Source organism: Vibrio hepatarius (genome assembly GCF_018860525.1).
Lineage (GTDB): Bacteria > Pseudomonadota > Gammaproteobacteria > Enterobacterales > Vibrionaceae > Vibrio > Vibrio hepatarius_B.
The window spans coordinates 1-57671 of sequence record NZ_JAHKPM010000038.1 but is presented as its reverse complement, the minus strand read 5'-3'; the positions used below and the strand labels follow the sequence as shown (position 1 = coordinate 57671).

The 57671-nt window shown below is 42.2% G+C and carries 52 protein-coding genes (1 of these 52 running past the window's edge); 31 read left to right on the top strand and 21 right to left on the bottom strand.

The window, feature by feature from the left end:
* Both recA and KO511_RS10720 read right to left on the bottom strand, forming a co-directional pair.
* Nucleotides 1-237, bottom strand: partial view of a recombinase RecA gene (gene recA / locus KO511_RS10725; protein ID WP_215987431.1) — the start only. 810 nt of this gene lie to the left of the window's left edge; only the first 237 of its 1047 coding nucleotides appear in the window; its start codon is at nucleotides 235-237; its stop codon lies off the left edge, out of view.
* Nucleotides 238-426: 189 nt separating this feature from the next.
* Nucleotides 427-909, bottom strand: coding sequence for a CinA family protein (locus KO511_RS10720; protein WP_215987430.1), 483 nt, complete (start codon nucleotides 907-909; stop codon nucleotides 427-429).
* An 83-nt stretch (nucleotides 910-992) separates the two neighbouring features.
* Here KO511_RS10720 and mutS point away from each other — a divergent pair, with 83 nt between their 5' ends.
* Complete coding sequence (mutS, locus tag KO511_RS10715) at nucleotides 993-3554, top strand: DNA mismatch repair protein MutS (RefSeq protein WP_215987429.1); 2562 nt, start codon at nucleotides 993-995, stop codon at nucleotides 3552-3554.
* Between the two features lie 51 nt (nucleotides 3555-3605).
* On the opposite strand, the gene lptG is transcribed toward mutS, so the two are convergent.
* Nucleotides 3606-4676, bottom strand: coding sequence for an LPS export ABC transporter permease LptG (gene lptG / locus KO511_RS10710; protein WP_215987428.1), 1071 nt, complete (start codon nucleotides 4674-4676; stop codon nucleotides 3606-3608).
* Between the two features lie 3 nt (nucleotides 4677-4679).
* Nucleotides 4680-5783, bottom strand: a complete 1104-nt coding sequence (gene lptF, locus KO511_RS10705) for an LPS export ABC transporter permease LptF (RefSeq protein WP_215987427.1) — start codon at nucleotides 5781-5783, stop codon at nucleotides 4680-4682.
* Nucleotides 5784-5974: 191 nt separating this feature from the next.
* On the opposite strand from lptF, the gene pepA reads away from it, so the two are divergent.
* From pepA to KO511_RS10690, 3 genes are all read left to right on the top strand, one after another.
* Entirely contained in the window at nucleotides 5975-7483 is a 1509-nt protein-coding gene (gene pepA / locus KO511_RS10700) for a leucyl aminopeptidase (RefSeq protein WP_215987426.1), read from the top strand.
* A 54-nt stretch (nucleotides 7484-7537) separates the two neighbouring features.
* The gene (locus KO511_RS10695) at nucleotides 7538-7990 is read left to right on the top strand and encodes a DNA polymerase III subunit chi (RefSeq protein WP_215987425.1); all 453 of its coding nucleotides are present in this window, start codon (nucleotides 7538-7540) and stop codon (nucleotides 7988-7990) included.
* A gap of 208 nt (nucleotides 7991-8198) precedes the next feature.
* A complete protein-coding gene (locus KO511_RS10690; RefSeq protein ID WP_215987424.1) occupies nucleotides 8199-11057 on the top strand; it encodes a valine--tRNA ligase in 2859 nt (952 codons plus the stop codon).
* Between the two features lie 71 nt (nucleotides 11058-11128).
* Here the strand turns inward: KO511_RS10690 and KO511_RS10685 are convergent, their stop codons facing one another.
* Nucleotides 11129-12124 (bottom strand): M48 family metallopeptidase, encoded by a 996-nt coding sequence (locus KO511_RS10685; protein WP_215987423.1) that lies wholly within the window; start codon nucleotides 12122-12124, stop codon nucleotides 11129-11131.
* Nucleotides 12124-13296, bottom strand: coding sequence for a YjgN family protein (locus KO511_RS10680; protein WP_215987422.1), 1173 nt, complete (start codon nucleotides 13294-13296; stop codon nucleotides 12124-12126). Before KO511_RS10680 ends, KO511_RS10685 begins: the two co-directional genes overlap by 1 nt.
* Before the next feature lie 242 nt (nucleotides 13297-13538).
* Here KO511_RS10680 and KO511_RS10675 point away from each other — a divergent pair, with 242 nt between their 5' ends.
* Nucleotides 13539-14258 carry a substrate-binding periplasmic protein gene (locus KO511_RS10675; RefSeq protein WP_354668158.1) on the top strand — a complete coding sequence of 240 codons (720 nt, stop codon included), beginning with the start codon at nucleotides 13539-13541 and terminating at the stop codon, nucleotides 14256-14258.
* A 3-nt stretch (nucleotides 14259-14261) separates the two neighbouring features.
* Here KO511_RS10675 and KO511_RS10670 read toward each other — a convergent pair whose 3' ends face one another.
* Complete coding sequence (locus tag KO511_RS10670; RefSeq protein ID WP_215987421.1) at nucleotides 14262-15239, bottom strand: D-2-hydroxyacid dehydrogenase; 978 nt, start codon at nucleotides 15237-15239, stop codon at nucleotides 14262-14264.
* Between the two features lie 37 nt (nucleotides 15240-15276).
* Nucleotides 15277-16014 carry a pseudouridine synthase gene (locus tag KO511_RS10665; protein WP_215987420.1) on the bottom strand — a complete coding sequence of 246 codons (738 nt, stop codon included), beginning with the start codon at nucleotides 16012-16014 and terminating at the stop codon, nucleotides 15277-15279.
* Nucleotides 16015-16192: 178 nt separating this feature from the next.
* On the opposite strand from KO511_RS10665, the gene KO511_RS10660 reads away from it, so the two are divergent.
* Together KO511_RS10660 and KO511_RS10655 are read left to right on the top strand one after the other, a co-directional pair.
* Nucleotides 16193-17464: an NRAMP family divalent metal transporter gene (locus tag KO511_RS10660; protein WP_215987419.1), complete on the top strand. Its 1272-nt coding sequence runs from the start codon at nucleotides 16193-16195 to the stop codon at nucleotides 17462-17464.
* A 309-nt stretch (nucleotides 17465-17773) separates the two neighbouring features.
* Nucleotides 17774-19051, top strand: a complete 1278-nt coding sequence (locus KO511_RS10655) for an NRAMP family divalent metal transporter (protein WP_215987418.1) — start codon at nucleotides 17774-17776, stop codon at nucleotides 19049-19051.
* 105 nt (nucleotides 19052-19156) lie between these two features.
* Here KO511_RS10655 and rapA read toward each other — a convergent pair whose 3' ends face one another.
* Nucleotides 19157-22066, bottom strand: a complete 2910-nt coding sequence (gene rapA / locus KO511_RS10650) for an RNA polymerase-associated protein RapA (RefSeq protein WP_215987417.1) — start codon at nucleotides 22064-22066, stop codon at nucleotides 19157-19159.
* Between the two features lie 472 nt (nucleotides 22067-22538).
* On the opposite strand from rapA, the gene KO511_RS10645 reads away from it, so the two are divergent.
* The 5 genes from KO511_RS10645 to KO511_RS10625 all read left to right on the top strand — a co-directional run bounded on the left by KO511_RS10645 (nucleotide 22539) and on the right by KO511_RS10625 (nucleotide 27192).
* A complete protein-coding gene (locus KO511_RS10645) occupies nucleotides 22539-23915 on the top strand; it encodes a PhoH family protein (RefSeq protein ID WP_215987416.1) in 1377 nt (458 codons plus the stop codon).
* A 104-nt stretch (nucleotides 23916-24019) separates the two neighbouring features.
* Nucleotides 24020-25024, top strand: a complete 1005-nt coding sequence (argF, locus tag KO511_RS10640; RefSeq protein WP_215987415.1) for an ornithine carbamoyltransferase — start codon at nucleotides 24020-24022, stop codon at nucleotides 25022-25024.
* 246 nt (nucleotides 25025-25270) lie between these two features.
* Entirely contained in the window at nucleotides 25271-26200 is a 930-nt protein-coding gene (gene pyrB / locus KO511_RS10635; RefSeq protein ID WP_215987414.1) for an aspartate carbamoyltransferase, read from the top strand.
* Nucleotides 26201-26214: 14 nt separating this feature from the next.
* On the top strand, nucleotides 26215-26676 hold the full coding sequence (pyrI, locus tag KO511_RS10630; protein ID WP_215987413.1) for an aspartate carbamoyltransferase regulatory subunit: 462 nt from the start codon (nucleotides 26215-26217) through the stop codon (nucleotides 26674-26676).
* 126 nt (nucleotides 26677-26802) lie between these two features.
* Nucleotides 26803-27192, top strand: coding sequence for a RidA family protein (locus KO511_RS10625; protein WP_215987412.1), 390 nt, complete (start codon nucleotides 26803-26805; stop codon nucleotides 27190-27192).
* Between the two features lie 58 nt (nucleotides 27193-27250).
* On the opposite strand, the gene mdh is transcribed toward KO511_RS10625, so the two are convergent.
* Nucleotides 27251-28183, bottom strand: coding sequence for a malate dehydrogenase (gene mdh / locus KO511_RS10620; RefSeq protein WP_215987411.1), 933 nt, complete (start codon nucleotides 28181-28183; stop codon nucleotides 27251-27253).
* Between the two features lie 329 nt (nucleotides 28184-28512).
* Between mdh and argR the strand changes: the two genes are divergently transcribed.
* The 5 genes from argR to KO511_RS10595 all read left to right on the top strand — a co-directional run bounded on the left by argR (nucleotide 28513) and on the right by KO511_RS10595 (nucleotide 34137).
* Nucleotides 28513-28983, top strand: a complete 471-nt coding sequence (gene argR, locus KO511_RS10615) for a transcriptional regulator ArgR (protein ID WP_215987410.1) — start codon at nucleotides 28513-28515, stop codon at nucleotides 28981-28983.
* A gap of 334 nt (nucleotides 28984-29317) precedes the next feature.
* A complete protein-coding gene (locus tag KO511_RS10610) occupies nucleotides 29318-30286 on the top strand; it encodes a TAXI family TRAP transporter solute-binding subunit (protein ID WP_215987409.1) in 969 nt (322 codons plus the stop codon).
* 201 nt (nucleotides 30287-30487) lie between these two features.
* Nucleotides 30488-33076, top strand: a complete 2589-nt coding sequence (locus tag KO511_RS10605) for a TRAP transporter permease (RefSeq protein ID WP_215987408.1) — start codon at nucleotides 30488-30490, stop codon at nucleotides 33074-33076.
* A gap of 86 nt (nucleotides 33077-33162) precedes the next feature.
* Nucleotides 33163-33600, top strand: a complete 438-nt coding sequence (locus KO511_RS10600) for a universal stress protein (RefSeq protein ID WP_215987407.1) — start codon at nucleotides 33163-33165, stop codon at nucleotides 33598-33600.
* A gap of 144 nt (nucleotides 33601-33744) precedes the next feature.
* Nucleotides 33745-34137 (top strand): DUF2061 domain-containing protein, encoded by a 393-nt coding sequence (locus KO511_RS10595; protein ID WP_215987406.1) that lies wholly within the window; start codon nucleotides 33745-33747, stop codon nucleotides 34135-34137.
* Between the two features lie 2 nt (nucleotides 34138-34139).
* Here KO511_RS10595 and KO511_RS10590 read toward each other — a convergent pair whose 3' ends face one another.
* Complete coding sequence (locus KO511_RS10590) at nucleotides 34140-34940, bottom strand: glycosyl hydrolase 2 galactose-binding domain-containing protein (protein ID WP_215987405.1); 801 nt, start codon at nucleotides 34938-34940, stop codon at nucleotides 34140-34142.
* A 145-nt stretch (nucleotides 34941-35085) separates the two neighbouring features.
* Nucleotides 35086-35496, bottom strand: a complete 411-nt coding sequence (gene rraB / locus KO511_RS10585) for a ribonuclease E inhibitor RraB (protein WP_215987404.1) — start codon at nucleotides 35494-35496, stop codon at nucleotides 35086-35088.
* A 564-nt stretch (nucleotides 35497-36060) separates the two neighbouring features.
* Here rraB and arcA point away from each other — a divergent pair.
* Nucleotides 36061-37281: an arginine deiminase gene (gene arcA, locus KO511_RS10580; RefSeq protein WP_215987403.1), complete on the top strand. Its 1221-nt coding sequence runs from the start codon at nucleotides 36061-36063 to the stop codon at nucleotides 37279-37281.
* A gap of 68 nt (nucleotides 37282-37349) precedes the next feature.
* Here arcA and KO511_RS10575 read toward each other — a convergent pair whose 3' ends face one another.
* The 8 genes from KO511_RS10575 to mlaF all read right to left on the bottom strand — a co-directional run bounded on the left by KO511_RS10575 (nucleotide 37350) and on the right by mlaF (nucleotide 42775).
* Complete coding sequence (locus tag KO511_RS10575; RefSeq protein ID WP_215987402.1) at nucleotides 37350-38090, bottom strand: 1-acylglycerol-3-phosphate O-acyltransferase; 741 nt, start codon at nucleotides 38088-38090, stop codon at nucleotides 37350-37352.
* Nucleotides 38091-38203: 113 nt separating this feature from the next.
* On the bottom strand, nucleotides 38204-39469 hold the full coding sequence (gene murA / locus KO511_RS10570) for a UDP-N-acetylglucosamine 1-carboxyvinyltransferase (RefSeq protein ID WP_215987443.1): 1266 nt from the start codon (nucleotides 39467-39469) through the stop codon (nucleotides 38204-38206).
* 9 nt (nucleotides 39470-39478) lie between these two features.
* The gene (gene ibaG / locus KO511_RS10565) at nucleotides 39479-39733 is read right to left on the bottom strand and encodes a BolA family iron metabolism protein IbaG (protein ID WP_215987401.1); all 255 of its coding nucleotides are present in this window, start codon (nucleotides 39731-39733) and stop codon (nucleotides 39479-39481) included.
* 13 nt (nucleotides 39734-39746) lie between these two features.
* The gene (locus KO511_RS10560; protein WP_215987400.1) at nucleotides 39747-40055 is read right to left on the bottom strand and encodes an STAS domain-containing protein; all 309 of its coding nucleotides are present in this window, start codon (nucleotides 40053-40055) and stop codon (nucleotides 39747-39749) included.
* On the bottom strand, nucleotides 40052-40693 hold the full coding sequence (mlaC, locus tag KO511_RS10555) for a phospholipid-binding protein MlaC (protein WP_215987399.1): 642 nt from the start codon (nucleotides 40691-40693) through the stop codon (nucleotides 40052-40054). Before mlaC ends, KO511_RS10560 begins: the two co-directional genes overlap by 4 nt.
* Nucleotides 40694-40695: 2 nt before the next feature.
* Complete coding sequence (mlaD, locus tag KO511_RS10550) at nucleotides 40696-41187, bottom strand: outer membrane lipid asymmetry maintenance protein MlaD (RefSeq protein WP_215987398.1); 492 nt, start codon at nucleotides 41185-41187, stop codon at nucleotides 40696-40698.
* Between the two features lie 2 nt (nucleotides 41188-41189).
* Nucleotides 41190-41981: a lipid asymmetry maintenance ABC transporter permease subunit MlaE gene (gene mlaE, locus KO511_RS10545; protein WP_215987397.1), complete on the bottom strand. Its 792-nt coding sequence runs from the start codon at nucleotides 41979-41981 to the stop codon at nucleotides 41190-41192.
* Entirely contained in the window at nucleotides 41981-42775 is a 795-nt protein-coding gene (gene mlaF, locus KO511_RS10540) for a phospholipid ABC transporter ATP-binding protein MlaF (protein ID WP_215987442.1), read from the bottom strand. Before mlaF ends, mlaE begins: the two co-directional genes overlap by 1 nt.
* Nucleotides 42776-43010: 235 nt before the next feature.
* Here mlaF and KO511_RS10535 point away from each other — a divergent pair, with 235 nt between their 5' ends.
* From KO511_RS10535 to mgtE, 12 genes are all read left to right on the top strand, one after another.
* Entirely contained in the window at nucleotides 43011-43982 is a 972-nt protein-coding gene (locus tag KO511_RS10535; protein ID WP_215987396.1) for a calcium/sodium antiporter, read from the top strand.
* Nucleotides 43983-44008: 26 nt separating this feature from the next.
* On the top strand, nucleotides 44009-44974 hold the full coding sequence (locus KO511_RS10530; RefSeq protein ID WP_215987395.1) for a KpsF/GutQ family sugar-phosphate isomerase: 966 nt from the start codon (nucleotides 44009-44011) through the stop codon (nucleotides 44972-44974).
* Complete coding sequence (gene kdsC, locus KO511_RS10525) at nucleotides 44974-45531, top strand: 3-deoxy-manno-octulosonate-8-phosphatase KdsC (protein ID WP_215987394.1); 558 nt, start codon at nucleotides 44974-44976, stop codon at nucleotides 45529-45531. Before KO511_RS10530 ends, kdsC begins: the two co-directional genes overlap by 1 nt.
* Nucleotides 45528-46091: an LPS export ABC transporter periplasmic protein LptC gene (gene lptC / locus KO511_RS10520; RefSeq protein WP_215987393.1), complete on the top strand. Its 564-nt coding sequence runs from the start codon at nucleotides 45528-45530 to the stop codon at nucleotides 46089-46091. The genes kdsC and lptC overlap by 4 nt, the downstream gene beginning before the upstream one ends.
* The gene (gene lptA / locus KO511_RS10515; protein WP_215987392.1) at nucleotides 46072-46569 is read left to right on the top strand and encodes a lipopolysaccharide transport periplasmic protein LptA; all 498 of its coding nucleotides are present in this window, start codon (nucleotides 46072-46074) and stop codon (nucleotides 46567-46569) included. Before lptC ends, lptA begins: the two co-directional genes overlap by 20 nt.
* 2 nt (nucleotides 46570-46571) lie before the next feature.
* Entirely contained in the window at nucleotides 46572-47297 is a 726-nt protein-coding gene (gene lptB, locus KO511_RS10510; RefSeq protein ID WP_215987391.1) for an LPS export ABC transporter ATP-binding protein, read from the top strand.
* A gap of 51 nt (nucleotides 47298-47348) precedes the next feature.
* A complete protein-coding gene (locus tag KO511_RS10505; RefSeq protein ID WP_215987390.1) occupies nucleotides 47349-48809 on the top strand; it encodes an RNA polymerase factor sigma-54 in 1461 nt (486 codons plus the stop codon).
* A gap of 24 nt (nucleotides 48810-48833) precedes the next feature.
* Complete coding sequence (hpf, locus tag KO511_RS10500) at nucleotides 48834-49121, top strand: ribosome hibernation promoting factor (RefSeq protein WP_215987389.1); 288 nt, start codon at nucleotides 48834-48836, stop codon at nucleotides 49119-49121.
* 5 nt (nucleotides 49122-49126) lie between these two features.
* Nucleotides 49127-49573, top strand: coding sequence for a PTS IIA-like nitrogen regulatory protein PtsN (ptsN, locus tag KO511_RS10495; protein WP_215987388.1), 447 nt, complete (start codon nucleotides 49127-49129; stop codon nucleotides 49571-49573).
* Nucleotides 49573-50436, top strand: coding sequence for an RNase adapter RapZ (gene rapZ / locus KO511_RS10490; protein WP_215987387.1), 864 nt, complete (start codon nucleotides 49573-49575; stop codon nucleotides 50434-50436). The genes ptsN and rapZ overlap by 1 nt, the downstream gene beginning before the upstream one ends.
* 3 nt (nucleotides 50437-50439) lie before the next feature.
* Nucleotides 50440-50718: an HPr family phosphocarrier protein gene (locus KO511_RS10485; RefSeq protein WP_215987386.1), complete on the top strand. Its 279-nt coding sequence runs from the start codon at nucleotides 50440-50442 to the stop codon at nucleotides 50716-50718.
* Nucleotides 50719-50830: 112 nt separating this feature from the next.
* A complete protein-coding gene (gene mgtE / locus KO511_RS10480) occupies nucleotides 50831-52186 on the top strand; it encodes a magnesium transporter (RefSeq protein WP_215987385.1) in 1356 nt (451 codons plus the stop codon).
* Between the two features lie 64 nt (nucleotides 52187-52250).
* Here the strand turns inward: mgtE and metH are convergent, their stop codons facing one another.
* Nucleotides 52251-55928, bottom strand: a complete 3678-nt coding sequence (metH, locus tag KO511_RS10475) for a methionine synthase (RefSeq protein WP_215987384.1) — start codon at nucleotides 55926-55928, stop codon at nucleotides 52251-52253.
* Between the two features lie 91 nt (nucleotides 55929-56019).
* On the opposite strand from metH, the gene KO511_RS10470 reads away from it, so the two are divergent.
* Entirely contained in the window at nucleotides 56020-57390 is a 1371-nt protein-coding gene (locus KO511_RS10470) for a cation:proton antiporter (protein ID WP_436840221.1), read from the top strand.
* Nucleotides 57391-57671: the final 281 nt, after the last annotated feature.

Below are 57671 nucleotides of genomic sequence, written 5' to 3'. Positions count from 1 at the left end.
AATCAGCTCAAGTGTTAACGTCGTTTTACCCGATGATTCAGGGCCATACACTTCAACAATACGCCCCATTGGTAAACCACCAGCACCCAATGCAATATCAAGAGAAAGTGAGCCCGTGGAAATAGTTTCAACATCCATAGTACGGTTATCACCAAGACGCATGATAGAGCCTTTACCGAATTGCTTTTCAATCTGACCAAGTGCCGCAGCGAGCGCCTTCTGTTTATTATCGTCCATCACTTTCTCCACTTAACTCATCAGTACACTGATGATATTTGAATGCTTATTTTGCCTCAGAGCTATTCTGGGCTATCACTATAAATTATTATACTGTTGATTCATACAGTGTCCATAGCTGGCGATGTTTTTTTTGTATATCAGCTGCATCTTATTAATTCTTGTGAGGTTAATTTTCTAGCCGACTTTTCACTTCACTTTTTCATACAATGCTTGCAAAGCAAGACTCACCGCTTGCTGGCGCACTTCAGCGCGGTTGCCTGAAAAATAATGAGTCTCCACTTTAAGCCAACCCTTATCATCCGCCCACGCAAAACATACGGTGCCAACAGGCTTTTCAGCACTACCACCATCCGGCCCTGCCACCCCGCTTATTGACACACCTAGATTAGCATTAGAATATTTGAGAGCGCCCTTAACCATTTCAATTACAGTCATCTCACTAACCGCACCATGAGAGTGGATCGTTTCTGGAGAAACCCCTAGCATTTCAATTTTGGCTTCGTTGCTATAAGTGATAAAGGCGCGATCAAACCAAGCAGAGCTACCGGGAATATCAGTGATAGCCGCAGATATACCGCCGCCAGTACACGACTCTGCCGTTGCAAGGACAATCTGGTGATATTTTAAGCACCACCCCAGTTTGGTAGATAAGATTTGCTGTGATTCCATATCTAAAACCTCATTGTGACTTTTCGTCAAATCATGATTCACGTATCCTAAGCCGCAATAAACATAAACGAAAGAAATTACCCGTGAAAGCTGAACAAAAACACACTCCCATGATGCAGCAGTACCATAAACTCAAAGCTGAGAATCCGGATATATTGTTATTTTATCGGATGGGGGATTTCTACGAACTTTTTTATAATGATGCTAAGCGTGCGTCTCAATTGTTAGATATCTCACTGACAAAGCGTGGAGCATCTGCTGGAGAGCCTATCCCAATGGCGGGAGTCCCATTTCATGCAGTTGAGGGATATTTAGCGAAACTGGTTCAACTTGGTGAATCTGTTGCTATCTGCGAGCAGATAGGCGATCCAGCTACCAGTAAAGGCCCTGTCGAGCGTAAGGTAGTACGCATCGTTACGCCAGGTACTGTCACAGATGAAGCGCTACTTTCCGAAAGAGTTGATAACCTTATTGCTGCAATATATCATCAAGACGGTAAATTTGGTTATGCAACATTAGATGTCACTTCTGGTCGTTTCCAATTAATGGAGCCGCAAACAGAAGAAGCAATGGCAGCAGAGCTACAACGAACCTCACCAAGAGAACTGCTCTTTCCTGAAGACTTTTCCCCTGTTGATCTTATGGCTTCGCGCAATGGCAATCGACGTCGCCCGGTTTGGGAATTTGAGCTAGACACCGCAAAGCAGCAACTCAACCAACAGTTTGGCACAAGAGATTTAGTTGGCTTTGGTGTAGAACAAGCAAGACTTGGGTTATGTGCCGCTGGGTGCTTGATTCAATATGTAAAAGATACTCAACGTACTGCACTGCCTCATATTCGCTCGCTCACTTACGATCAACAAGATCACTCAGTGATTCTCGATGCGGCAACGCGACGTAATTTAGAAATCACTCAGAATCTTTCCGGTGGAACAGACAATACATTAGCAGAGGTGTTAGATCATAGTGCGACAGCAATGGGAAGTCGCATGCTAAAACGCTGGTTGCATCAACCAATGCGAGATATAAAAACCTTAAATTATCGCCTTGATGCTATAAGTGAGCTCAAAGAGTTAGTTTTATTTTCAGAGCTCAATCCAATACTCAAACAAATTGGCGATATCGAACGTATTATAGCTCGCCTTGCGTTACGCAGTGCACGCCCTCGAGATCTAGCACGACTACGCCACGCAATGCAGCAACTGCCTGACTTGGCTGATACCATGGGCAGTTTAGCTCATCCATATCTGACTAAACTCGCCAATTATGCAGCACCACAGCAAACCATCAGTGAACTACTAGAACGCGCGATAAAAGACAACCCACCTGTTGTCATTAGAGATGGTGGTGTTCTTGCAGAAGGCTACAACGATGAACTCGATGAGTGGCGTAAATTAGCAGAAGGTGCAACTGAGTACCTTGAAAAACTTGAAAAAGAGGAAAGAGAACGCCACGGTATCGATAGTTTAAAAGTCGGTTACAATAATGTACACGGCTTCTTCATCCAAATCAGTCGAGGGCAAAGTCATTTGGCTCCTCCTCATTATGTTCGTCGCCAAACGTTAAAAAATGCAGAGCGTTATATTATTCCCGAACTCAAAGAACACGAAGACAAAGTTCTAAATTCCAAGTCCAAGGCGCTGTCACTGGAAAAAAGATTATGGGAAGAACTGTTTGACCTACTACTGCCCCATTTAGAGAATTTACAAAACCTAGCTTCTGCTATTTCTCAGATTGATGTACTGCAAAACCTTGCAGAACGAGCAGACAACCTAGATTATTGTCGTCCGATATTGATGGAAGAAACAGGCATCGAAATCCAATCTGGCCGTCACCCAGTTGTCGAGCAAGTACTCGACGAGCCGTTTATCGCCAATCCAATAAAGCTCAACTCTGAGCGCAAGATGTTGATTATAACAGGGCCAAATATGGGTGGTAAATCAACCTATATGCGCCAAACAGCACTGATTGCGTTAATGGCTCATATTGGTTCATATGTTCCTGCAGAGTCCGCAAAAATTGGTTCTATTGATCGTATATTTACTCGTATTGGTGCATCAGATGACCTAGCTTCAGGGCGCTCTACTTTTATGGTTGAAATGACAGAAACAGCGAATATTCTTCACAATGCAACCACTAAAAGTTTGGTGCTTATGGATGAAATCGGTCGAGGAACCAGCACCTACGATGGCTTATCTCTCGCTTGGGCTAGTGCAGAATGGTTAGCAAAACAGCTAGGTTCTATGACTCTATTTGCCACTCACTATTTCGAGCTAACTGAATTGCCAAATCAAACTCCTCATCTAGCTAACGTACACTTAGATGCAGTAGAACATGGTGACAACATTGCTTTCATGCATACAGTCCAAGAAGGCGCCGCGAGTAAATCTTATGGCTTAGCAGTAGCGGCACTTGCGGGTGTACCCAAAAGCGTCATAAAACATGCACGAATCAAACTGACTCAATTGGAACAACTGAGCGCAGCTGAAGGCAATACAGCGAAGTATTCAGTAGACACAAAAAACCAACTCAGCCTAATAACAGAACCAAGTGAAGTTGAGGAAACTCTTGCCAAGATCGACCCTGATGATCTAACACCTCGCCAAGCTTTAGAGGCTTTATATCGATTAAAAAAACTATTATAACAAGTGTAAAAAAGGCTGCACTTTGCAGCCCTTTACTGAATAGTATGTAAACTAAAGTTTTCTCCGAAGCAAAACTAAAGCAACAGTCAAAAATACCATACTCGGCATCACAGCACCAAACGCTGGAGGAATGTTATATACCAAACTCAATGGACCGAAAAATTCGCTAGAAATATAGAAAGTAAAACCCGCGACAACTCCCGATAAAATCCGCGCCCCCATGGTCACACTTCGTAACGGGCCAAAAATAAATGACAGCGCCATCAACATCATGACAGCTATCGAAAAAGGCTGAGTTACTTTTCGCCACAATGCTAGTTCATAACGTGAAGAGTCCTGCTCAGACGCCTTAAGGTAATCAACATAATCGTACAAACCGCCTAAAGAGAGCTCTTCTGGTTTTACCGTTACAACTGCAAGTTTGTCTGGTGCTAGTGAGGTCGTCCATCGATAGTCTGGTAAATTGGTTTTAGAAATTTCGACTTCATCTACCATTTCTGTTAACTGAACATCTTTCATGAGCCAAGTGTTATCTGAAAGGTAATCCACTTGCGCTGCATAGACTACGCTTTCTAATTGTTTATCGGTATTAAATCGCCACATATTCAGGCCATACAATGTATCATCATCGATTTTACCAATGAAAATAAAATCGTTGGCATCACGAGCCCAAACACCTGTACGTAAAGACATAATTGCACCGCCAGAGGTACTAAACGCCCGTAAATCTCGTGCCATCTTCTGAGCCTGAGGAGCACCCCACTGACCAAGTAAAGTAACTAATATCATCAAAGGCACTGCTGTTTTAAGCACCGATAAGCCAATATCGAGTTTGGAATAACCTGAAGCCTGCATGACAACCAGTTCAGAACTTGAGGCTAACATACCCAGCCCAATTAAAGCCCCTAATAAAGCCGCCATAGGAAAAAACATTTCAATATCACGAGGAATGCTCAAGACGACGTAAAACAAAGCTTGCAGTAAATCATAACTACCTTGGCCCACCTTACGTAACTGCTCTACGTATTTAATAATCGAAGACAGACCAACAAAAGTCACAAGTACTAGCGAAGTAGTGGCAATAATAGTCTTACCAATATAAAGATCGAGGATTTTAAACACAGATTATACGGCCTTCTTACGTTGTCTTAATTTATCTTTAATTCGCCTAACTGGAATGCTATCCAGTGAGTTGATCCCTATCGCGGTAAGCAGTAGTACAGCGTTAATCGGCCACATACCAATAAAAGCGGGAATAGAGCCATCTTCCAGTGCTGACTTGGTGGCACTAATTGATAAAAAATAAGCCAAATAAATCAATATCGCCGGACCCATTTTAGCAAAGCGACCTTGACGGGGGTTAACCGCGGATAATGGCACTACCAGCATAGTTAAGAGCGGTATGCATACAACAAGAGAGATCCGCCATTGCAACTCAGCTTGGGCGCGGGGATCAGGGTTAGAGATAAGTTGCAAAGTAGGAATCGCTTCCCAATCACGGCCTTTAGGCTTAACGTCACGCTTCCCAATCAAGCCTTCATACTGTTTAAAGTTCGTCACCATATAGTCAAGACGGGTCGGTAAACCTTCATAGCGAACACCATCATACATTCGAATCACTTGTCGGCCATCACTGAGTTCTTTAATCTCACCTGATTGTGAAAATGAAACACTAGGTAAAATCGAGCCGCGTGGGCGCATTTGGGCAACAAAAACATGTTTGAGCTCTTTGTCCTCAATGTCATCAATAAAGACAACAGAGGATCCATCAGACGTACCTTGAAATTGACCTTTTTGAAGCGTTTCAACATTGCTTTCGGCCGCCACTTGCTCTTCAAGCTGAATGAGTTTTTCTTGGCTCATAGGAGAAAAAACAAATGCGTTGGCACCAGCAATTAGACCGGTAATCACCGCTAGGTAAAGTGCAGCCCTAATGAGGAATTTATTACCAATACCCGTTGCATTCATGACGGTGATTTCACTTTCCGCATATAAACGCCCAAAGGTCAGCAAAATGCCAAGAAACAAACTTAGAGGCAGCATTAGTAGCCCCATTGACGGCATGCTCAAACCAACATAATACATTACCAATGAAGCAGGGATATCACCATCTGAGGCATCGGCTAAAACTTTTATCAGTTTTTGACTTAAAAACACCAAAAACAGGATAAAAAAGATCGCCAGTTGGCTCTTGAGTGTCTCGCGGATCAAATATCTAACAATAATCACGTTGAAATTACCTATACAAAACTTGTTTTTTTAATTGAATCACTATAATTTCCCGTTGAACCTTTTATTATTTGAAATTTTGGCTAACTGTTAACGCGCTTATTTACTCGTCGTTCCAAACTAGGAATCCACAAGTAAGACGCCATTATCTAACATTTAGTTCTATTTGTCTTCAGGATGTAGGAGTACGCATGGAGTTCAGTGTAAAAAGTGGTAGCCCGGAGAAACAACGTAGCGCTTGTATTGTTGTGGGTGTATTCGAACCACGCCGTCTCTCTCCAGTTGCTGAACAGCTAGATAAAATCAGCGACGGCTATATCAGTTCACTACTTCGTCGTGGTGATCTGGAAGGAAAACCAGGGCAGATGTTGTTACTACATCAAGTACCAGGGGTGCTGTCCGAGCGCGTTTTACTTGTCGGCTGTGGTAAAGAACGTGAACTGGGAGAACGCCAGTATAAAGAAATTATTCAAAAAACCATTAATACTTTAAACGAGACAGGTTCAATGGAAGCGGTCTGCTTTCTCACCGAGCTGCACGTTAAAGGCCGCGATACATATTGGAAAGTACGTCAAGCCGTTGAAGCAACAAAAGATAGTTTATACACATTTGATCAGTTCAAAAGTATCAAGCCGGAAACTCGCCGTCCATTACGCAAACTTGTATTCAATGTCCCGACGCGACGAGAGCTCAATCTAGGTGAAAAAGCGATCACCCATGGTTTAGCTATCGCTTCAGGAGTAAAGGCTGCAAAAGATCTTGGAAACATGCCGCCCAACATTGCCAACCCTGCTTACCTAGCCTCTCAAGCTCGACGCCTTGCAGATGACTATCAGACAGTCACCACTAAAATTATTGGTGAACAAGAGATGGAAAAGCTGGGCATGACCTCCTACCTAGCAGTTGGCCGAGGTTCCAAAAATGAATCTATGATGTCCATAATGGAATATAAAGGCAGCTCTGATCCAGATATCAAGCCCATTGTTCTAGTAGGTAAAGGGCTAACCTTTGATTCTGGTGGTATTTCACTCAAACCAGGCGAAGGCATGGATGAAATGAAATACGATATGTGTGGTGCTGCTTCAGTCTTTGGTACTATGAAATCACTAGCCAAACTCAACTTGCCAATTAATGTTATCGGTGTTCTTGCTGGCTGTGAGAATATGCCCGGTAGCAATGCTTATCGCCCAGGCGATATCTTAACGACAATGTCAGGTCAAACGGTAGAAGTACTCAATACGGATGCGGAAGGTCGCCTGGTACTGTGCGATGCATTAACTTACGTTGAGCGTTTTGACCCTGAATGTGTTGTTGATGTTGCAACCCTTACGGGAGCTTGCGTAATTGCTCTCGGGCATCATATTAGTGGTATTTTATCTAACCATAACCCTCTATCGCATGAATTGGTTAATGCGTCTGAGCAAGCCAGCGATCGTGCATGGCGTCTACCAATGGCAGATGAATATCACGAACAGCTGAAAAGTCCGTTTGCCGATATGGCCAACATAGGTGGTCGCCCTGGTGGCACCATCACGGCCGGATGTTTCTTATCCAAATTTGCAAAGAAATACCACTGGGCTCATATCGACATTGCAGGTACCGCTTGGAAATCTGGTGCAGCCAAAGGAGCAACAGGTCGTCCTGTCTCAATGCTCGTCCAGTTTGTACTAAACCGAAGCGGCCAAGAAACGGAAGAGTAATTTCCAAACACGAAAAGGGCCGCAAGGCCCTTTTTTTTCATTCGGATGCATGTTATGCCACAGGCAACTTTTTACATTATTGAACCTAACTCTCCTCAGGCTAAACGAACTGGCTTTCTACAGTACCTCGTTTACCTTGCCGGCCATTTTTCTCGGCAAGGGGCCAAGGTATATCTTAATTGTGAGAATAAGGATGAAGCAGAGCTTCTGGCTGAGTATTTTTGGCAAGTTGAGACTAAACAATTTTTAGCTCATAACTTAGTAGGGGAAGGGCCTAAAAACGGCACTCATATCGAGATCGGATATCAAGAAATTACCCCTTCATGGAACCGCCAACTAATGATAAATTTGGCTAATAATAAGACAACCTTTGCGAACAAGTTTGCAGAGGTGATAGACTTCGTTTCTTGCGAAGAAAAAGCCAAGCAACTCGCGAGAGAAAGGTATAAGATCTATCGTCAAGCAGGATATCAGTTGCAAACGATCGAAATAGACCATAAAACATAGCCAATCCTTATAGTTAAGGCGATCTTATTCGAGATCTCTCACTTATAAAGATTGAAACCAATTACATTTAACCAGAACCGATCTTCGAATGGTTGGACCCAAAGCAAATTGGCACTTGACCCAAAACCCAATCAATATCTAGGTTAGGTTTTGCCGATGGTGTAAATACCGCCAGCAAGTCCATCGATGACGAGGAAATATGAGCACTATGGAAAAGACATATAACCCAACTTCAATTGAACAAGCTTTATATCAAGCCTGGGAAGAACAAGGCTACTTCAAGCCACACGGTGACACAAAAAAAGACTCCTACAGCATAATGATCCCGCCACCGAATGTCACTGGCAGCCTACATATGGGTCATGCATTCCAAGACACCATCATGGATACTCTTATTCGTGCTGAGCGTATGAAGGGTAAGAATACCCTTTGGCAAGTTGGTACTGACCATGCTGGTATTGCGACACAAATGGTTGTAGAGCGCAAAATTGCTGTAGAAGAAGGCAAAACCAAACATGATTACGGTCGTGATGCTTTCATCGATAAGATTTGGCAGTGGAAAAACGAGTCTGGTGGCAGCATTACGAAACAGCTTCGTCGTCTTGGTGCTTCTGTCGATTGGGAACGTGAGCGCTTCACTATGGATGATGGACTATCTCATGCCGTTCAAGAGGTGTTCGTTCGCCTTTATGAAGAAGATCTGATTTATCGTGGCAAGCGTTTAGTTAACTGGGATCCTAAGTTGCATACTGCCATTTCAGATCTTGAAGTAGAGAACAAAGATAAAAAAGGCCACATGTGGCACTTCCGTTATCCGCTTGCCGATGGTGCTAAAACAGCTCAAGGTAAAGATTATATCGTGGTGGCAACAACTCGTCCGGAGACCATGCTTGGCGATACTGGTGTTGCGGTAAACCCAGAAGATTCTCGCTATAAAGATCTGATAGGAAAAGAAATTCTTCTTCCTGTTGTCAATCGCCGCATCCCTATCTTGGCTGACGAACACGCAGACATGGAAAAAGGGACTGGCTGTGTAAAAATCACTCCAGCGCACGATTTCAATGACTATGAAGTGGGTAAGCGTCATCAACTTCCGATGATCAACATCCTAACCTTCAATGGCGATATTCGCGACTCAGCTGAAGTATTCACCACCAATGGTGAAGCCAGCGATGAATACTCAAGCGAACTACCGGCTAAATATCAGGGTATGGAGCGTTTCGCTGCACGCAAAGCCATAGTGGCAGAATTCGAAGAGCTTGGTCTTTTAGACGAAATTAAAGATCATGATCTTACTGTGCCATACGGCGATCGTGGCGGAGTTGTGATTGAACCAATGCTGACCGATCAATGGTATGTACGTACTGCTCCTCTAGCTAAACCTGCGGTTGAAGCTGTGGAAAATGGCGATATACAATTCGTTCCTAAGCAGTACGAAAACATGTACTTCGCTTGGATGCGTGATGTTCAAGATTGGTGTATCTCACGCCAGCTGTGGTGGGGACACCGTATCCCTGCATGGTACGACAACGACGGTAACGTATATGTAGGTCGTACAGAAGAAGAAGTGCGTGAGCAAAACAACCTAGCACCAGTTATCGTTTTACGCCAAGACGATGACGTATTAGATACATGGTTCTCGTCCGCTCTTTGGACATTTGGTACTCAAGGTTGGCCAGAAAATACCGATGCACTAAAACAGTTCCATCCTTCAGATGTCCTCGTCTCTGGCTTTGACATCATCTTCTTTTGGGTAGCTCGCATGATCATGATGACGCTACACTTCGTTAAAGATGACAACGGCAAACCGCAAGTACCCTTTAAGACAGTTTACATGACAGGTCTTATCCGTGATGAAAACGGAGACAAGATGTCCAAGTCAAAGGGGAACGTACTTGATCCAATCGATATGATTGACGGTATCGACCTAGAGTCTCTCGTTGAGAAACGCACTGGTAATATGATGCAGCCGAAACTTGCAGAGAAAATTGAGAAAAACACACGTAAAACCTTTGAAAATGGCATAGAGCCTTATGGAACTGACGCGCTGCGTTTCACTTTAGCAGCTATGGCTTCTACTGGTCGTGATATTAACTGGGATATGAAGCGTTTAGAGGGATACCGAAACTTCTGTAATAAGCTATGGAACGCAAGTCGTTACGTACTGATGAATACTGAAGAACAAGACTGTGGTTTCGGTTCAGGGGAAATTGAATACTCATTGGCAGACAAATGGATCGAATCTCAATTTGAACTAGCTGCAGCTGATTTTAATGCTCACCTTGATAACTTCCGCCTTGATATGGCGGCAAATACAATTTATGAATTCATCTGGAATCAATTCTGTGACTGGTATCTAGAACTCACAAAACCTGTACTTTGGAAAGGTAATCAAGCTTTGCAACGTGGTACACGTCGCACGCTAATTACAGTGTTAGAAAAGACGCTTCGCCTAGCACATCCGGTAATTCCATACATCACAGAATCTATTTGGCAGAGCGTAAAACCACTGGTTGAAGGCGTGGAGGGTGACACAATAATGCTGCAAGCTCTTCCACAATATGATGAAGCAAACTTCAACCAAGAAGCACTTGATGATATCGAATGGGTGAAATCCTTTATAACCAGCATACGTAACTTGCGAGCTGAGTACGATATTAATCCAGGAAAGCCTCTTGAGGTGATGCTAAAAGCTGCCAGCGACAAAGATGCAGCGCGCCTAGAAGCAAACAAACAAGTGCTTGTTTCTCTGGCTAAACTTGAGTCAGTACGCGTGCTTGAGTCTAATGAGACAACGCCAGCATGCGCGAGCGCTCTCGTGGCTAAGTCTGAGTTAATGATCCCGATGGCAGGGCTTATCGATAAAGATGCCGAACTCATTCGTTTAGATGGTGAAATTAACAAAACGCTTGGTGAGATCAAGCGCCTTGAAGGTAAGCTAGGTAACCAAGGCTTTGTTGCTAAAGCGCCTGAAACTGTGGTTGCCAAAGAACGGGAAAAACTAGCAGGTTATAAAGAAATGCTAGTAAAACTAGAAGAGCAGAAAACCACTATCGCGGCACTTTAAGTACCAAATAGCAGTTAAAGAAATAGCGGTTAAAAAAAGGCAGCGAGTGAAGTGCGCTGCCTTTTTTATTTTTATTGTTCATGTGCAGCTTGGATTCGCTGCTCAAAGTCAGGATGAGTACTCATCCATTCAGGTATATCCGGGCCATTTTGCTCATGAAGTAACTCAAACATCTCAGCCAAAGGCTGGCTCGTGCCGTACAAGCTCAGCATAGCTTGTTTTGAGAAGACATCCGCTTCTAGTTCAGCTTCTCGATAATGACCATTAGATAGGAAAAACACACCCAAACCTGCCAAGTTATCAACCACTCCAGAACTTTCCCCTGTCAACAAAGATACGCCAACAGACAAAAGACTTGAATGGACGAGTTTTTTTAGCATATGGCGATGATAAATATGACCAATTTCATGCAAAATAATACTATCGAGTTGCTGCTTATTTTGGGCAAGTGCCACAATCTCATCGAGTAAGACTACTTTCCCTCCAGGCAAAGCAAACGCATTTGCACCCATATCTGATGCTCGAAATTCCAATTTAATCGGATAAGGCAGCGGTTCTAGCTGGGTAAGATGCTGAGAGACTCGCTTTTGAATCTGTTGTTGCTCCTCAGCGCTTAGTTTGCTCTCTTGCCAACTGTTATCTAGGCTTTGTAAAATTTTATCCCCCAGCAACACGGCAATATGCGAAGGGACGGCCTTGGCAACTTTATCGCTTGTCCATGGCAAAACATAGAAGTAAAGGCTTAATACAACCCCAACACAAACAAAAACGGATAACAACCAAGCCAACCAGTTGGCTTCCATCTTATCGACCAAACTGCTGCGTTTGTTGGATGCTAACCATTGGTTAACGCTCACCGTTCTCTCAACCACAAACACCCAACCGTTGGGAAAGGTAAATTTTACCGGAAGCTTACCAAGTGGCGCGCTAATATCTGCGTATTGTAGATCGCAGCTAATAACATCTCCGTCAACTCGCAAATTTAACTGGTTTGCTTGAGAGACATCGAGCTGAGCGATATAGCGCTGTGAGCCGCGCGGCGCAAATGCCGTCCCATCAAATAGCATTAGCCAATGCCCATCCCGACATCAAATGCTTGAGCCATTTCATCAGAAATAGCCGATTTTACATTGGCTGATTGATCGCTGGCCTTCAACAAACTCATATCGCCAAGTACTGCTGTATTATCTGCGATATAGCGCGTTGTTCTTACCATAACCCATGGCCTTGCTATGCCCAGGGTAAATACCTGAAGTAAGAAGTTGGAAATAACCAACCAAGTATACCCTCGCGCAGTCATACTAGAATTGAACCGATAAGGTTCAACGTCGTTTTGCTGCACTTTAGCCACTAGCTTGGAGAAAATATAATTACGAACCCGTGTGGTTGTATAAGCGGTTAAGGCAATCGTTAGGACGATAAACCCGAAGTAGCTAATAAAAAACACGCCATAGGATGAATCCCCCAGTAAAGAGGAAAAATCACCCGCTTGAATCGCCTCAAAGTCAGCACCTGACAACAAGGTTGAAAACACCCCAATCGTCAACACTATGCTCACACCAATAGCAAAAACCAAGGCTTTTAGATAGGTTTTGATAAAAAAGCGGGTTTCTATCTCGGCGCTAAACTTCCATTCACCAAACTGGAAACCATTTGAGAAATACTTATGTAAACCAGAGACAACCCAAGCGTAGATGATAGCAAGCATAATCAGTGAACCAAAACCGAGTAACACTGCAAAGAAGACCGAAGCTTGGGCGACAAAAATCACAGCAGCGAAATAAAGGGTACTCGCCACAAATGCACCAAAACCTCGGCCTAAAATTACTTTAAACGCATCTTCTAGTGACGAATTGAAAGAAAAGTGAACATTGCGATAGCTGGTCATAGCGGCATCAAAACGAGCGTTACTCCATAACAACCACGGAAGGGCGAGATAAAATAATATAAACATCAGTATACTCGCGTTGGGTGAAAAGGAGTTGGCGACACCCCAGACAAATAGTGCCACCAAGGCAACAAGGCGGCCTTTTAAAATTTGCATTGGCTGAGCATGATATTCAAAACTATCCCCAGCAAGATGAGTGTTACCATAAAAATAACGTTTGGTGCGCACTTTAGCCCAAGCAGAATAAACGCCCAATGTAATGATTGAGAGCAAGATATTTACAATCCAAATACCAAAAAACTCCCTACCCTCACCCTTAAACTCGATAGGGTTAGTAATATTTTTTTCCATTTGTTGTGTACCCAAAATTGTTGACTAAAAGATTAGCCGCACAATTTCTTACATTTTCCTTATTGAGTCTAATGATTAATTAAATACATACATTAGCATTTGATATACATCACAAGTAACTCTTGATATACGCCATTCACGCGAGCGCCCTATTTCTCAGGAGCTGCAACTAAATCACAAAGCCTGTCAACTTGTTGTTCATACTCTAAACTAAAGCTAGGTACAGAAGTTAAGAGGTAGATATATTGTTCAAGTCGATAGCCACGATCGCCTTAGTACAGGCCCTACTTTCACCTTTTGCCTTCGCAGCCGAGAAAATGGTTAAGATCGCGGTCGGTAACTGGCCTCCATTTATCGGAAAAGAGATTGAAGGTTATGGAAGCGTCGCCCAAACCATCAAACAAGCTTTTGCCATCGAAGGATACCAAGTGACATTCACTTTTTACCCTTGGGCAAGAGCTTATGAAAAAGCGAAGAACGGAGAATACCACGCCACCGCAGTGTGGATGTTTGACGAGCAAAGAACCGAACATTTTTATTTTAGCGAGCCCGTTTCTCAAGAAGAATTTGTCTTCTTTCATCATAAAGAGTTAGATTTTGATTGGCTAACGCTAACCGACATACAAAACTTTGAGTTGGGCGGAGGGCTTGGATACAGCTATGGTTCTGAGCTCGACGCCCTTATCGAGTCTAAGGCTGTGCGTATTAATCGAGTAAAAACGCCAAGCCAAAATTTGTTACGCCTCTATCATAAACGAATTGACCTATACCCTGAAGAACGGTATATAGGCTTGTACAACCTTGAGCAACAATCTCCGGATGTACAAAGTCAAATCACTTATCACCCGACCCCATTTTTGAGCAATTTTGGTTATGTCATGTTTTCTAAACAAAATAACACCAGCAGAGAGTTGCTAACGATATTTAATCAAGGCCTGATTAAAATACGTCAGCAACAATAAAAACTATACGATTCGATTTTGCTGCCTGCCCTCTGCAAAAGCTGTGATGTTACCAATCAATATCTTGGCAATTTTAGGGAAAGAAGATTCGCTGCCCCATGCCACATGGGGCGTGAGAAGCAAATTAGGTAAATCCATATTAGCAATCAAAGGATTTGAAGTATCAGGCGGCTCTTTGGTAAACACATCCACGCCAGCGCCAGCGATGTCATCTTGCTTGAGCGCATCGACTAAAGCAAACTCATCAACCAAGCCTCCCCTACCAGTATTGATCAATATGGCGCTGCGCTTCATTGCCATCAGTTCTTCACGGCCAATAATGTTGTGAGTTTGCTCATTTAACGGGCAATGTAGAGTCAAAACATCGGATATTTCAATCACCTGCTCAAAGGGCAAATAACCAACTCGACAATCCTTTTGGCCTTTGCGCTCGGCAAACACAATATTCATGCCCAGCGCCTTAGCAATATTAGCGGTTGCTTGGCCAATTTCTCCGGCGCCAATCACCCCAAGTGTGCTGCCTACAACATCACTAATTGGGTGAGTGAAAAAACAAAAATTATCCGTTCGCTGCCACTCTCCGGCCGCAATATCATTATGGTAACCTTTTAGGTTACGTTTTAGTGCAAACATCATGGCAATCACATGTTCTGGTACGGAAGGGGTCGAATATCCTTGAACATTAGTTACCGCTATGCCTCGCTCCTTACAAAAGCTCACATCAATATTATTAAAGCCAGTGGCGGCGACCACAATCAACTTTAAGTCAGGCAGTTGGCTTAAACTCTCTCTATTAAGCTCAACCTTATTGGTGATCGCAATCGTGGCGCCTTGAAGGCGCTCAACCACTTGGTCTTTGGTCGTCTTTGGGTAATCCATCCACTGGTGATTAAATGAAAGTGCTGGAAACGTCATATTCGTTGAGAGTGTCGCACGGTCCAAAAATACAATCCTGGGTGCAGGGCCAACTGACTCTATCATAAGATCCCTCTTCAAAAGTTATCAGGCACAAAACACGCTAAGGGCGTGGTAAAGTTTTATAATCAGGCAAGGTGTCGGCAGGCTCAAAAATGCTTTGAATAACAGGGGCAGCCTGCGGGTAAAAATCACAAGCGGTAAAAATACAGCGCAGTTTATTATCCTTAGGATGATAAAAACTTAACTCTGCCGCATGTAATCCCAAACGTTCAAAGTTTTCAAAGGCCTCACCTTGAGCGTAAAATTCATCGCCGACAATAGGATAGCCTAATGCTTGCATATGAACACGCAATTGATGTGAGCGCCCAGTAATGGGCAACAAACGCACAATCGTGGTGCCTTTTTCACGCTTAACCACTTCAAACTCAGTTTGTGAGGCTTTACCCTGCTCAAAACACACTTTTTGTCTTGGTCTATTTGGCCAGTCACAGATAAGAGGTAAGTCTATCAAGCCTTGTTGCTGCTCTAGCTCGCCCCAGACTCGTGCGTAATACACCTTGTGAGTAAGGCGAAATTGGAATTGCTTTTTAAGTGCCGATTCCGCTGCTTTATTCTTAGCAAACAGCATAATACCAGATGTACACATATCCAACCGATGAACTGGCTGACAATCGGGATGGCTGTCTATTAAGCGGCTCCACATACTATCGTAATGCGCTTTGTCACGCCCAGGCACAGACAACAAACCAGAAGGCTTATGCACTATGATGATATCTTGGTCTTCAAATACACAATCTATCCAAGGCTTTGTCGGCGGACAATAGTGCTGCATCGCCATAAATACCCTCATTTAAATAACAAATAAAACACCATAACAAAGCATCTATGTGATGAATTGAACATATTAAAGTGTTATTTTATTTTTTCAATGTAAACAAGTTTTAACCCACCTACAAGATGTGATATTCGTACGCCCCAATATATAGGCAACACAAGGTTTTCACCCTAGGAATTTTATGGATACTATCTCCACATCAGAGAGTCGCAGCAAGTTTTCTTTGTCGCAACTCACCCGTTCACTCGGCCCAGGCATTATGATGGCAACGATTGCCATCGGAGGTTCTCATTTAGTGGCCTCAACGAAAGCTGGCGCCATCTATGGCTGGCAACTTGTTGCATTAATTCTACTGGTAAACCTGCTAAAATACCCTTTTTTTCGTGCCAGCGTTCAGTATACGGTCGGTACAGGTGAAAGTATTGTAGAAGGCTACGCCAAACTTGGTCATGCCTATGTCTGGCTCTTTAGTGGCTTGTGTGTGATCGCTGGTATTATTAATACTGCTGCATTACTTCTCTTTAGTGCCAGCTTATTAGCTTATTTTATTCCTCTTGAGCTACCAATAACTGTATTGTGTGTTGCAGTTTTGGCCGCATGTATTTTAATTTTGCTTTTGGGTCATTACAGAGCGCTCAACACTGTTTCCAAAGCAATTATGCTTCTGCTGTCGGTGACGACGATTGCAGCGGTATTCGTTGCAGCAAATAACCCCGTCGAAGTTTCCCCCACCTTCGTAGAACCTTCGCCTTGGTCAATTGCCGCAATTGGTTTTTTGGTAATCACTATGGGCTGGATGCCCACGGCTATTGAAATCTCAAGCATGACATCAATATGGTTAAAGAGTCAGCAGCGCCAGAGCAAAGTTACCGCTCAATCGGCTCTATTTGATTTTAATGTCGGCTATATAGGTACCGCGCTATTGGCAATTGTCTTTCTCGCCCTTGGGGCTCTAGTTCTCCATGGCACCAACACTGAGTTTTCACAATCAGGCCTTGGCTTTACCCATCAATTAGTCAATTTATATACCTCAACTATTGGTGAGTGGGCACGCTATCTTATCGCAACCATTGCTTTTCTTTGTATCTTTGGCAGCACAATCACAGCAATTGACGGCTATGCACGTACTATTTCTGAGTCGCAGCGACTATTGCAAGACAAAACAGAAATCAACCCTAAAGTAACCATCATATGGACGATAGCCATTTCACTGGCAGCGCTTGCTATTATCTTCTTTTGGGCCTCGACATTGCTATCCATGCTTGACTTCGCCATGACTCTGGCATTTATTACCACACCATTTTTTGCCTTACTAAATTACATTCTTGTGTCGAAAACAGACCTACCCAAGCCTTTGGCTTTAAGCAAGCCGATGAAATGGCTATCGATACTAGGGCTTGTTTATTTATTTAGCTTTTTAGCTGTCTTCTTCTGGTGGAAGTGGTTGCTGTAGATTAGTAAAAAAAAGCAAGTAATGAGTACGCGCTACTACTGCGCAGCATCTAAATACAATCATGCCGCACTTAACCATCTTAAACCCAGTTTAAGATGGTTTTTTGTTTGAAACACCTATTATACGTACTCAAAAAAACGTCATATTAGTAACAATAACAACAGCATATTTCAGCTGCATGTGTGATGAAACTTACATATTAAAATCTTATTTGGTTTTTTCCATGTAAATGAGTTTTAACACACCAGTGGAATATGATATTCGTACGGCAATTTATTGAAGTAACACAAGGTTTACCCTAGGTTTTATATGGATACTATCTCCACATCAGACAGTTGCCGCAAATTATCTTTGCTGCAACTGGCGCGCTCAACAGGTCCAGGCATTATGATGGCAACCGCTGCTGTTGGCGGGTCGCACCTGGTCGCGTCTACCCAAGCTGGCGCCACCTATGGCTGGCAAATAGCGATAGTTATCTTGCTGGTGAATATTCTAAAATACCCCTTTTTTCGTGCCAGTATCCAATACACCGCCGGGACAGGCGAAAGCTTAGTCGAAGGCTACGCCAAACTTGGACAAGCATTTCTTTGGTTATTTTTAAGCGTATGCACTATCTCTGGCATAGTGACTGCCTCTGCTTTACTGTTATTTAGTGCCAATCTACTCGGTCACTTTTTACCTTTTGCATTATCATTAAAAAGCTTATCTATGGTCATTGTAGTCGTGTGCTTACTTGCGCTGTTTTCTCGGCGCTATCATGTGCTTAATAGTATTTCAAAAGCCATTATGCTGATTCTGGTCATGACGCTAATCGCCGCGCTAGCGTTAGCGGCATCTCAAACTCTAGATAACCCTATTCCTATACAAGAAAAAACACCCTGGTCTACTGCCGCGGTAGGTTTTATTATCGCTGCCATGGTATGGATGCCAGCCCCAATAGAAATATCCAGCGTAACTTCAGTATGGCTAAAAGAACAACAATCTAAATATAAGGTTAGTGCTAAGTCAGTATTGTTTGATTTTAATGTTCACTATGTAGCTACTGTGCTGTTAGCGCTGGCCTTTCTAGCGCTTGGCGTTTTGGTGTTTTATGGCAGCGGACTGGAATTTTCTCAATCCGGCATTGAGTTTTCTAATCAATTGATTGAAGGTTATACATCTAAAATTGGGCAGTGGGAGTGGGCCTACTATCTTATCGCAGCGGTGGCCTTTTGTTGCATCTTTGGTAGTACAATTACTGTAATAGATGGTTATTCACGCGCGATTGCTGAAGCTCAGCGTTTATTACAAGAGCGCGAAGAAATCAGCCATAAGGCATCAGTGATATGGATGGTGTTGATTGCATTTGCGGCGCTGGCTCTAATTTTGTTCTGGCTTTCTTCGGTTTTGTCCGCTCTTTATGTCAGCTTAACCTTAGCCTTTATTACCACCCCCTTCTTTGCCCTACTGAACTTTATTCTTGTCTCCCACACCAAATTGCCCAAACCACTTGCGCTCACTAAACCAATGAAATGGCTTTCAATTTTGGGGCTTATCTATTTGTTTGGCTTTTTGGCGGTCTTCTTCTGGTGGAACTGGTTGGTATAAGCGGATCAAATAAAAAAGGCCTGACTACGATTAAGTATCGACATCAGGCCTTTTCTTTTTCTACTTGTCTTTATTACAGAAAGAACGCTATTACAGAAAGAACACTTAGTTATGAGAAACGACAATTAAGCGCAATGAGTCCAGCTGATATTGAGCTTTAGCAATGTAGCTATCTAATTGACTTATCTGCTGCTCAATCGCACTTAATTCCTCATCACGGATATTTGGGTTGACCGCTTTGAGTACTTGTAAGCGCTCCAGCTCTGTATTTAGACTGGCTTTCATATCAAGCTGCGCCTGCTCGCGCACAGCAGCAACTTTATCCATGATCAGATCTTCGCCCGCAGTGATCATTTGATGCACTTGTGGCTGAACCGATGAAACCAATTTAGTCGCCATGTGGCGCCCCACAGGGCTAAGCTGGCGGTTAAAGCTTTCAAACTCAACCTGCTCAGACAAATCGCTGCCTTTACCGTCTAACATAAGGCGAATTGGGGTGGCAGGCAAAAATCGGCTAATACCGCTGCGCTTGGGCGCTTGTGCATCCACTTTGTAAACCAGCTCAAGTAACATAGTACCAACCGGCAATGCCTTATTTTTCAATAAAGAAACAGCCGCCGCCCCCACTCCTTCGCTCATGAGAAGATCGATGCCCCCTTGGATCATTGGGTGTTCCCAACTGATAAAGTTCATATCTTCACGAGATAAAGCCGTATTACGATCAAAAGTGATGGTCGCGCCTTCATAAGGCAGCCCGGGATAACTTGGCACCATCATATGCTCAGATGGCGTGACAACTATGGCGTTTTCGCCTTTATCATCCTGATTAAGGCCTATGGTATCAAACAGGCTTAAAGCAAAGGTGACCAGATTGGTATCGCCATCTGTGGCCGCAATACTTTCAACAATTTCCTGCGCCTTCTCACCGCCATTTGAGTGCATTTCAAGCAAGCGATCTCGGCCTTGTTCAAGCTGCGCCGTCAATCTTTGATTCATAGCTGCCGATTGGGCAATCACGTCATCGAGCTCTGTCGTATCGCCTGTGGCCAACATTTCAATTAAACGGCCAGAGAACTCATCATATACCGCTCGACCGGTTGGGCAGGTATCAGCAAATGCATTCAAACCTTCATCAAACCAACGAGCCAAAATAGCCTGGGATGTTTGCTCTAAATAAGGAACATGGATATCAATGTCTCGATTTTGACCAATACGGTCAAGACGACCGATACGCTGCTCTAAAAGATCGGGGTTGAATGGCAAATCAAACATTACCAGTTGATTTGCAAACTGGAAGTTACGCCCTTCAGAGCCAATTTCACTACAAATCAGCACCTGAGCGCCACCTTCTTCCTGAGCAAAATAAGCCGCCGCTTTATCTCGCTCTAGAATAGACATACCCTCATGAAACACCGTAGCCCGAATACCTTCACGCTCGCGCAGAGCTTGCTCTAGTTGCAATGCGGTTGTAGAGCGCGACGCGATGACCAAGATTTTTTCACTGCGCTTTTGCTTAATTTTATCAATCAGCCAATTCACTCGTGAGTCAAACTGCCACCAACTGGCTTCATCACCCTCAAATTCTTGAAAGATTTCTTCAGGATAAAGATTCTTTAAAGCTCGAGCTTCTTGACTAATCTTGCCACCGATTAAACCAGAAACACGCATCGACGTTGCGTACTGAGAAGGGATAGGCATAGGTAGCATATGAAGATTACGAACTGGAAAGCCTTTAATCGCCGCGCGAGTATTACGAAATAAAACACGCCCCGTTCCGTGACGGTCCATCAGATTATCAATCAATTCCTGACGAGCTTTGGCTTTTTCCGCTTCCTGCGAGTCATTTTCTATAATGCGAAATAAGGGTTCAACATCTTGTTCTGTCAGCAGCTCAGTGATTTGGTTTTTGGCATCGTTAGATAAAGATTCACCAGAAAACAAGGCGCTGACTGAATCTGCAACCGGCGCATATTGCTCTTCTTCTTCAACAAAGGCTTGGTAGTCATAAAAGCGATCAGAATCGAGCAAACGTAGACGGGCAAAATGGCTTTCTCGGCCAAGTTGCTCTGGTGTGGCCGTCAGAAGTAATACCCCAGGTGTATTTTCAGCCAAACCCTCTACAATTTGATATTCGCGGCTAGGCTTTTCAGAGCTCCATTCGAGGTGATGAGCTTCATCTACAACCAATAAATCCCACTCCCCTTCTAAAGCCTGTTCAAAACGTTTACGACTTTTGCGTAAAAAGTCCAAAGAACACAGTACATATTGCTGCGTTTCGAACGGGTTGTCGGCGTCCGTAAGTGCTTCAATGCAACGTTCTTCATCAAAAATAGAGAAGTGCAAATTGAAGCGACGCATCATCTCAACCAACCACTGATGCTGTAATGTCTCTGGTACAACAATCAAAATACGTTCAGCACGACCAGCTAGCACCTGTTGGTGGATAATCATTCCCGCTTCAATCGTTTTACCCAAGCCGACCTCATCAGCGAGGAGAACGCGCGGTGCATGTCGACGACCAACTTCATGGGCAATATATAATTGATGTGGAATCAAACCAGCACGCATACCACATAAACCACGCATTGGACTTTTATGCTGCTCAAATTGGTTCACAAGAGCTCTATATCGCAGTACAAAGTTATCCATGCGATCAATTTGGCCAGCGAATAATTTATCTTGTGGTTTATTAAAACGAATTTGGTTGCTAAGCATAATCTCACGCAAAGTCACGTCTTGCTCACCTGTGTCTTCACGAGTCCCTAGATAGGCATATAAGCCTTTTTCTTCAATAACCTGTTCAACCTTAAGTGACCATCCTTCTTGACTATCTACATGATCACCAGTGTTGAATGTTACACGGGTAACAGGCGCATCACTACGAGCGTAAACTCGGTTTTCTTCAGAAGCTGCAAACATAAGTGTTACTGTACGATTATCCAACGCAACCACAGTTCCTAAACCTAAATCGCTTTCCGTATCGCTGATCCAGCGCTGGCCCAAAGCAAATGTCATGAATTGACTACCTCACCTGTTGAATTCAAAAAACGGGTCAAAATATATTAGTTATTCTTGCACAAGGTGACAGTTTGATGGCAGGAGAATTTATCGCCAACTATCACACAAAAAAGGCCGCTAATATTACTCGAAGCTGTGATATTGGTCACGCACAAACACCTCAAAAAACAACAATTTTTTCTCCATATTTTGCATGACATCAAACTGTAAGAAAAGAATGGCAGTTCTAAAAGGGGGAGTCAGATATCTGACTTATACTCAAAAGTGAAAGTGCAAGTTTTGGCGTCAATTTTTCGACTGGCACAAGAGATGCATTATTTCATATGACGATCAACACGGGTTTGTAGCATAACCGCTATCCGACAGCGATCTCCAAGCGACCTGCGTCATGCTACAAGCCAACGCAAGTAAGCCAAGAAACAAGTAATTGTAATTGGCAAATTTAGCCGTATCTCGGCAAGGAGCGCTTATGGGTGACACGGATCGGAAACTTTTTGTCCTAGACACCAACATCCTTCTTCACGAACCTTTAGCTATATATTCATTTCAAGAGCACGATGTCGTCATACCTATGACTGTCCTCGAAGAGCTTGACCGAATAAAAGACAGCAAACGCGATGTTGCTCGCGATGCAAGAGTAGCTATCAGAGCAATGGAAGCCATGTTTAAAGATGCCACACCCGACGAAATTTCCGAAGGGATTCCTATCAACCGCGATAAAGAATATACAGGACACATCTCAATTCTTGCAGATTTTGAACTTCAAGAAACGGTTAAAGCCTTTGCTGATAAAGCGGGTGATAATCGTATACTCAATGGTGTGTTGTATCTACAAAATAAACGAGCACCCCGTGAAGTAATCTTGCTCACTAAAGATATTAATATGCGCTTGCGCGCCAAAGGTGCTGGCGTCCGTTTTGTGGAAGATTATCGCACTGACCAATTGATTGACGACGTCCAATACCTAACTAAAGGTTTCCAGCAGATAGAAGGAGAGTTTTGGGGCAACGTTGACCAAGTTGAAAGCAAAAATTACGCCGGTCATACTTATCATATACTTGACCGTGAACCTTTCGAACCTACATACATTAATCAATACGTTATCGATGAAGGTAGTGATTTTGCAGGGCGAGTTGAAGACATCAAACCCGATAAGATCACTCTTAAAGATTTAAGCCGAGAGCGAATGATGAATCGACGCGCTTGGGATATTACCCCGAAAAATATTTATCAAGGAATGGCACTTGATGCCCTACTCGATCCTGAGATTGATTTAGTTATTATGACCGGTGCCGCAGGCAGCGGTAAAACACTTCTTGCTCTTGCGTCAGCACTGGAGCAAACCATAGAACAAGGTATGTTCGATAAGATCATCGTGACTCGAAATACACCAGATATTGGTGAGTCTATTGGGTTTTTACCTGGTTCAGAAGAAGAAAAAATGCTCCCTTGGCTCGCCGCTGTGACTGATACTCTCGAAGCGCTACACAAGCATGATCATTGCACAGAGGGCTCAATGAAGTACATCTGTGATAAAGCCAACATTCAATTTAAATCAATTAACTTTATGCGTGGCCGATCGATTCAAAACGCTTTTGTATTGCTTGATGAATGTCAAAATTTAACCGCTTCCCAAATTAAAACCATTATTACCCGTTGTGGTGAAGGTACCAAAATTGTCTGCTCTGGTAACTTAGCGCAAATTGATTCTCATTACCTAACTCCTGTTACATCAGGACTAACCTATATGGTCGAACGCTTCAAAAACTTTGAAGGAAGTGCCAATGTTCACCTCAATGGTGTGGTACGAAGTCGCTTAGCTGAGTTTGCTGAAGAAAATTTATAACCCTTTATAGCGGGATATTTCATGTATCCCGCAAATAAATATTCACAATAATTACATTTTTAGTTATAAAGAGCCCTGATAGAAATTTTAACTATGGGGTCACTATGGATTTTAATTTACGCAACAGGAATTTTCTCAAACTCCTCGATTACTCTTCTGAAGAAATCCAATTCTTAATCGATTTAGCCTCTGATCTCAAAAAGGCTAAGTATGCGGGCACCGAGCAAAAAAAACTGACCGGAAAAAATATCGCCTTGATCTTTGAAAAAGCATCCACTCGCACTCGCTGTGCTTTTGAAGTCGCAGCCTTTGATCAAGGTGCCCAGATCTCTTATATAGGGCCTTCAGGATCTCAAATTGGTCATAAAGAATCGATGAAAGACTCTGCTCGAGTGTTGGGCAGAATGTATGATGGCATTGAATATAGAGGATTCGAACAAACAATTGTTGAAGAATTAGGGCAATATGCAGGCGTACCTGTTTGGAATGGCCTAACAAATGAATTTCATCCAACTCAAATACTGGCTGATTTACTGACAATGTTAGAACATAGCCCTGGTAAGAAATTGCATGACATCACATTCGCTTACTTGGGAGATGCACGTAATAACATGGGCAACTCTTTACTCGTCGGTGCGGCAAAAATGGGCATGAATATTAGACTTGTTGCGCCTAAAGCTTATTGGCCAGAAAAAGAACTGGTGGAAACCTGTCAGTCTATCACTAAGCAAACGGGCGCAACTATCACGCTAACAGAAAGTGTTGATGAGGGCGTCAAAGACTGTGATTTTCTCTATACCGATGTTTGGGTGTCTATGGGTGAAGCCCCTGACGCATGGGATACTCGTTTAGCACAAATGAAACCTTATCAAGTCAACATGGAAACAATAAAGAAAACGGGTAACCACGATGTGAAATTTATGCATTGCTTACCAGCTTTTCACAACGAAGAAACCAAGATAGGTAAAGAGGTGGCAGACAAATATGGTATGAGTGGACTCGAGGTTACTGAAGACGTGTTCGAGTCTCGACATTCGATCGTCTTTGATGAAGCTGAAAACCGCATGCACACTATTAAAGCTGTAATGGTCGCCACACTTGGAGATTAGTATCAACAATATTTGCTTATTTAGGCTTAGACGTAAACGCTTGCGTTAGCCTACCTTCAGCGTATAATGTTCTGCAATTTGACTGGAGGTAGTGACCAAATGCCGCGTAAAGCTGCTCAACAAAACCATTTACTTAGGGTAAGCCAAAATGCTTACTGGTCTGGTTTTTTCGCTATTTCTGCCGATTTTTAAAGCCTCCCTATGGGAGGCTTTTTTATTACCTAACATGTAGATGGGACGATGATTATGGCCAACACGCTTTACAACAAGCACATTATCTCAATTCCTGAACTTTCTCGTGAAGAGCTGGAACTGATTGTCAAAACCGCAGGTCAACTCAAAACAGAGTCAAACCCAACACTTATTAAAAATAAAGTTGTCGCAAGCTGCTTCTTTGAGCCATCGACCCGAACTCGTCTTTCGTTTGAGAGTGCTATTCAGCGCATAGGGGGCAGTGTTATTGGTTTCGATAATGGAGGTAACACATCGCTAGCTAAAAAAGGCGAAACCCTTTCAGATTCTGTGCAAATAATTTCTTCTTATGTAGATGCTTTTGTAATGCGACACCCCCAAGAAGGAGCTGCCCGCTTAGCCTCTGAGTTTTCAAATGGTGTGCCCGTAATCAATGCAGGTGATGGCGCAAACCAGCATCCAACTCAAACCCTGCTTGATTTGTTTTCGATTGCCGAAACTCAAGGCCGGCTAGATAATCTCAATGTTGCTTTTGTCGGCGATCTTAAATACGGCCGTACCGTTCATTCTCTTACTCAAGCTTTAGCGAAATTCGACCATGTTCGATTCTACTTTATTGCGCCTGAAGCTTTAGCAATGCCAGATTATATCTGCGATGAGCTGGATGAAGCTGGTATTCAATATAGCATGCATACAGATATGGAAAGCGTCATTCCTGAGCTAGATATTTTATATATGACGCGAGTGCAAAAAGAGCGCTTTGATGAATCAGAATATGCGCATATTAAATCAGCTTATATTCTTACCGCTGATTTACTGGAAGGGGCACGCAGCAATCTTAAAGTCCTCCACCCTCTACCGCGCGTTGATGAGATCACAGTGGATGTTGATAAAACACCTCATGCCTACTATTTTGAGCAAGCAGAAAACGGGGTTTATGCTCGGGAAGCTTTACTTGCACTGGTCCTTAACCAACAACTGTAATCGGGAGAATTATCATGGCTAAAGAAACTCAATTGCAGGTTGAAGCAATTAAAAATGGCACGGTGATTGACCACATACCCGCTCAGATCGGCATTAAGGTCCTCAAACTTTTCTCAATGCATAAGTCAGAGCAGCGCGTCACTATAGGATTAAACTTACCTTCATCAGCACTTGGCCACAAAGACTTGCTTAAGATCGAAAATGTGTTTATCAGTGAAGAGCAGGCCAACAAATTAGCCCTTTACGCTCCTCACGCCACTGTTAACCAAATTGAAAACTATGAGGTGGTTAAGAAATTAGCACTCGATTTACCCGAGCAAATCAATAACGTATTTGAATGCCCTAACAGTAACTGTATTACTCATGATGAACCTGTAGAAAGCAGTTTTAAGGTATTTGAAAAGAAAGATACTATCCGCCTTAAATGTAAGTATTGCGAGAAAGTATTTTCTCGAGAGATCGTTACTGAACGTTAACCTATTTACCATAGTAATAACTGTACATCCCTGTTTTTTCTGGCAGGGATTTTTCTTTACGCCGCGATGCTTTCACGGCAAACTAAGTTTTTAATAGATTCACTCCTCCACAGATGGAATATAATAATGACTAAAGTACTTCATACAGATTCTGCTCCAGCTGCTATTGGCCCATATGTCCAAGGTGTAGATTTAGGTAATATGGTGCTAACTTCTGGACAGATCCCAGTAAACCCTGCAAATGGTGACGTTTCTGCAAATATTGCCGAGCAAGCTCTCCAATCATTAAATAACGTTAAAGCGGTTGTACAAGCTTCAGGTTTATCAGTCTCTGACATAGTTAAGATGACTGTATTCGTTAAAGATCTTAATGATTTCGGCGTGGTGAATGAAGTATACGGTAAATTCTTCGATGACCATGATGTCGCTAACTATCCAGCGCGATCATGCGTTGAAGTCGCTCGCCTACCAAAAGACGTAGGCATTGAGATTGAAGCAATTGCAATTCGTAAATAACCTAAAGATACAAAAAAGCCGACGATTTGTCGGCCTTTACAGTTAAAGTTACTCTTAGTTATTGTGCAAAATCAACACCAATTTTAATATCACCATTAAGCGTATCAAGCATTCCATCAAGTGCATCTTTTTCAAACGTACTCAGCTCACCATAACTAAGTATTTCTTCCACCCCATTTTTGCCTAATTTAACTGGCTGAGCAAAGAATGGCGCGTGCTCACCATCGCCCTCAACATAAGCATAATCAATAACTTCTTCACCCTGAATAGCTTTAACGAGTGACAGACCAAATCGACAAGCAGCTTGACCCATGGAAAGCGTTGCGGAGCCACCACCAGCTTTGGCTTCAACGACCTCTGTGCCAGCATTCTGAATACGTTTTGTTAATGCTTTAACTTCTTCAGATGTAAACTCAATACCTTTAATCTGAGAAAGAAGAGGCAAAATGGTCACACCAGAGTGACCACCGATGACGGGGACACTAACTTCACTTGGCGACTTGCCTTTCAACTCAGCAACAAATGTTTCTGAACGAATGACGTCTAATGTTGTTACACCGAACAAGCGGCGCTTATCATAAACACCTGCTTTCTTCAGCACTTCCGCAGCAATTGGTACAGTAGTGTTAACTGGGTTAGTGATAATACCAACCAAAGCTTTAGGACATACTTTAGCAATTTTCTCAGCAAGCGCTTTAACAATACCTGCATTTACGTTAAACAAGTCAGCACGATCCATACCTGGTTTACGGGCAACACCGGCAGAGATAAGAACAACATCAGCACCCTCAAGTGCTGGAGTTGGATCTTCACCTGCATATCCCTTGATTGAGACCGGAGTAGGGATATGACTTAGATCAGCTGCAACACCAGGCGTTACCGGAGCGATATCATACAGGGCAAGATCTGAGCCTGCTGGAAGATTGTTTTTCAGTAAAAGGGCTAAGGCTTGACCGATGCCACCAGCGGCACCAATAACGGCTACTTTCATCGTAGTTCTCCTTGGGATGGGATCTCTTTATAAGTATTGAGATGCTTTGAAATAAATGCTGTCCAAAACTATAGCAACCAAATACTGATTACAATCAATTAACCTCAGCTTTGCGACCTTGCGCAACTCAGTTATAACCTGCCTGGTACAAGCATTTATGGCTGATATATAAACCCAAATTAACAAGGTTTAACTCGGATAGAAATACAGAATAACTCTCAAGTTTACAGTGATACGTAAGACAGATTTCAGGTGTAATATTGGTGTCTTGTGAATATCTATGCGAGAATATGCAATTAATGATAATAATAACGACGGCTGGAAAAATCATGCGCCATTCAGAAAAACAAGATAATCTCGTCCGAGCTTTTAAAGCGCTTCTCAAAGAAGAACGTTTTGGTTCACAAGGTGATATAGTTGAAGCCCTTAAAAACGAAGGCTTTGAAAATATAAACCAATCCAAAGTTTCCCGAATGCTCACCAAGTTTGGGGCAGTTCGTACACGCAATGCGAAAATGGAAATGGTTTATTGTTTGCCTGCAGAGTTAGGCGTACCTACAGTATCTAGCTCGCTACGTGAGCTTGTTCTGGATATTGACCATAATATAGCACTGGTCGTCATTCACACTGGACCAGGTGCTGCTCAACTTATTGCTCGCCTTCTCGATTCACTAGGTAAATCTGAAGGAATTCTTGGCGTCGTCGCTGGCGACGATACTATCTTTATCACCCCCACACTAAACATCACTACCGAGCAACTATTTAGATCTGTTTGCGAATTATTCGAATACTCAGGCTAAAAGTAGTTATAACATATACCTATGAGTCGCAACGGCATATCACTGACGTGACTCCTATCACATCTTTAAAGATTCAGTTTTCAATCCATGAAATCGTTTAAATTACTGATTTAAATAGATAAAAAATAAAAATAAAAACCGAATTCATTGAGTGACAAAAATGTAAATACATCATAATTTTTAACAATTGTATAAATGTATACAAGTTTTTTGGTATTATTCAGCCACTTTTTCAACATACGGATTGAAAAAGATGCCGTTTTCGTGACTCGGAAACTTCTACGGTAAATTAATTCTACCGTAGGACAAATAATGTATAAAAGAAGGGAAATTCATGGCATTTAACACATTAGTTAAAGTTGGTGCAATTGCAGCGACAGTAATAGGTGCTGGCGCAGTTAACGCGCAAGAGTTTATTACTATTGGTACTGGTTCTGTAACAGGGGTTTATTATCCAACAGGTGGTGCCATTTGTAAGCTAGTTAACAAAGGTCGTAAAGAGCACAACATCCGCTGTTCTGTAGAATCTACTGGCGGCTCAATTTACAATGTCAATACAATCCGAGCAAGTGAACTTGACTTTGGTATTGTTCAATCTGATTGGCAGTACCACGGATACAATGGAACAAGCAAGTTCTCTGAACAAGGTCCATACAAGAAATTACGTGCAATGTTCTCTTTACACACTGAACCTTTTAACATCATCGCACGTTCAGACTCTAAAATTGAAAATATCTCCGATTTAAAAGGCAAACGTGTCAATATAGGCAACCCTGGTTCTGGTGACCGAGCTACTATGGCCGTAGTGATGGAAGCAATGGGTTGGACCAAAGATAGCTTTAAGCTTGCTTCTGAATTGAAAGGCTCTGAACGTTCACAAGCTCTGTGTGACAACAAAATTGATGCGTTCGTTTACGTTGTCGGGCATCCAAATGGATCAATCAAAGAGGCTACTACTTCTTGTGATGCAAAACTTATTTCTGTAACAGGCTCTAAGATAGACAAAATTGTTACTGATAATCCATATTATGCCTTTAGCTCAGTACCTGCTGGCATGTATCGCGGAACAGATCAAGATGTAGACAGCTTTGGCGTTGCAGCAACTATGGTGACCACTTCAGACGTATCTGATGATGTTGCATATAATGTTGCAAAATCAGTGTTTGAAAACTTTGATACGTTCAAGCGTTTACATCCCGCTTTTGCAAACCTAAAAAAAGAGGAGATGGTTAAAGCTGGTCTGTCAATTCCTCTTCATCCAGGTGCTGTAAAATACTACAAAGAAGTTGGCCTACTGAAGTAACAACTTTATGTACCTGAGAAAACTAGTGTTTGGGCAATGACTTTTTTATTCATTGACACTTAGATCATAAAGAGGAGTTTCATTATGTTTGAAGCTCCTCTTTATTATTATCTATCCCAGCATTAGTTATTACACTTAAAAAATACTCAATAAAAACCTAATCATCATAAAAAGACAGGCTATATAATAAGGATTAAGTTCATGTCGAAGACCACTTCTCCGGCTAAAGATGTGCAAGAAATGGTAGCTCAGGCTGACACTGGAGCACGATATCCTGAAGGAATTTCGGCGCGCATTCTATGGTTGACACCTTTATGTTGGTCATTATTCCAACTCTGGTACGCATCTCCGCTACCCTTCATCTTTAACTTTGGTGTACTCAATGACACTGAAGCACGCTCAATACATTTGATGTTCGCGATATTCTTAGCCTTCACTGCCTATCCAGCGATGAAGAGCTCCCCTCGGAACAGAATTCCTGCTATAGACTGGCTTCTGGCTTTAACCAGCAGTTTCTCTGCTGGATATATCTATATTTTTTATACTCAACTTGCTGAACGTTCTGGGGCTCCAACGTCATTGGACATTGTTGTCGCTGTGATTGGAATGGTTTTACTACTTGAAGCGACTCGCCGAGCTCTTGGGCCTCCTCTTATGGTCGTTGCAGCAGTCTTTTTGTTTTATACCTTTGGCGGACCTTATATGCCAGACGTTATTGCACATAAAGGGGCAAGTCTAAATAAGGCTATGTCTCATTTGTGGCTAACGACCGAAGGGGTATTTGGTGTAGCACTTGGTGTATCCTCATCATTTGTATTTCTATTCGTACTATTTGGCGCCATGTTAGAACGCGCAGGCGCAGGCGCCTATTTTATTAAAGTTGCTTTCTCTTTACTTGGACATATGAGAGGTGGGCCTGCAAAGGCTGCGGTTGTTGCTTCAGGTTTATCAGGCATAGTCTCAGGATCTTCGATAGCGAATGTCGTAACAACCGGTACATTCACCATCCCGCTAATGAAACGAGTAGGCTTTCCAGGAACAAAAGCAGGAGCTGTTGAAGTTGCCGCTTCTACTAACGGGCAGCTAACTCCTCCAATTATGGGAGCAGCTGCATTTCTTATGGTAGAGTATATTGGTATCTCCTACGTTGAAGTTATCAAAGCCGCTATTCTACCTGCATTGATCTCATATATTGCACTTATTTATATTGTCCACTTAGAAGCATGTAAAGCTGGAATGAAAGGTCTTCCGCGCCGACATACTCCAACTATCATTCAAAGTCTATTATCTTTTACCGGTACAATTTTGGGTCTATGCGTCATCAGCGCCGCCGTTTATTACGGGGTAGGATGGACTAAAGATGTATTTGGAGATGCAGCGACCCCAATCGTCATATTCGCATTGCTTCTCTCATACGTTATGCTAATTAGCGTCTCTGCAAGACACGCCAAGGACGGCAGTCTCGATATTGATGCAGAACTCACGGAAGTACCCGACCCTGTACCAACCATAAAATCAGGCCTCCACTACCTATTACCTATTGTCGTATTAGTTTGGTGCCTTACAGTAGAACGTTTCTCACCAGGCCTATCAGCATTTTGGGCAACTGTGTTTATGATCTTTATTATCATTACTCAGCGTCCTCTAATGTCATTTATATCGAAGCAAGGTAATGTTGTAACAGAAGCTAGCGCTGGCTTTAATGATTTGTTAGAGAGTCTGGTCTCAGGAGCTCGCAACATGATTGGTATCAGTGTGGCCACTGCTGCAGCTGGCATTGTCGTGGGCGTTGTTACGCTAACAGGTATTGGCTTAGTCATGACCGATTTTGTCGAGTTCATCTCTGGTGGCAATATCATTCTGATGTTACTTTTCACGGCAGTAATAAGCTTAATCCTTGGTATGGGGCTACCCACTACTGCAAACTACATCGTCGTATCAACCCTCATGGCACCAGTTATCGTCACATTAGGAGCTCAAAGTGGATTAATCATTCCACTTATTGCTGTACACCTATTTGTATTTTATTTCGGTATATTAGCGGATGATACGCCGCCAGTTGGGCTCGCGGCCTTTGCCGCCGCAGCCATCGCAAAATCTGATCCAATCAAGACAGGTATCCAAGGGTTCACTTACGATATCCGTACCGCCATTTTACCATTTATGTTCATTTTCAATACTCAGCTACTTCTAATTGGTATTGATACATGGTGGCACTTGCTATTAACCATAATGTCATCTATTGCGGCCATGCTTGTCTTCTCCGCAGCAACCCAAGGCTGGTGGTTTACTAAGAATAAATGGTGGGAAACTCTATTATTGCTACTACTCACTTTCACTTTCTTCCGTCCAGGTTATTGGTGGGACCAAGTTTATCCATCTAAGGAGATTCATCCTGGTACTGACATCGAGACAATTGCTAAAAATCTTCCTGTCGGACAAGATCTCGAACTTTCGGTCGCAGGAGAAAACCTTGAAGGTAACTTCATTACAAAGACAGTACGTCTCCCTTTTGATGAGCAAGCGAAATCAGCAGATGATCGCATAAGCTCTATGGGGCTAGTATTAAAACAAGTCAATGATCGAGTCTTAATAGATATGGTTGAATTTGGCAGCCCAGCGGAAGCCGCAGGAATAGACTTTGACTGGGAAGTTCGTTCTGTCATCACAGCAGCAGATCGCCCTATGAAAGAGTGGGTATTTATCCCGGCTCTGCTGCTACTTATCGGTTTGGGATTAAACCAAAAACGACGAGTACGAAATGAAGATCTTAACCTAAAAACAAGTTAAACATATCTCACTTCATCATCATAAGTGAGACTTACTTACTACCGGGCAAACCAGCGGTTTGCTCGGTTTATATGAGAGAGCTCCCCATGTACAAACATGTTCTTGTCCCTGTCGATTTAAACGATGGTGGTTTTTCAGATAAAGCGCTCGAAGTTGCGCTTTGGCATGCAGAACATTCTCAAGCCGAACTTCATCTGCTTAATGTATTACCAGGCATTCATATGTCTATGGTCGCAACCTATTTCCCCAAAGATGCTGCTGCAAAAATGAAACAAGATGTTGAAAAACAGCTTCATTTATTTGCACAAAAACATATACCCGCGCACATTTCATATCAAACACATGTAATTGAAGGTAAACCATATACTTCCATCTTAGACTGCGCTAAAAAAGTTCGCGCCGAGTTGATAGTGATGCCAAGTCATAAGCGCTCTCAGTTAGATAAAGTGATGTTAGGTTCAGTAGCCAGTAAAGTTGTTGAAAATTCACCAATTAACGTACTCGTGGTTAAACCACAGGGCTAATTATATTGTAAAGCATGATATCTGGCACACTATTGGCGCCTTTTTAATAGTTAATAACAATTGATTAAATAGTTTTAATCAGGTTTAACTAATACGAATAATTATCAATAATGATCCTATCGAAACCAATGACTGGATCATTTCATGAAAAAGACATTAACTTTTGCCTCAATTCATTTCACTGTCGCCTTTAGTGTCGCGTATATACTCACTGGTGATATAATTGTCGGTAGTCTGATTGCTATGATAGAACCCATGGTTAACACCGTTGCATTCTATTTCCACGAACGGGTATGGCAAGTCGTTCCTTATTTGAAAAAGCGTGGAAATGCAACAGGGTTAAAAACCTCTAGTTTTGCTGTGGTTCATTTCAGCGTCGCATTTAGTGTTGTTTATCTTCTATCAGGTAGCTGGTTAGTCGGTGGGTTAATGGCTGCTATCGAACCAAGTATTAATACTCTTGCTTATTATTTCCATGAACGCGTATGGCAGCACAGACAAAACCTTTTAGGTTCTGAACAAACCGTACAAGTTTAAATTTAGATAGGAAAATGAGTAACACATAGATCCTCACTAAGTCCAATTGAAAGCTTTTTCGTCTGACCATCCAGTGTCACTTCCAGAGGGTAAAAATCGTTTGGATCTGGATTATGGGCGTTAAAGTAAATTGGGGCTTCAACCTGAAATAGCGCACTCACATGGTTATTTCGCACATCGATTGGCAGCTGGTACGTCATGCCATTAAATTTAACCAAGGCCGATTGTAGACCTGGTGAGTAGGTTTTGTAATGTAAATCGACCATGAACTCACAGCCGCCGCCATGGTGCCAGATCTGTTCTGTCACTATATGCTCAAGACGTACATTACGGATAAACTGCAGATATGGTTCTTTCCAGATCCCAACCCTTGAATCAAATTTTTGATGTGCTTTCTCACCAAGCGAACAAATATCCAGTTCATCCTCTTCGAATAACAGATCATCATCTTCTTTAATCAACAAGATCTCAAACCGATTAACACCAAGTTGTATGTGAGGCCGAATATCTTTTTTATACTCAACTTGAGAACCATCGCAGTCAAACAGGGCAATACCATTTAGCCGAATTTCTGCATGATAATCTATACCCCCGATCACCAGATCAATCGATGAGTAGGTCATCATGGTTTCATCCACCTCAAGATCATACATCAAATGCCATTCCTGCTCTGCAATTTGTTCTTCAGAAAGAAAACTGGGCAGCTTCTCGCTGAGCGGCGCCGGAAAGCGTATATCATCTTGGAGAATAGAGAGGTCCGTCAGTGGTGAAAGTAGCCATAAACCGGCAAGTGATAATTGCATGTGCGACTAAAACTCATCTTACTTTGACAGAAAAGCAGACTCGATTATAAGAAAGTTGTGTATTTGAAAATACTTGTGAACTCACAATATTACATAAAGAAAAACCAGTACTTACACTGGTTTATCCAGAGCCTATTTAGAAGAATTAGTCCTCATCGTCTTCATCAGGATATATTGCATCATCGCCTTCATAGTAGGTTCCCCATCCATCATAAATAATGTCATATTTTTCAGCTAGGTGAATCAACTTTTCTACTTGGCTATCAATTGCTTCTGCATTGAGTGCCGACTCCATAGTCGCATCACAACAAAGCAGCTTATTGCCATCTTCATCTTCAGTTTCTTCAGCTTCTAATACCTCAAAACCCATTTTGAAGGCTTCAACAACCGCTTTTTCTAAGGTCTCAAAACTTTCGGCGAATAGATGATGTTCAATGTCATACAATGCATCTGGTTCGCTTCCATCCTCAAGTAAAGCTTGAATGATATCGCGAGTTTCCTCCTTTTGAATCTCAATTAATTCTTCAACTGATAGATATTCGTCTTCATGAGACATAAGTCGGCTCCAGATAGTGACAATATTGATCTTAAATTTATGCACAGGAATATCGCATGGATCCAGCCAAATTACTACCCGCAATAACAATGTACTAACGACTAGATTGGTGATAAAAACCAAGATCTGAACAGAAAAGGCTCGTAAAAAGGCAAAATTAACATTTTTTTATCATCACAGATATTCAGAATTATCTGCCACCACGCACTAATCACTATAATCCCCTTCACTGCGTTTTTATTTTTTAATAGTGCATATGTCCATTATCACCCTAAGTGAATATAAATGTAGCTTACAGACAATTGTCACTCAAACCTTGAATAGCTATGCTTAAATCATTTTTAATTTGTCAGCCATCACACTAAAGAATAACGAATAGTGACGCACTATAACGGCTCATACCAAAATCATCTCAATTAGGTAAATAATCCATAAAAGTTAAGATAATGAGCATTAAAAACCTAAAAATAACACAAATCCAGTTATTGACTCCGATAAATACACTTGCATCTTTATAACAAGCTTGTCATAAATAGATAATGAAAACTATTGTAAGGATGCAAAATGAGTAAGTTGTACGTAGGTTCAGAAGTGGGCCAGTTGAGGCGTGTGATGTTAGCTCGTCCAGAACGGGCATTAACCCATCTTACACCTTCAAACTGCCATGAACTACTGTTTGACGATGTTCTTGCCGTAGAAGCCGCGGGAGAAGAGCATGATCAGTTTGCAAAAACTCTTACTAATCAGGGAGTTGAGGTTTTACTTCTCCACGATTTATTAGTAGAGACCTTATCAGTTAAAGATGCAAAAGAATGGCTGCTTGATACTCAGATTTCTGATTTTCGTTATGGCCCTACTTTTGCTAGAGATCTTCGCCATTACCTCTCTGACATGGATAATGAACATCTAGCAACAGTGTTACTAGGAGGTTTGGCATATTCAGAGTTGCCAATCCATTCATCATCAATGCTACCTAAAATGCATCGTCCGTTGGATTTTGTAATTGAGCCGCTGCCTAATCACCTATTCACGCGTGATACCTCATGTTGGATTTATGGGGGGGTTTCCCTAAACCCTATGATGAAACCAGCAAGACAACGTGAAACCAATCATTTAAGAGCCATATATCGCTGGCACCCTGTATTCGCAGGACAGGATTTTATTAAATATTTTGGTGATGAAGATCTACACTATGATAATGCCAATATAGAAGGTGGCGATGTACTTGTCATCGGTAAAGGCGCTGTACTGGTAGGTATGTCTGAGCGAACATCACCACAAGGAGTTGAGAACTTAGCAGCCAATTTATTTCGTAATGGCCAAGCGAAACAAGTCATTGCTATTGATCTGCCTAAGCATCGATCTTGTATGCACTTAGATACGGTTATGACGCACATAGATATTGATACCTTCTCTGTATATCCTGAAATCATGCGTAAAGATCTGGACACTTGGAAACTCACTCCAAAGAATAATAATGAAATGACCGTAGAGCAGGTCCCTAGCTATACCCATGCTATTGAGCAAGCATTATCTGTCGATTATCTTAAGATCATTACAACAGGTGGTGATAACTACGAAGCAGAACGTGAGCAATGGAATGATGCTAACAATGTTTTGACGGTTAAACCCGGTGTAGTTATTGGTTATGAGCGTAACGTGTACACTAATGAGAAGTACGACAAAGCTGGCATTAAAGTGTTAACCATTCCCGGTAACGAGCTTGGTCGCGGACGAGGTGGTGCTCGTTGCATGAGTTGCCCTATTGAGCGAGATAACATCTAGACTCACTGAGCTCACATAAAAGGGGGTAAGCATAAGCTTCCCCCCTTTTTTATTCGAAACGTATACCATCAGGTTTTTACACCTGCTTTTTGATTAAGAGTGACAACTTCTTCATCTAGCGCTTGTAACTTGTCTTTCATCTGCTGATGGCATAGATTCGCATATTCTCGGATGTTTCCTTTATTAAACTCATCTGAGCTTATAGGAGGTAACATCTCAACAATGACATGGCCATTGTTCCAACGATTTAGTTTAAGGCCATATGTTGAACTACACACAATAGGAATTACAGGGACCTTAGCACCAACAGCTGCATGAAACGCGCCGGTTTTGAACGACAATAAACCCCGCCCACGAGATCGAGTACCTTCAGGAAACATCCATACAGAGACTTCACTCATATTCATATTATCAACGACTTGATCTATTGTACTTTTCGCTTTTGAACGGTTTGCTCTGTCAATCAGTATATTTCCAGTCAACCAGTACAACTGCCCAAACAGAGGCATCCAAGCTAAGCTTTTCTTCCCTACAGTTACCACCTTAGGCGTCACCGCTGAAGAAACCGTAAACAAATCCCAATTATTTTGATGGTTAGCGATATAAACATGCCGCCCTCTTTGATACGCCTCAGTAGGAATTCTCAACTCTAATGTAATACCGAAGACCCGAGACATCTTGCTAAATAGACGCCCAAAAGTAAAAACATGTTTAGGATTTCTTGGGCTAAGTAAACAGTAGCCACACCCAAATACAAACATAAAAATGGCAAAAATCGCGGTGGCTAATACACGTAATAGAGCAATCATTAGTTGTTCTCCAACAACAAAATAGTCAGTAATATTTGCCCATGACTCTAACTGATCTTATCTTCATAAAAAAGCCGAAACTCCTGTTTCGGCTTAGCTATACGAACTTTTAATTAGTATGAGTCGCTAAAGCGTTCTATGTTGGCGCCAAGGAGAGATAGCTTATCTTCTATCTTATCGTAACCACGATCGATATGATAAATACGATCAACAATCGTTTCACCTTGGGCAATACAACCGGCAATGACTAAACTCGCTGAAGCGCGTAAGTCTGTAGCCATTACTTGGGCACCACTTAACTCTGCAACATCACCACAAATGACAGTATTTCCCTCAATTTCAGCCTTAGCACCCATTCGCATCAATTCAGGTACATGCATGAAACGGTTTTCAAAGATAGTTTCTGTGATCACTCCACCACCTTGAGCCATCATATTCAGCAGAGTAAATTGTGCCTGCATATCAGTTGGAAAGCCAGGATGTGGCGCTGTACGAACTGTAACAGCATTTAATTCACGCTCACGCATATCAACAGATATCCAATCGTCTCCCGTTTCAACTTGAGCTCCTGCTTCTTCAAGCTTTGCAAGTACCGCTTCAAGTAAATGCGCCTTGGTATTACGACACACTACTTTACCACCAGATACAGCGGCTGCCACAAGAAATGTGCCCGTTTCTATCCTATCAGAGACAACAGCATGCTGACCACCGCCAAGGGATTCAACACCTTCAATAGTAATAGTGTCTGTGCCTGAACCAGAAATTTTTGCCCCAAGTTTATTGAGGAATTCTGCAGTATCGACAATTTCAGGTTCACGCGCTGCGTTGTCAAGGATAGTGGTCCCTTCTGCTAACGTCGCTGCGCACATAATTGTAATCGTAGCGCCAACACTGACTTTATCCATTACAATATGGGCACCTTTCAATCTACCGTCAACGCTTGCCTTAACATATCCATCTTCCAATACAATGGTGGCTCCCAGCTGTTCAAGGCCATGAATATGAAGATCAACCGGTCTAGCACCAATAGCACACCCTCCTGGTAAAGAGACTTGCCCCTGACCAAAGCGTGCAACCAAAGGTCCCAAAGCCCAAATCGACGCGCGCATCGTTTTAACAAGATCATAAGGTGCACAAAACTCATTGATATTGCTAGGATCAACATGCACAGAACCATTACGCTCGACCTTAGCACCCAAACGCTTTAGCAGCGCCATTGTAGTGTCAATATCACGTAAGTGAGGAACGTTTGCTACCTCAACTGGCTCTTGAGCCAAAATGGAAGCGAATAAAATCGGCAATGCAGCATTTTTTGCACCTGATATTGTCACTTCACCACTCAGTGGTTGCTTGGATCCTAATACTCGAAACTTATCCATCATTGACCCTTATAGTGACATCAACTTCTTATCACGAGCCCATTCCTCAGGGGAATAGGCTTTGATAGAAAGGGCGTGGATATCATTTCTTTGGATATATTCCATTAGCGGAGCATAAATTAATTGCTGTTTTTTTACACGACTCATTCCATCGAAACACGCATCAACAGCAACCACTTCATAGTGGCTGCCTTCTCCCTTCACGTGAAGTTCTTCCAAATTAAGTGCTTGCTCTAAAATTTGCTGTACTTTGGCACTATCCACCACTTACCCCTGTTTAATTCTTTATATGCCCGTCTATACACTCTTCGACATTACTCAACTGAAATAAAGTTAGCAGTTGTTTAGGCACGAAACTAAGCATTATATGACAGTTTTTTATTTTTGCATGTTCTATTAGATGAATTAACATCACCATGCCAGCAGAGTCCACTCGCTCTACTTTCTCTAAGCTCACCTCAATAGCCGAATGACTGGGGCTCCATTGAGACAACGCCCCCCAGAACTCAGGCACTGACTCTCTATCTAAAACCCCTAATACCTGATACTCACCATCAGATATTCTTAGCCACTGACCTGAACTCATTTTTCTTTACTCTCAAAGCGAATAGGTCGAGCCGCCAAATCTTCAAGATCTTTCGCAACCACTAAAATACCGTCTTGACGTAATTGGCTACTCCATTCTGACTGCTTACTCGAAAGTAAACTTATACCTTCAGCAATAATATCAAATGCTTGCCATTCACCGGTCTTTTTATCTTTTCTCAATTTAAATTCAAGTTTAATATTTGGCCTAGGAGAATCAATAATGTCAACTTTAACACCAGTAATCGTCTTGCTTGGGTCTATTTTAGATTCTGGGCCAAATTTAATTTCCTGATTAGTATATTGGGTTAAAACCTGAGCATAAGAGCTAACTAGGTAGGCACGAAAAGAAACAATAAACTTGCCTACATCTTCTCTTTTTGCCCCTTTCAAATTTGGCCCTAATAATTTTAATGCAGCGTATTTTTCATTGACATAGGGCATCAGCTCTTCTTCAACGATCACTTTTAGATATTCAGGATTATTATGAACTTTATCCTGCTCTAATTTCAATCGATTGAAAGCCTGCTGAGAGACTTGTTTCATCATCTGATAGGGCTGAGTTTTATCGATTTCAGCCGCAGAAGCTGTCAGCGCCATAGCAAAAACAGCCACAGCTATTACTAACTTCTTAAACATTACTATTCCTCTTCTTTATCTGAACCGCTGCCGCCAACGCTATACAAAACTTGACCGATTAAATCTTCTAATACCAAGGCTGATTTGGTATCTTCAATGTAATTACCATCAACTAACATTTGCTCATCATCAAAAATAAATCCAGGTGTTAAGCCTATGTATTGCTCTCCAATCAAACCTGACGTTAATATTTTAACACTCGAAGTATCAGGAAACTGATCGTACTCTGCGTTGATTGCAATGGTCACGACAGGAAGAAGATTCTCCTTATTCAAACCAATATCAGTAACCCGCCCAACAACCACACCTCCGACTTTAACTGGCGAACGTACTTTTAAACTTCCTATGTTATCGAACTCTGCTTTTAAAGCGTAAGTATTATTCGAACTCAATCCCTTTACGTCAGCCACTTGAAAAATCATCACTAGAATCGCGCAAATTCCAGTAATAACAAATGTGCCAACCCATAATTCAATCTTTCTTGTTTGTTGCATACTTAGTTCCCAAACATCAATGCAGTCAGTACAAAGTCTAACCCAAGTACTGCCAATGAAGAGTGTACGACAGTACGTGTCGTTGCCCGACTTATGCCTTCCGAAGTTGGAATAGCATCATACCCATTGAATAATGCTATCCAAGTCACCGTGATAGCAAATACTAAACTTTTAATTAGGCTATTACCTATATCTTGTCCAAGCTCCACAGAAGATTGCATCGCAGACCAAAAGCTACCATGATCGATACCTTTCCAGTCAACACCCACCAGCTGGCCTCCCCATATGCCAACTGCCATAAAAATCATCACTAACATAGGCATAGATATCACCCCAGCCCAAAAACGTGGCGCTATTACACGTTTCAATGGGTCAACAGCCATCATTTCCATACTCGATAACTGCTCTGTTGCCTTCATTAAACCAATTTCAGCGGTTAAAGCTGATCCTGCTCTTCCGGCAAAGAGTAAAGCCGTTACAACAGGGCCCAACTCACGCAATAATGACAAAGCCACCATCTGGCCAAGAGCCCCTTCTGCACCAAAATCAACAAGAATGATGTAGCCTTGAAGGCTTAATACCATGCCGATAAACAAACCAGATAAAACAATGATAATTAGGGATTGAACACCAACGCTGTACAGTTGTTTCATCAATAAAGGAAAGTGTTTAATTGGACGGGGTCTTGATACAATAGCTCCAAAGAGCATTAAACTTGCGCGCCCAAAAGACTCACATGTGTTTAATACATTGCGGCCTGTAGAGGCAATAAAATTTGCCAAGTCAGATACCATCAAAAAAGCTCCTTAGAGAGAGGTTGTGCTGGGTAACGAAACGGCACTGGTCCATCTGCATCCCCTAAAAGAAATTGTTGGACTTGTGGGTCAGGGTTAGTTCGCAATTCATTAGGCGTTCCTTTAGCAATAATTTTTCCATTCGCTAAAATATAGACCCAATCTGCAATACTCATCACCTCAGGAACGTCGTGAGAGACAACGATGGAAGTCACTCCCAATGCTTGGTTTAAATTACGAATTAACTCGACTAAAACCCCCATTGTAATTGGATCTTGTCCGACAAAGGGTTCGTCATACATGATAAGTTCTGGATCAAGTGCAATTGCACGTGCCAGCGCGGCTCTACGGGCCATACCACCAGATAATTCACTCGGCATTAATTGCGCAGCACCTCGTAGACCAACTGCTTCAAGTTTTAATAGTACTAAAGTGCGTATCAGTTCTTCACTTAAGCCAGTGTGCTCACGAATTGGAAAGGCAACGTTATCAAAGACATTGAGATCAGTAAACAATGCTCCAGATTGGAACAACATACTCATTTTCTTACGTTCTCTATACAATCGTTTACGATTCAGAGCTGGAATATTCTCACCATCAAACCATACCTCTCCTTTTTCAGGATATATTTGGCCACCGATCAGGCGCAATAAGGTAGTTTTACCTATTCCTGATGGCCCCATAATTGCAGTCACTTTACCACGGGGAACATGCAAACTGACATCATCAAATATCCGTCTTTTGCTACGAGAAAAAGTTAAGTTTTTAATGGTCACAAGATCTAAAGAAGACATGGTATACCCTGACTTAGCGCTTTGAGTCGGCAATCATAAGCACATTATGTGAGAATTTGAAGCACTGTCCGATTAATTATGGTCAACATTTTACTAAATAAGTTCCTTTTCATTACCATAGCTGATAAAGGCAGCCAATTTAATTGGTGAACAATTAATTACTTCCCTTTTTTAGCCTAAACCGTCAAAATTGAGTGTTAAACTTGTCCCTTTATCCACAAAGTTAAGGATCATCATGTTTGAAGCGATTGCGTTTCTAGTTGTTGGGTTAATCTTTTTAGTTTGGAGCGCTGATAAACTCGTATTTGGCGCAGCCGCATTGGCACGAAATATCGGCATTTCACCTCTGGTGATTGGTATGACTATCTTAGCTATGGGATCTTCCGCTCCAGAAATGATGGTTTCAGCAACCGCCGCATTAAGCGGAAAAACAGATACAGCAGTTGGTAATGTGTTGGGGTCAAACATCGCCAATATCGCATTAATTCTCGGCATTACTGCAATGGTTAAACCTCTTTCTATTAGTTCAGCAGTTTTACGTAGAGAATTGCCACTTATGATCGGGGTCACTATCCTGGCTGGTATTGTGCTGTGGGACAGCCGATTAGGGTTCTATGAAGGCGTACTACTTTTTGTTTTATTTGCAGCATTTATTATAGCTATGTTGAGTATTAGCCGAAAAGAACAAAAAAGTGGCCAACCCGATCCATTACTTGAAGAACAAGAATCAGAAGTTCCCAAAGGTGTCAGCAATGGCAAAGCTACTATGTGGGTGATCATTGGGTTAATCATCTTGCCTATCGCTGCAGATACCTTAGTTAAGAATGCCGTCTATGTGGCACAATATTTTGGAATGAGCGACCTTGTTATCGGGCTGACTATTATTGCCGTAGGGACGAGTTTACCAGAACTTGCAGCATCATTGGCAGGTGTTATGAAAGGTGAAGACGATATGGCCGTTGGTAATATCATTGGTTCGAATGTTTTTAACATTCTCGCAGTAATGGGAATTCCTGGCATTTTGAATCCATCGATAATAAGCCAGTATGCGATGGGAAGAGATTTTTGGATAATGTTGGGAGTTTCTTTACTCTTGGTTGCCATGGCACTGGGAAAATCACGAAGTGTTAACCGTATTGAAGGTGCTGTACTATTTTTCTGCTTTATCTCATACCAAGGATATTTAATCCTAAATATGACCGCTTAATTTTCTTTATTCGCTGGGAGTTTAACATGTTTGATTTTCGCTCGGCTGCTCTCGCAGTCTTGAGAACTGAAATAGAGGCCCTTGAGCAGCTAGACCAATATGTAAACCAAGATTTCACTCATGCCTGTGAACTGATTCTTTCCAATCATAGCGGCAAGATAGTTGTCATGGGCATGGGTAAATCAGGTCATATTGGAAAAAAGATTGCAGCTACTCTAGCAAGTACAGGTACCTCTGCATTTTTTGTTCACCCTGGTGAAGCAGCCCATGGCGATCTCGGTATGATTAAAGCTGGTGACATTCTCCTTGCAATTTCAAATTCTGGTGAGTCTTCGGAAATCCTAGCTTTGTTCCCAGTTCTCAAACGACTGAATATCAAGATCATCAGTATGACTGGAAAACCCTTCTCGAACATGGCCAAACTATCAGATTATCATTTACAAGTGTCAGTCCCTAAAGAGGCTTGTCCTTTGGGCTTAGCGCCTACTGCAAGCACAACAGCGACTTTAGCCATGGGAGATGCTTTAGCGGTCGCTTTACTTCAAGCGCGTGGATTTACAGCTGAAGATTTTGCTTTATCTCACCCAGGAGGATCTCTAGGCCGAAAACTGCTGCTTAAACTTTCTGACATCATGCACACTGGTAAAAATCTACCTTTAGTCACTCCTGAAACACTTATCAGAGATGCTTTACTAGTGATTACCCAGAAAGGTCTAGGAATGACTGCCGTTGTAGACAAGGATCAAAGACTTGTAGGTATTTTCACTGATGGTGATCTCCGCCGGATACTCGATAAACGTATTGACATACATAATGCCAAAATCAGTGACGTTATGACAACTAACCCGACCACAGCCAATCCCAATATTCTTGCCGCTGAAGGGTTAAATTTAATGCAAGATAAATCTATTAATGGCCTTATTTTGTGTGACAAAAATAAGGTTGTTGGTGCATTAAACATGCACGATTTATTAAAAGCAGGGGTGATGTAATGGCGACAATGATTAAAACTCTTTATAAATCAGTGGAACAAAATACATTTAATATTGCCAAAAATATTAAACTGTTAATATGCGATGTGGATGGTGTGTTTTCTGACGGACTCATTTACATGGGAAACAATGGAGAAGAATTAAAAACCTTCCATACAAGAGATGGTTATGGTGTTAAGTCCCTAATGAAATCAGGGGTGGAATTCGCGATTATCACCGGACGAAAATCACGTATTGTAGAAACCCGTATGAATGCTCTTGGTATCTCATTACTATACCAAGGTCAAGAAGATAAATTAACAGCATACAATGATATATGTGACAAATTAAATATTGCACCAGAACATACTGGCTATATCGGTGATGACCTCATTGATTGGCCTGTGATGGAAAAGGTTGCATTAAAAGTATGTGTTGCAGACGGACATCCGCTGTTAGTTCAGCGAGCAAACTATGTAACTCACACTCCGGGTGGTCATGGAGCAGTTAGAGAAGTTTGTGACCTTATTTTACAGTCACGTAATGAACTTGATGTCTACAAAGGTTTAAGTATATGAGTTTCTCCCGTATCGGTTACCTGATACTGGTATTTGTTATCTCTTGGTCCACATACTATCTGTTAGAGAGAAGCCAAGGCTACGATATTCAAGTTGAGCCAAGTACTGAGTTACCTATGTTTAGTGGCGAAAGTTTAATAAATACGTCTTATAACGAACAAGGAATTCGCAGTTATGTCATTACTTCTGTTAAACTCGATCACTACTCCAAAAGCGGTGACACGATTTTTGATCACCCTGTATTAAAAGTGTACAAAGAAGGAACAACACAAGAGTGGCAGGTAACCGCTGAACGCGGGGTTCTTGATAAAGACCATGTACTGACTCTCTATGAGAATGTCTTAGCAAAAAACCTACTACCCGAATCTGGTTTCGATACCATGTCTACGGATATACTCAATATCCAGTTGGATAATCGTGATTTTTGGGCTGACAACCAAGTGACTCTAATTGGCCCACAATTTGAAACCGTAGGTCAAGCTATGAAAGGCAATTTTGCTGAGAACAACGCAACCCTATATAATAATGTAAAAAGTAGATATGAAACTGTCACACCTTAGTCTAATTTCTTTTTTACTGATTTCCGGACCAGCGCTAGCGCTGTCTACCGACCTTGATCAGCTAGCATATATCGACTCTGCTACTCAACAGCTTGATATGCAGAGTAATAAAGCAACTTTCATCGGAGATGTAACACTTAAGCAAGGCAGCATCAATATTACTGCTGACAAAGTTATCGTCACTAGGAATCCAAAAGACGGCTCAATTCAAGAAATTGAGGGATACGGCGATCTCGCCACCTTCTCCCAGCTCACCGATGATGGTAAAACACTCTATGGTGAAGCAAAAGAGCTTTACTACAAAGTCATTAAAGATGAATTGATAATGATTGAAAAGGCAATGCTATCTCAAGATGACAGTGAAATTCGTAGCAAAAAAATTCGCTACAAGATCTCTTCTCAAAAACTTATCGCTGATGGTAACCAGACTGGTGAACGTGTGAAAACGATTCTTCAGCCACAAACGATCCAAGAGTAACTATGGCAAAACTCAAAGCAGAGCACTTAGCAAAAACTTATGGCAACCGAAAAGTTGTCACTGATGTTAGTTTAGAAGTTACTTCAGGACAAATTGTCGGTCTATTAGGCCCTAATGGTGCAGGTAAGACCACATCATTCTACATGATAGTTGGACTTGTTGCTCGTGATGAAGGCTCAATCACCATTGACAATGAAGATATTAGCATTCTCCCTATGCATAGCCGCTCTCGCATGGGAATAGGCTACTTACCACAAGAAGCCTCCATTTTTAGAAAGCTTTCTGTTGAACACAACATTATGGCTGTTTTGGAAACACGCGAAGAACTAACTCGCGAACAGCGCCAAGATAAACTTGAAGATCTATTGGAAGAATTTCACATCCAACATATTAGGCACAGTGCTGGAATGGCATTATCTGGAGGAGAACGTCGCCGCGTAGAAATTGCTCGAGCGCTAGCGGCCAACCCTCAGTTTATTTTGTTGGATGAACCTTTTGCTGGCGTCGACCCGATATCTGTCATTGATATTAAAAAGATCATTGAACATTTACGCGATCGTGGGCTGGGTGTTCTTATCACAGATCATAACGTACGAGAAACATTAGACGTATGTGAGAAGGCGTATATCGTCAGTCAAGGACATTTGATTGCTGAAGGCACTCCCTCTCAGGTGCTCAACAATGAACAAGTAAAACAAGTTTATCTCGGTGAACAATTCCGTCTATGATTAAAATGAAGAACGGTAAGATTCTATAGCATCTAAGGCAAGTAATACTGAATGAAACCCTCATTACAACTCAAGCTAGGACAACAATTAGCTATGACCCCACAATTGCAACAAGCTATTCGCTTGCTGCAATTGTCAACCTTAGATCTTCAACAGGAGATTCAAGAAGCTCTAGATTCAAATCCACTTTTAGAAGTTGAAGAAGGTGGAGAAGAAAGCTCAAATCTTGAAGATAAGCCTGTAAATGATGAGAAAGAGGACAATGCTGAAGCCCCGGAACCTGAAGTAAAAGATAGCTCTGAACTTATCGAAACATCAGAGATAAGTAACGAGCTTGAAATAGACACCACTTGGGAAGATGTATATAGCGCTAACACAGGGAGTACAGGCCTAGCATTCGACGATGACATCCCCGTTTATCAAGGTGAAACAACTCAGTCTTTGCATGACTATCTCACTTGGCAACTAGGTTTGACACCGTTTAGTGACACTGACCGAACTATCGCCATGGCTATCATAGATGCTATCGATGACTACGGCTACTTAACAATTTCGACTCAAGACATTCTCGAAAGCTTTAACAATGAAGATATTGAACTAGAAGAAATTGAAGCCGTTCGTAAACGTGTTCAGCAATTTGATCCATTGGGAGTCGCATCAAATAACTTGCAAGACTGCCTACTTTTACAACTCGCTGCTTTCCCTGAAGATACACCATGGCTAAGAGAAGCCAAGATTGTACTCTCTGACTATATAGATCAACTAGGCAATCGTGATTATAAGTTGATCATAAAAGAGGCAAGGCTAAAAGAATCTGATTTAAAAGAAGCTTTGGGATTGATCCAGCAGCTAGACCCTCGCCCAGGGAGTAATATTTCTGCTGAACATGCAGAATATGTGGTCCCAGATGTATCTGTATTTAAGGAACATGGAAAATGGCTGGTTACGATAAATCCAGATTCAATGCCAAGATTAAAAGTGAATCAACAATATGCAGCACTTGGAAAAGGCAGCAGTTCAGACAGTCAATATATTCGCTCTAACCTCCAAGAAGCTAAGTGGCTAATAAAAAGCCTAGAAAGTCGGAATGAAACTTTACTAAAAGTAGCGAAATGCATCGTTGAACATCAACGTGATTTCTTCGAGTACGGTGAGGAAGCAATGAAACCTATGGTACTCAATGACGTTGCACTAGATGTAGATATGCACGAATCTACTATTTCAAGGGTTACGACCCAAAAGTATATGCATACTCCACGAGGTATTTTTGAATTAAAATATTTCTTTTCCAGCCACGTAAGTACAGATAATGGCGGAGAGTGTTCATCCACTGCGATCAGAGCTTTAATTAAAAAGCTAGTTGCTGCTGAAAATAGTGCCAAGCCACTCAGTGACAATAAGATTGCAGCTTTACTTGCTGACCAAGGGATTCAGGTCGCTAGACGGACAATAGCGAAATACAGAGAATCTCTAGGCATTGCCCCTTCAAGTCAGCGAAAACGCCTACTTTAGGCCTCTAACCAAGAAGGAAAGTCTATGCAAATCAATATAAATGGCCACCACATTGAGCTCACTGATTCAATGCAAGACTACGTAAATGAAAAGTTTCAAAAACTTGAGCGCTTCTTTGACCATATAAACAACGTGCATGTTGTTTTAAAAGTTGAAAAACTTCGCCAAATCGCAGAAGCTACCCTTCATGTCAATCAAGGCGAAATCCATGCTTCTGCAGATGAAGAAAACATATATGCTGCGATAGACTCTTTGGTTGATAAATTGATTAGACAGCTGAATAAACACAAAAAGAAGTTAAACACACACTAAATACTATGCAACTAAGTGAAATCTTATCATTGGACTGTACGAAAAGTGCAGTCCAATGTACTAGCAAGAAACGAGCACTTGAGATGATAAGTGAAATTGTCGCACTGCGCACAGGACAAAACCCTACTGACCTTTTTGAGTGCATGCTCAGCCGAGAGAAGGTAGGCAGCACAGGTATTGGTAATGGCATTGCCATACCACATGCCCGTATGCAGTCGACAGACAAAGCAGTAGCTGTTCTTTTGCAATGCGAGTCTCCTATTGAGTTTGATTCTATAGACAATCGACCAGTCGATCTTCTTTTTGCCCTTCTAGTACCTGACGCACAATGCAAAGAGCATTTAAAAACTCTTTCGAATATGGCAGAACGATTAAGCGATAAACAAATTCTCAAGAAATTACGTAAAGCTAAGTCAGATCAAGAGCTTTACAATATTATGGTTAATCAGTAATGCGCCTTATCATTATCAGTGGGCAATCTGGGGCAGGAAAAACGATCGCACTTCGCGTTCTAGAAGATATGGGTTATTACTGCGTAGACAATTTGCCTGTAGACTTATTGGATAAATTTGTGAAATCCGTCAAGTCCAGTAAGCAAAATGTCGCCGTTAGTATTGATATACGTAACTTACCAACCGAGCCTAATTTACTCACCAATGTTCTGACCAAACTAAAAAAGTCTTCTGATGTAAGTGTGCTATTTCTTGATGCTGAGAAAAATACCCTACTAAAACGCTACAGTGAAACTAGGCGTATCCATCCATTAACACTCAGCCAAGATAATACCTCTTTAGAGCAAGCAATTGAAAAAGAACTCTGTATCCTATCACCACTAAAAGAGTATGCCGATTTAGTCATCGATAGTAGTACTAAGTCATTGCATGAACTAAGTGAGATGGTAAGAATGCGGATTGAAGGTCGTGAACGAAAAGACCTCGTCATGGTATTTCAATCTTTTGGATATAAATATGGTCTCCCTAGCGACGCTGACTACGTCTTTGATGTTCGCTTTTTACCTAATCCACATTGGGAGCCAGCATTACGCCCAATGACAGGACTAGATGCTCCAATCAAAGCTTTTCTAGAAAGTCATCAAGATGTATTGGATTTAAAAAAACAAATTGCATCATTTATCGAAAATTGGCTACCCCTGCTAGAAAAAAATAACCGTAGCTACTTGACCGTTGCTATTGGCTGTACAGGCGGTCAACATCGTTCAGTTTACTTAGCTCAGCAAATTGGCGAGCACTTTGCTCAAATGGGTCATCAAGTTCAAATTCGTCATGCTAGTTTAGAGAAAACTCACAAAGGATAAACCATGCTACAAAAGAGTAGAACTGTCCTTATCCAAAATCGACTGGGGCTTCATGCTCGTGCTGCGGTAAAACTTGTTGAACTCGCCCAATCATTTGATGTAATACTCACAATACAAAACCATGAGGGAAAAGAAGTCACCGCCGATAGTGTCATGGGATTGCTCATGCTTGAATCTTCACAGGGTGAACATGTCACAATTACTGCCGAAGGTAACGATGCTAAACCTGCATTAGATGCTGTCTGCCTCCTCATTGAAGATAAATTTGAGGAAACCGAATAATTTTCTTTGCCAAGAAAAGAAATATCATTCCCTTTGTATTAACTTATTAAATAAACACTAAAATTAAGTTACTATTCGACATATTGTAAGCTTATAGAGTCAGGGGGAAAAAATGGCAGAGCAAATTGAATTCGATCAAGCTCACCAAGCCCTCCAAGAAGTTGCAGAAGCTCTAGAAAATGGTCGATTTGTTCATGTCAGACGACAACTGCATGACATGGAACCTGAAGATATTGCCCATCTGCTAGAAGCCTCTCCTCGAAAAAGTCGAGATGTTCTATGGCAGCTCACCGATCCTGAAGATTACGGTGAGATACTTGATGAACTCAGTGAAGACGTAAAAGACGCTTTGGTATCCAAAATGGAACCGGAGATGCTCGCTGAGGCAACTGAAGGCATGGACACTGATGATGTAGCCTATGTGCTTCGCAGCTTGCCTGACAACGTCTCACGTGAAGTACTTTCACAGATGGATATCTCCGACCGCTTACGTGTCGAAACTGCTCTATCCTATCCTGAAGATACAGCTGGTGGGTTAATGAACACCGACGTCATTACTATTCGTGGTGATGTTGACGTCGATGTTGTCCTGCGTTATCTGCGCATCAAAGGGGAGTTACCAGAAGCAACAGACGCACTTTATGTAATTGATGAAGATAGTAGGCTTATAGGACAATTACCCATTACCACTTTGGTTACTGCACAGTCTGACACCAAAGTTAGTGAAGTGATGGCAGATGCAGATGAAGCAATTGAGGTCACTATGAGTGACTCTGATATCGCTAGTTTATTTGAACGTCGAAACTGGGTATCTGCTCCTGTCATTAACGAACATCAACATCTCGTTGGTCGAATTACCATTGATGACGTGGTAGATGTTATTCGCGAAGACGCGGAGCATTCTATGATGAGCATGGCAGGAATGGATGATGATGAGGATACCTTTGCTCCTGTAGTCAAGTCGGCACGCAAACGCAGTATCTGGCTAGGTGCAAATGTACTGGCAGCATTAGCAGCAGCTTCTGTATCCAATATGTTCGAAGCTACATTAGATCAAATGGCTGCCATTGCAGTTCTCATGACTATAGTACCTTCGATGGGTGGAGTGGCAGGCAACCAAACGGTCGCTCTTGTGATCCGTGGCCTCGCCCTTGGCCATATCGGTGATGCGAACAAGCGTGAATTGCTTTTGAAAGAAGCCGCTATAGGCCTAGTTAATGGTATAATGTGGGCGCTAATCATCGGTGGAATTGTTGTTGCTTGGAAGGGGAATTGGATGCTGGGTGGCATTATTTCTGCGGCCATGCTAACCAATTTACTGGTTGCTGGGATTGCTGGTGTAACAATACCTATCTTGCTGAAAAAGATGAAAATTGATCCCGCTCTAGCAGGCGGAATGGCATTGACAACCATAACAGACATCATTGGCCTGTCAGTCTTTCTCGGCCTAGCTACTCTAATGATATAATAAGCGATAATTAGCTAAAAAAGCACAGTAAATAACACTGTGCTTTCAAGCATTTCTTAAAACACTAACTCATGTTTGGACCTAGCCATTTTTCTGCTTCTAAGTTACTCCAACCTTTACGCTTACTGTAGCTCTCCACTTGATCCTGTTGAATCTGTGCAATAGCAAAGTATCGTGCATCAGGATGGGAGAAATACATACCAGATACAGAGGCACCTGGCCACATGGCGTAGCTCGTCGTTAGTGACATATCGATGGCTTTTTCAACGTCCATCAACTCCCACAATGTGCCTTTCTCTGTATGTTCTGGGCAGGCAGGGTAACCCGGAGCAGGACGAATGCCTTGGTACTTCTCTCGAATCAAATCGTCGTTAGACAAATCCTCATCTGGCGAGTAACCCCAAATGTCCTTTCTCACTTCTTTATGTAGATACTCCGCGAACGCTTCAGCCAATCGGTCAGCAACCGCCTGAATCATGATCGCGTTGTAGTCGTCGCCTTTCGCTTTGTATTCATCAGCCAGCTCTCGCTCACCAATACCACCCGTTACCGCAAAGCCACCAATCCAGTCCGCTTTACCGCTGTCTTTTGGAGCGATGTAATCAGACAGGCAATAGTTAAAGCCTTTTGGTTTCTCTGTTTGTTGACGAAGGTTGTGTAGAACCTTTAAAACTTTGGTACGAGATTCATCGGTATACACTTCAATATCATCACCAACACTGTTCGCTGGGAACATGGCACACATGCCACGCGCTTTAAGCAACTTCTCTTTCTCGACGCGATCCAGTAAATCATTGGCATCTTTGAATAAACGTTTTGCTTCCTCACCCACCTCTTCATGCTCAAGGATGGCAGGGTATTTACCCACCAGTGACCAAGTCATAAAGAAGGGAGTCCAATCGATGTATTGACGCAAGGTCGAAACATCAAAATCATCGAACACATGGACCCCAGGCCTAGCTGGTCTTGGAGGCGTATAGCTTGCCCAATCAATGGCGACTTTATTTGCTCTTGCTTGCTCAAGTGTGATGGGCTTGGTTCTCGGTTTTTTACGGTTATGCTGATCACGGACACGCACGTAGTCTGCATCAACCTTTTCAACAAACCCTGGGCGCAGCTCATCAGAAAGCAACGAGGTACAAACACCCACCGCCCGTGAAGCATTATTCACGTAAACAACGGGATGTTTATAGTTTTGCTCAATTTTAACCGCCGTGTGCGCTTTAGATGTTGTCGCACCACCAATTAACAATGGCAAATCAAAATCAAGACGTTCCATTTCTTTTGCCACATGGACCATCTCATCGAGTGACGGGGTAATAAGACCTGACAAGCCAATAATGTCGACGTTTTCTTCTTTGGCTACCTTGAGGATCTTTTCACAAGACACCATCACACCCAAATCGATAATTTCGTAGTTATTACACTGCAAAACCACACCAACGATGTTTTTACCGATATCGTGCACATCTCCCTTAACCGTCGCTAACAATATCTTACCATTTGTCGCACCGACTTCTTTGGAAGCATTGATGAAGGGTTCCAAGTGTGCCACCGCCTGCTTCATTACACGTGCAGATTTAACAACCTGTGGTAAGAACATCTTCCCTTCACCAAATAAGTCTCCGACAACATTCATACCGTCCATTAGAGGTCCTTCAATCACCTCAATAGGACGAGAGGCGTTTACACGAGCTTCTTCGGTATCTTCAACGATAAAGTCGGTAATACCTTTTACCAGAGAGTGCTCCAAGCGCTTTTCTACAGGCCAGGTTCGCCACTCTAACGCAGATTTATCTTCAACTTTGCCAACAGCTCGCTCTAGGTATTCTGTTGCCATATCAAGCAAGCGTTCGGTCGAGTCATCACGACGGTTAAGGACAACATCTTCAACCGCATCACGCAGATCTTCTGGAACATTATCGTAAATTTCTAGCTGACCAGCGTTTACGATGCCCATATCCATACCGTTTTTAAAACAGTGATATAGGAATACCGCGTGAATAGCCTCACGAACGTAGTTATTACCACGGAATGAGAATGATACATTCGATACACCACCAGAGATCATCGCATGAGGAAGCTCGCGTTTGATGTCCCCTACAGCTTCAATGAAATCAACCGCATAATTATTGTGCTCATCGATACCGGTAGCCACCGCGAAAATATTCGGGTCAAAAATAATGTCTTCTGGCGGGAAGCCAACTTCATCAACAAGAATATTATAAGCATTCGTACAGATCTCGACTTTGCGCTCTCGAGTATCGGCCTGCCCTAGTTCATCAAAAGCCATCACGATAACGGCAGCTCCATAACGACGCACCAGCTTAGCTTGCTCGACAAACTTCTCTTTGCCTTCTTTTAGAGAGATTGAGTTAACAATACCTTTGCCTTGAATACATTTCAGGCCAGCTTCGATAACTTCCCATTTAGAAGAATCGACCATAACGGGTACTTTTGAGATCTCTGGTTCAGAAGCACACAGATTAAGGAATCTAACCATACACGCCTCAGCGTCTAGCATCCCTTCATCCATGTTGATATCGATAATTTGAGCGCCATTCTCGACTTGCTCTCGAGCAACATTCAACGCTTCATCGTATAACTCTTCTTTAATTAAGCGCTTAAAACGAGCAGAACCCGTAACGTTAGTCCGCTCACCCACGTTGACGAAAAGAGATTCTTTGGCAATCGTCAAAGGCTCTAATCCAGAAAGACGACAAGAGACGGGCAAATCTGGTAATTGTCGCGGCGTGACACCCTCAACAGCCTCGGCCATCTGGCGAATATGTTCAGGAGTCGTACCGCAACAACCACCAATTAAGTTCAAGAAACCACTTTCAGCCCATTCCTTAACGTGCTCAGCCATCTCTTCAGGAGAAAGATCATACTCACCAAACGCATTAGGTAAACCCGCGTTAGGGTGAGCAGAAACATGACATTCTGAGATACGAGACATCTCACCAACATATTCTCGCAGTTCATCAGGGCCTAATGCACAGTTCAATCCAAATGAGATAGGATTAACGTGACGCAGGGCATTGTAAAATGCTTCTGTCGTCTGACCCGAAAGTGTACGACCTGATGCATCAGTAATAGTACCGGAAATCATCACCGGTAGACTGGTCCCTATTTCTTCAAAAACAGATTCAACCGCAAATGCACACGCTTTCGCATTTAACGTATCGAAGATAGTTTCAATAAGAATTAAGTCTGCCCCTCCCTTAATAAGTGCACGAGTCGATTCAGAATAGGCTTCAACCAACTCGTCAAAGCTAACATTACGATAACCTGGATCATTGACATCAGGGGATATAGAACAAGTTCGGTTGGTTGGACCTAACACGCCGGCCACGAAGCGAGGTTTATCTGGGTTCTTTGCGGTCCATTCATCCGCTGATTCACGAGCAAGCTTGGCAGCAGAAAAGTTAATTTCCTCACTAAGGCTTTCCATATCGTAGTCAGCCATAGCAATGGTTGTCGCGTTGAAGGTATTGGTTTCGAGGATGTCAGCCCCAGCTTTAAGATACTCAGCATGAATCTCTTTAATCAGCATTGGTTGGCTCAAAACTAAGAGATCATTGTTGCCCTTAAGATCGCAATGCCAATCGACAAATCGTTGGCCTCGGTAATCAAGCTCTTCAAGGCGGCGGTCTTGAATCATGGTTCCCATTCCACCGTCGATAAGCAAAATTCGTTCTTTAAGCTGAGCTTCAATCTGTTGCCTTACATCACTTCCCACTGTACAACCTCGTTCCTGTTATTATCTATCCATCCTAACACAGAACAAAAAGATGTCTAGACGGCTAAATGACTAAATTTATCACTTAAGAATGACAAAAAAGTGTTTGCTATTTAATCACGTCGAGAAGAAAATTCTCAGTCATAATTTGTCACACTCTGAGATCTCAATGTCGGTTTACTATACTCTGTGTTTCTTATCTGCAGCTGCAATGCTTATAGCCTTTATAAACAGTAAGATAGGGAAGATGCAAACAACGATCGCTATCACCGCTGGCTCAATGGTTTTATCTCTTCTCATTCTAATCGCCGGACAGAATAACTGGTTTCACTTAAGTGAAATTGCCTCAAAGACAGTATCTAGCATTAACTTTGAAGATTTTCTCCTCAAAGGTATTTTAGGGTTTCTTTTATTTGCTGGGGGGTTAGGCATTAAACTGCCTCACCTAAAAAATCAGAAATGGGAAATTACAATACTTGCTTTAGGGGCGACCTTATTCTCAACATTTTTTATAGGGTTCGTCCTCTATGGCTTCTGTCAACTTATCGGGGTGCAGTTTGATTTAGTATATTGTCTCCTCTTTGGTTCACTTATCTCACCAACAGATCCAATCGCGGTCCTAGCAATAGTTAAGAAACTAGACGCTCCGGAACGTATATCAACCCAGATTGAAGGAGAGTCTCTTTTTAATGATGGTTTTGGTCTAGTGATATTTGTCACTCTATTCACGATAGCCTTCGGGGCTGAAACGCCAACAGTAGGAAGTGTCACCTTGCTATTCATGCAAGAAGCCATTGGTGGCATTGTGTATGGTTTTGCTCTTGGGCTCCTATTCCATTATCTTATCAGTTCAACTGACGATCATTCCATGGAACTGTTACTGACTATAGGTATACCAACAGCTGGATATGCATTTGCTGAAGTTTTGCATGTTTCAGGCCCATTAGCGATGGTTGTATCGGGAATAATGATCGGTAACTGGACCCGATTTATTGGTTTTTCCAAAGAGAGCGAAGATCATCTTGACCATTTCTGGGAACTCGTTGATGAGTTTTTAAATGGCGTGTTGTTCCTTTTGATCGGTATGTCCATGCTACTGTTTGAATTCCATGAGGAAGATTGGATCCTAATGGCGTTTTCAATACCTCTGGTACTAGGTGCTCGCTACCTAAGTGTTTTCTGCGCTTACATTGGTTTTAAGCGCCATCGAAAATACAACCCGTGGTCCGTCAAAATACTTACTTGGGGAGGACTGCGTGGTGGGTTAGCCTTAGCTATGGCACTTTCCATTCCCTCAGGTATTTGGGTTATTCAAGACAAGCTTATCGACGTGAAAGAAATTATTCTCGTCATGACCTATTCTGTGGTGGTCTTCTCCATCTTAGTTCAAGGATCCACAATAACCCCTATGATAGAGAAAGCGAAACTTGCAGAGAAAAAAATGGATTCCGACAAGAACTAATTTAACCCTCAAAAGCTAGAAAGGCTCACAAAGAGCCTTTTACAATCCAAGATAAGTTTTAAATAACTTTCCACTATAAGATCACTAACCACAATGGGTTCTGGAGTGCCGATGTCTGGGTTCAAAATGGCACTGAGTTTGAACTCGTCTCTGTATAAGGCTAAACCCAATAACGGTCAAACAGAAGGTACTTGAGCCGTCTATTTCTATTTGACTTTGCCTCCAGTTAGAACAACAAAACACAAAAATTATTCCAAATACGAAAAACCCCAGCATTGCTG

Excerpts from the sequence above, each read along its gene's own strand:
- mgtE (WP_215987385.1), top strand. The coding sequence starts at position 50,831 with ATGGCAGAGCAAATTGAATTCGATCAAGCTCACCAAGCCCTCCAAGAA.
- KO511_RS10660 (WP_215987419.1), top strand. The coding sequence starts at position 16,193 with ATGGATACTATCTCCACATCAGAGAGTCGCAGCAAGTTTTCTTTGTCG.
- mlaD (WP_215987398.1), bottom strand. The coding sequence starts at position 41,187 with ATGCAACAAACAAGAAAGATTGAATTATGGGTTGGCACATTTGTTATT.
- KO511_RS10695 (WP_215987425.1), top strand. The coding sequence starts at position 7,538 with ATGCCACAGGCAACTTTTTACATTATTGAACCTAACTCTCCTCAGGCT.
- mlaE (WP_215987397.1), bottom strand. The coding sequence starts at position 41,981 with ATGGTATCTGACTTGGCAAATTTTATTGCCTCTACAGGCCGCAATGTA.
- KO511_RS10505 (WP_215987390.1), top strand. The coding sequence starts at position 47,349 with ATGAAACCCTCATTACAACTCAAGCTAGGACAACAATTAGCTATGACC.
- KO511_RS10470 (WP_436840221.1), top strand. The coding sequence starts at position 56,020 with ATGACAAAAAAGTGTTTGCTATTTAATCACGTCGAGAAGAAAATTCTC.
- KO511_RS10645 (WP_215987416.1), top strand. The coding sequence starts at position 22,539 with ATGGGTGACACGGATCGGAAACTTTTTGTCCTAGACACCAACATCCTT.
- mlaF (WP_215987442.1), bottom strand. The coding sequence starts at position 42,775 with ATGTCTTCTTTAGATCTTGTGACCATTAAAAACTTAACTTTTTCTCGT.
- lptB (WP_215987391.1), top strand. The coding sequence starts at position 46,572 with ATGGCAAAACTCAAAGCAGAGCACTTAGCAAAAACTTATGGCAACCGA.
- ptsN (WP_215987388.1), top strand. The coding sequence starts at position 49,127 with ATGCAACTAAGTGAAATCTTATCATTGGACTGTACGAAAAGTGCAGTC.
- mlaC (WP_215987399.1), bottom strand. The coding sequence starts at position 40,693 with ATGTTTAAGAAGTTAGTAATAGCTGTGGCTGTTTTTGCTATGGCGCTG.
- mdh (WP_215987411.1), bottom strand. The coding sequence starts at position 28,183 with ATGAAAGTAGCCGTTATTGGTGCCGCTGGTGGCATCGGTCAAGCCTTA.
- hpf (WP_215987389.1), top strand. The coding sequence starts at position 48,834 with ATGCAAATCAATATAAATGGCCACCACATTGAGCTCACTGATTCAATG.
- KO511_RS10575 (WP_215987402.1), bottom strand. The coding sequence starts at position 38,090 with ATGATTGCTCTATTACGTGTATTAGCCACCGCGATTTTTGCCATTTTT.
- KO511_RS10655 (WP_215987418.1), top strand. The coding sequence starts at position 17,774 with ATGGATACTATCTCCACATCAGACAGTTGCCGCAAATTATCTTTGCTG.
- pyrB (WP_215987414.1), top strand. The coding sequence starts at position 25,271 with ATGGCCAACACGCTTTACAACAAGCACATTATCTCAATTCCTGAACTT.
- arcA (WP_215987403.1), top strand. The coding sequence starts at position 36,061 with ATGAGTAAGTTGTACGTAGGTTCAGAAGTGGGCCAGTTGAGGCGTGTG.
- KO511_RS10670 (WP_215987421.1), bottom strand. The coding sequence starts at position 15,239 with ATGATAGAGTCAGTTGGCCCTGCACCCAGGATTGTATTTTTGGACCGT.
- KO511_RS10485 (WP_215987386.1), top strand. The coding sequence starts at position 50,440 with ATGCTACAAAAGAGTAGAACTGTCCTTATCCAAAATCGACTGGGGCTT.
- lptC (WP_215987393.1), top strand. The coding sequence starts at position 45,528 with ATGAGTTTCTCCCGTATCGGTTACCTGATACTGGTATTTGTTATCTCT.
- KO511_RS10590 (WP_215987405.1), bottom strand. The coding sequence starts at position 34,940 with ATGCAATTATCACTTGCCGGTTTATGGCTACTTTCACCACTGACGGAC.
- argR (WP_215987410.1), top strand. The coding sequence starts at position 28,513 with ATGCGCCATTCAGAAAAACAAGATAATCTCGTCCGAGCTTTTAAAGCG.
- rraB (WP_215987404.1), bottom strand. The coding sequence starts at position 35,496 with ATGTCTCATGAAGACGAATATCTATCAGTTGAAGAATTAATTGAGATT.
- rapZ (WP_215987387.1), top strand. The coding sequence starts at position 49,573 with ATGCGCCTTATCATTATCAGTGGGCAATCTGGGGCAGGAAAAACGATC.
- KO511_RS10665 (WP_215987420.1), bottom strand. The coding sequence starts at position 16,014 with ATGGCGATGCAGCACTATTGTCCGCCGACAAAGCCTTGGATAGATTGT.
- kdsC (WP_215987394.1), top strand. The coding sequence starts at position 44,974 with ATGGCGACAATGATTAAAACTCTTTATAAATCAGTGGAACAAAATACA.
- KO511_RS10560 (WP_215987400.1), bottom strand. The coding sequence starts at position 40,055 with ATGAGTTCAGGTCAGTGGCTAAGAATATCTGATGGTGAGTATCAGGTA.
- KO511_RS10600 (WP_215987407.1), top strand. The coding sequence starts at position 33,163 with ATGTACAAACATGTTCTTGTCCCTGTCGATTTAAACGATGGTGGTTTT.
- KO511_RS10680 (WP_215987422.1), bottom strand. The coding sequence starts at position 13,296 with ATGGAAAAAAATATTACTAACCCTATCGAGTTTAAGGGTGAGGGTAGG.
- KO511_RS10625 (WP_215987412.1), top strand. The coding sequence starts at position 26,803 with ATGACTAAAGTACTTCATACAGATTCTGCTCCAGCTGCTATTGGCCCA.
- KO511_RS10595 (WP_215987406.1), top strand. The coding sequence starts at position 33,745 with ATGAAAAAGACATTAACTTTTGCCTCAATTCATTTCACTGTCGCCTTT.
- pepA (WP_215987426.1), top strand. The coding sequence starts at position 5,975 with ATGGAGTTCAGTGTAAAAAGTGGTAGCCCGGAGAAACAACGTAGCGCT.
- KO511_RS10690 (WP_215987424.1), top strand. The coding sequence starts at position 8,199 with ATGGAAAAGACATATAACCCAACTTCAATTGAACAAGCTTTATATCAA.
- lptA (WP_215987392.1), top strand. The coding sequence starts at position 46,072 with ATGAAACTGTCACACCTTAGTCTAATTTCTTTTTTACTGATTTCCGGA.
- pyrI (WP_215987413.1), top strand. The coding sequence starts at position 26,215 with ATGGCTAAAGAAACTCAATTGCAGGTTGAAGCAATTAAAAATGGCACG.
- murA (WP_215987443.1), bottom strand. The coding sequence starts at position 39,469 with ATGGATAAGTTTCGAGTATTAGGATCCAAGCAACCACTGAGTGGTGAA.
- KO511_RS10720 (WP_215987430.1), bottom strand. The coding sequence starts at position 909 with ATGGAATCACAGCAAATCTTATCTACCAAACTGGGGTGGTGCTTAAAA.
- KO511_RS10685 (WP_215987423.1), bottom strand. The coding sequence starts at position 12,124 with ATGCTATTTGATGGGACGGCATTTGCGCCGCGCGGCTCACAGCGCTAT.
- KO511_RS10605 (WP_215987408.1), top strand. The coding sequence starts at position 30,488 with ATGTCGAAGACCACTTCTCCGGCTAAAGATGTGCAAGAAATGGTAGCT.
- KO511_RS10530 (WP_215987395.1), top strand. The coding sequence starts at position 44,009 with ATGTTTGATTTTCGCTCGGCTGCTCTCGCAGTCTTGAGAACTGAAATA.
- KO511_RS10535 (WP_215987396.1), top strand. The coding sequence starts at position 43,011 with ATGTTTGAAGCGATTGCGTTTCTAGTTGTTGGGTTAATCTTTTTAGTT.
- KO511_RS10610 (WP_215987409.1), top strand. The coding sequence starts at position 29,318 with ATGGCATTTAACACATTAGTTAAAGTTGGTGCAATTGCAGCGACAGTA.
- rapA (WP_215987417.1), bottom strand. The coding sequence starts at position 22,066 with ATGACATTTGCTTTGGGCCAGCGCTGGATCAGCGATACGGAAAGCGAT.
- argF (WP_215987415.1), top strand. The coding sequence starts at position 24,020 with ATGGATTTTAATTTACGCAACAGGAATTTTCTCAAACTCCTCGATTAC.